The organism is Paenibacillus sp. J22FR21 (assembly GCF_056269135.1).
Genome location: NZ_JBWDNJ010000001.1, coordinates 173015 through 230685 on the forward strand (window position 1 = coordinate 173015; position 57671 = coordinate 230685).

55 protein-coding genes and 1 other annotated feature (2 of these 56 running past the window's edge) are annotated in these 57671 nt (G+C 50.5%); of the genes, 53 read left to right on the top strand and 2 right to left on the bottom strand.

The window, feature by feature from the left end:
* Nucleotides 1–559: the 3' portion of a DUF4349 domain-containing protein gene (locus AC0YNS_RS00795; RefSeq protein ID WP_475779196.1), read on the top strand. Its footprint begins 533 nt before the window's first position; only the last 559 of its 1092 coding nucleotides appear in the window; its start codon lies beyond the left edge, outside the window; the stop codon is at nt 557–559.
* Between the two features lie 33 nt (nt 560–592).
* On the opposite strand, the gene AC0YNS_RS00800 is transcribed toward AC0YNS_RS00795, so the two are convergent.
* Nucleotides 593–880: a hypothetical protein gene (locus AC0YNS_RS00800; protein WP_475779197.1), complete on the bottom strand. Its 288-nt coding sequence runs from the start codon at nt 878–880 to the stop codon at nt 593–595.
* Nucleotides 881–1102: 222 nt separating this feature from the next.
* On the opposite strand from AC0YNS_RS00800, the gene mraZ reads away from it, so the two are divergent.
* The 35 genes from mraZ (at nt 1103) to AC0YNS_RS00975 (ending at nt 38638) form a co-directional block, all read left to right on the top strand.
* Nucleotides 1103–1540, top strand: coding sequence for a division/cell wall cluster transcriptional repressor MraZ (mraZ, locus tag AC0YNS_RS00805; protein WP_090979835.1), 438 nt, complete (start codon nt 1103–1105; stop codon nt 1538–1540).
* Between the two features lie 57 nt (nt 1541–1597).
* Nucleotides 1598–2530 (top strand): 16S rRNA (cytosine(1402)-N(4))-methyltransferase RsmH, encoded by a 933-nt coding sequence (gene rsmH, locus AC0YNS_RS00810; RefSeq protein ID WP_475779198.1) that lies wholly within the window; start codon nt 1598–1600, stop codon nt 2528–2530.
* 67 nt (nt 2531–2597) lie between these two features.
* Nucleotides 2598–2999: an FtsL-like putative cell division protein gene (locus tag AC0YNS_RS00815; RefSeq protein ID WP_475779199.1), complete on the top strand. Its 402-nt coding sequence runs from the start codon at nt 2598–2600 to the stop codon at nt 2997–2999.
* Nucleotides 3000–3008: 9 nt separating this feature from the next.
* A complete protein-coding gene (locus AC0YNS_RS00820) occupies nt 3009–5237 on the top strand; it encodes a penicillin-binding transpeptidase domain-containing protein (RefSeq protein ID WP_475779200.1) in 2229 nt (742 codons plus the stop codon).
* A gap of 95 nt (nt 5238–5332) precedes the next feature.
* Nucleotides 5333–7273 (top strand): stage V sporulation protein D, encoded by a 1941-nt coding sequence (locus tag AC0YNS_RS00825; protein WP_475779201.1) that lies wholly within the window; start codon nt 5333–5335, stop codon nt 7271–7273.
* Between the two features lie 105 nt (nt 7274–7378).
* Nucleotides 7379–8863, top strand: coding sequence for a UDP-N-acetylmuramoyl-L-alanyl-D-glutamate--2,6-diaminopimelate ligase (locus AC0YNS_RS00830; protein ID WP_475779202.1), 1485 nt, complete (start codon nt 7379–7381; stop codon nt 8861–8863).
* Nucleotides 8863–10272 carry a UDP-N-acetylmuramoyl-tripeptide--D-alanyl-D-alanine ligase gene (locus AC0YNS_RS00835; RefSeq protein WP_475779203.1) on the top strand — a complete coding sequence of 470 codons (1410 nt, stop codon included), beginning with the start codon at nt 8863–8865 and terminating at the stop codon, nt 10270–10272. Before AC0YNS_RS00830 ends, AC0YNS_RS00835 begins: the two co-directional genes overlap by 1 nt.
* Before the next feature lie 10 nt (nt 10273–10282).
* Nucleotides 10283–11239, top strand: coding sequence for a phospho-N-acetylmuramoyl-pentapeptide-transferase (mraY, locus tag AC0YNS_RS00840; RefSeq protein ID WP_475779204.1), 957 nt, complete (start codon nt 10283–10285; stop codon nt 11237–11239).
* A 590-nt stretch (nt 11240–11829) separates the two neighbouring features.
* Entirely contained in the window at nt 11830–13269 is a 1440-nt protein-coding gene (gene murD, locus AC0YNS_RS00845; RefSeq protein ID WP_475779205.1) for a UDP-N-acetylmuramoyl-L-alanine--D-glutamate ligase, read from the top strand.
* Between the two features lie 45 nt (nt 13270–13314).
* Complete coding sequence (spoVE, locus tag AC0YNS_RS00850; RefSeq protein WP_475779206.1) at nt 13315–14412, top strand: stage V sporulation protein E; 1098 nt, start codon at nt 13315–13317, stop codon at nt 14410–14412.
* A gap of 7 nt (nt 14413–14419) precedes the next feature.
* Entirely contained in the window at nt 14420–15532 is a 1113-nt protein-coding gene (gene murG / locus AC0YNS_RS00855; protein WP_475779207.1) for an undecaprenyldiphospho-muramoylpentapeptide beta-N-acetylglucosaminyltransferase, read from the top strand.
* A 178-nt stretch (nt 15533–15710) separates the two neighbouring features.
* Nucleotides 15711–16616, top strand: coding sequence for a UDP-N-acetylmuramate dehydrogenase (gene murB / locus AC0YNS_RS00860; RefSeq protein ID WP_475779208.1), 906 nt, complete (start codon nt 15711–15713; stop codon nt 16614–16616).
* Between the two features lie 15 nt (nt 16617–16631).
* Nucleotides 16632–17912 carry a UDP-N-acetylglucosamine 1-carboxyvinyltransferase gene (murA, locus tag AC0YNS_RS00865; RefSeq protein ID WP_091219514.1) on the top strand — a complete coding sequence of 427 codons (1281 nt, stop codon included), beginning with the start codon at nt 16632–16634 and terminating at the stop codon, nt 17910–17912.
* Nucleotides 17913–18003: 91 nt separating this feature from the next.
* Entirely contained in the window at nt 18004–18768 is a 765-nt protein-coding gene (locus tag AC0YNS_RS00870) for a cell division protein FtsQ/DivIB (RefSeq protein ID WP_475779209.1), read from the top strand.
* A gap of 241 nt (nt 18769–19009) precedes the next feature.
* Nucleotides 19010–20254: a cell division protein FtsA gene (gene ftsA / locus AC0YNS_RS00875; RefSeq protein ID WP_475779210.1), complete on the top strand. Its 1245-nt coding sequence runs from the start codon at nt 19010–19012 to the stop codon at nt 20252–20254.
* A gap of 16 nt (nt 20255–20270) precedes the next feature.
* A complete protein-coding gene (ftsZ, locus tag AC0YNS_RS00880; RefSeq protein WP_475779211.1) occupies nt 20271–21392 on the top strand; it encodes a cell division protein FtsZ in 1122 nt (373 codons plus the stop codon).
* 288 nt (nt 21393–21680) lie between these two features.
* Nucleotides 21681–22685 (top strand): sigma-E processing peptidase SpoIIGA, encoded by a 1005-nt coding sequence (gene spoIIGA / locus AC0YNS_RS00885; protein WP_475779212.1) that lies wholly within the window; start codon nt 21681–21683, stop codon nt 22683–22685.
* A complete protein-coding gene (sigE, locus tag AC0YNS_RS00890) occupies nt 22664–23386 on the top strand; it encodes an RNA polymerase sporulation sigma factor SigE (RefSeq protein WP_090638315.1) in 723 nt (240 codons plus the stop codon). The genes spoIIGA and sigE overlap by 22 nt, the downstream gene beginning before the upstream one ends.
* A gap of 152 nt (nt 23387–23538) precedes the next feature.
* The gene (locus AC0YNS_RS00895; RefSeq protein ID WP_475780074.1) at nt 23539–24543 is read left to right on the top strand and encodes a methionine ABC transporter ATP-binding protein; all 1005 of its coding nucleotides are present in this window, start codon (nt 23539–23541) and stop codon (nt 24541–24543) included.
* The gene (locus AC0YNS_RS00900; RefSeq protein WP_475779213.1) at nt 24540–25217 is read left to right on the top strand and encodes a methionine ABC transporter permease; all 678 of its coding nucleotides are present in this window, start codon (nt 24540–24542) and stop codon (nt 25215–25217) included. The genes AC0YNS_RS00895 and AC0YNS_RS00900 overlap by 4 nt, the downstream gene beginning before the upstream one ends.
* A gap of 43 nt (nt 25218–25260) precedes the next feature.
* Complete coding sequence (locus AC0YNS_RS00905) at nt 25261–26115, top strand: MetQ/NlpA family ABC transporter substrate-binding protein (RefSeq protein WP_475779214.1); 855 nt, start codon at nt 25261–25263, stop codon at nt 26113–26115.
* Between the two features lie 170 nt (nt 26116–26285).
* Nucleotides 26286–26702 (top strand): GntR family transcriptional regulator, encoded by a 417-nt coding sequence (locus AC0YNS_RS00910; protein ID WP_475779215.1) that lies wholly within the window; start codon nt 26286–26288, stop codon nt 26700–26702.
* On the top strand, nt 26699–27388 hold the full coding sequence (locus tag AC0YNS_RS00915; protein ID WP_475779216.1) for an ABC transporter ATP-binding protein: 690 nt from the start codon (nt 26699–26701) through the stop codon (nt 27386–27388). The genes AC0YNS_RS00910 and AC0YNS_RS00915 overlap by 4 nt, the downstream gene beginning before the upstream one ends.
* Nucleotides 27385–28227, top strand: coding sequence for a hypothetical protein (locus AC0YNS_RS00920; RefSeq protein WP_475779217.1), 843 nt, complete (start codon nt 27385–27387; stop codon nt 28225–28227). Before AC0YNS_RS00915 ends, AC0YNS_RS00920 begins: the two co-directional genes overlap by 4 nt.
* A gap of 14 nt (nt 28228–28241) precedes the next feature.
* Entirely contained in the window at nt 28242–29432 is a 1191-nt protein-coding gene (locus tag AC0YNS_RS00925; protein ID WP_475779218.1) for a hypothetical protein, read from the top strand.
* A gap of 156 nt (nt 29433–29588) precedes the next feature.
* On the top strand, nt 29589–30371 hold the full coding sequence (sigG, locus tag AC0YNS_RS00930) for an RNA polymerase sporulation sigma factor SigG (RefSeq protein ID WP_090573745.1): 783 nt from the start codon (nt 29589–29591) through the stop codon (nt 30369–30371).
* A gap of 152 nt (nt 30372–30523) precedes the next feature.
* Nucleotides 30524–30799 carry a YlmC/YmxH family sporulation protein gene (locus AC0YNS_RS00935; protein WP_090979788.1) on the top strand — a complete coding sequence of 92 codons (276 nt, stop codon included), beginning with the start codon at nt 30524–30526 and terminating at the stop codon, nt 30797–30799.
* 98 nt (nt 30800–30897) lie between these two features.
* Nucleotides 30898–31746 carry a peptidoglycan editing factor PgeF gene (gene pgeF, locus AC0YNS_RS00940; RefSeq protein WP_475779219.1) on the top strand — a complete coding sequence of 283 codons (849 nt, stop codon included), beginning with the start codon at nt 30898–30900 and terminating at the stop codon, nt 31744–31746.
* Between the two features lie 3 nt (nt 31747–31749).
* Entirely contained in the window at nt 31750–32475 is a 726-nt protein-coding gene (locus AC0YNS_RS00945) for a YggS family pyridoxal phosphate-dependent enzyme (protein WP_475779220.1), read from the top strand.
* 61 nt (nt 32476–32536) lie between these two features.
* Nucleotides 32537–32983: a cell division protein SepF gene (locus tag AC0YNS_RS00950; RefSeq protein ID WP_091219483.1), complete on the top strand. Its 447-nt coding sequence runs from the start codon at nt 32537–32539 to the stop codon at nt 32981–32983.
* 7 nt (nt 32984–32990) lie between these two features.
* Nucleotides 32991–33254: a YggT family protein gene (locus tag AC0YNS_RS00955; protein WP_091219480.1), complete on the top strand. Its 264-nt coding sequence runs from the start codon at nt 32991–32993 to the stop codon at nt 33252–33254.
* The gene (locus tag AC0YNS_RS00960) at nt 33254–34036 is read left to right on the top strand and encodes a YlmH family RNA-binding protein (RefSeq protein ID WP_475779221.1); all 783 of its coding nucleotides are present in this window, start codon (nt 33254–33256) and stop codon (nt 34034–34036) included. Before AC0YNS_RS00955 ends, AC0YNS_RS00960 begins: the two co-directional genes overlap by 1 nt.
* A gap of 131 nt (nt 34037–34167) precedes the next feature.
* Nucleotides 34168–34665, top strand: coding sequence for a DivIVA domain-containing protein (locus tag AC0YNS_RS00965; RefSeq protein WP_090979776.1), 498 nt, complete (start codon nt 34168–34170; stop codon nt 34663–34665).
* A 67-nt stretch (nt 34666–34732) separates the two neighbouring features.
* Nucleotides 34733–35039, top strand: a binding site (T-box leader).
* Between the two features lie 51 nt (nt 35040–35090).
* Nucleotides 35091–38186: an isoleucine--tRNA ligase gene (gene ileS, locus AC0YNS_RS00970; protein WP_475779222.1), complete on the top strand. Its 3096-nt coding sequence runs from the start codon at nt 35091–35093 to the stop codon at nt 38184–38186.
* A gap of 125 nt (nt 38187–38311) precedes the next feature.
* On the top strand, nt 38312–38638 hold the full coding sequence (locus tag AC0YNS_RS00975) for a DUF5665 domain-containing protein (RefSeq protein ID WP_090979772.1): 327 nt from the start codon (nt 38312–38314) through the stop codon (nt 38636–38638).
* A gap of 11 nt (nt 38639–38649) precedes the next feature.
* On the opposite strand, the gene AC0YNS_RS00980 is transcribed toward AC0YNS_RS00975, so the two are convergent.
* Nucleotides 38650–39366: a TraR/DksA C4-type zinc finger protein gene (locus tag AC0YNS_RS00980; protein WP_475779223.1), complete on the bottom strand. Its 717-nt coding sequence runs from the start codon at nt 39364–39366 to the stop codon at nt 38650–38652.
* A gap of 178 nt (nt 39367–39544) precedes the next feature.
* Between AC0YNS_RS00980 and lspA the strand changes: the two genes are divergently transcribed.
* From lspA to AC0YNS_RS01065, 17 genes are all read left to right on the top strand, one after another.
* Nucleotides 39545–40069, top strand: a complete 525-nt coding sequence (gene lspA / locus AC0YNS_RS00985; RefSeq protein WP_475779224.1) for a signal peptidase II — start codon at nt 39545–39547, stop codon at nt 40067–40069.
* Nucleotides 40041–40985, top strand: a complete 945-nt coding sequence (locus AC0YNS_RS00990) for an RluA family pseudouridine synthase (RefSeq protein ID WP_475780075.1) — start codon at nt 40041–40043, stop codon at nt 40983–40985. Before lspA ends, AC0YNS_RS00990 begins: the two co-directional genes overlap by 29 nt.
* Before the next feature lie 110 nt (nt 40986–41095).
* On the top strand, nt 41096–42331 hold the full coding sequence (locus AC0YNS_RS00995; protein ID WP_475779225.1) for an LL-diaminopimelate aminotransferase: 1236 nt from the start codon (nt 41096–41098) through the stop codon (nt 42329–42331).
* 370 nt (nt 42332–42701) lie between these two features.
* The gene (gene pyrR, locus AC0YNS_RS01000; protein ID WP_475779226.1) at nt 42702–43235 is read left to right on the top strand and encodes a bifunctional pyr operon transcriptional regulator/uracil phosphoribosyltransferase PyrR; all 534 of its coding nucleotides are present in this window, start codon (nt 42702–42704) and stop codon (nt 43233–43235) included.
* Between the two features lie 17 nt (nt 43236–43252).
* Nucleotides 43253–44155 (top strand): aspartate carbamoyltransferase catalytic subunit, encoded by a 903-nt coding sequence (locus AC0YNS_RS01005; protein ID WP_475779227.1) that lies wholly within the window; start codon nt 43253–43255, stop codon nt 44153–44155.
* A gap of 32 nt (nt 44156–44187) precedes the next feature.
* Nucleotides 44188–45483, top strand: a complete 1296-nt coding sequence (locus AC0YNS_RS01010) for a dihydroorotase (RefSeq protein WP_475779228.1) — start codon at nt 44188–44190, stop codon at nt 45481–45483.
* A 30-nt stretch (nt 45484–45513) separates the two neighbouring features.
* Nucleotides 45514–46659 (top strand): glutamine-hydrolyzing carbamoyl-phosphate synthase small subunit, encoded by a 1146-nt coding sequence (gene carA, locus AC0YNS_RS01015; RefSeq protein WP_090979756.1) that lies wholly within the window; start codon nt 45514–45516, stop codon nt 46657–46659.
* Entirely contained in the window at nt 46646–49864 is a 3219-nt protein-coding gene (carB, locus tag AC0YNS_RS01020; RefSeq protein ID WP_475779229.1) for a carbamoyl-phosphate synthase large subunit, read from the top strand. The genes carA and carB overlap by 14 nt, the downstream gene beginning before the upstream one ends.
* 90 nt (nt 49865–49954) lie before the next feature.
* Nucleotides 49955–50686 carry an orotidine-5'-phosphate decarboxylase gene (pyrF, locus tag AC0YNS_RS01025; RefSeq protein ID WP_475779230.1) on the top strand — a complete coding sequence of 244 codons (732 nt, stop codon included), beginning with the start codon at nt 49955–49957 and terminating at the stop codon, nt 50684–50686.
* A complete protein-coding gene (gene pyrE, locus AC0YNS_RS01030; protein ID WP_475779231.1) occupies nt 50687–51334 on the top strand; it encodes an orotate phosphoribosyltransferase in 648 nt (215 codons plus the stop codon). It begins immediately after the preceding gene.
* A 158-nt stretch (nt 51335–51492) separates the two neighbouring features.
* Nucleotides 51493–51741, top strand: a complete 249-nt coding sequence (locus AC0YNS_RS01035) for a hypothetical protein (protein ID WP_475779232.1) — start codon at nt 51493–51495, stop codon at nt 51739–51741.
* A gap of 250 nt (nt 51742–51991) precedes the next feature.
* Nucleotides 51992–52987 carry an ABC transporter ATP-binding protein gene (locus AC0YNS_RS01040; protein ID WP_475779233.1) on the top strand — a complete coding sequence of 332 codons (996 nt, stop codon included), beginning with the start codon at nt 51992–51994 and terminating at the stop codon, nt 52985–52987.
* A 4-nt stretch (nt 52988–52991) separates the two neighbouring features.
* A complete protein-coding gene (locus tag AC0YNS_RS01045; protein ID WP_475779234.1) occupies nt 52992–53816 on the top strand; it encodes an ABC transporter permease in 825 nt (274 codons plus the stop codon).
* Nucleotides 53800–54639: an ABC transporter permease gene (locus AC0YNS_RS01050; RefSeq protein WP_475779235.1), complete on the top strand. Its 840-nt coding sequence runs from the start codon at nt 53800–53802 to the stop codon at nt 54637–54639. The genes AC0YNS_RS01045 and AC0YNS_RS01050 overlap by 17 nt, the downstream gene beginning before the upstream one ends.
* A gap of 130 nt (nt 54640–54769) precedes the next feature.
* On the top strand, nt 54770–55720 hold the full coding sequence (locus AC0YNS_RS01055) for an ABC transporter ATP-binding protein (protein ID WP_475779236.1): 951 nt from the start codon (nt 54770–54772) through the stop codon (nt 55718–55720).
* 4 nt (nt 55721–55724) lie between these two features.
* Nucleotides 55725–56840 (top strand): ABC transporter permease, encoded by a 1116-nt coding sequence (locus AC0YNS_RS01060; protein ID WP_475779237.1) that lies wholly within the window; start codon nt 55725–55727, stop codon nt 56838–56840.
* A gap of 189 nt (nt 56841–57029) precedes the next feature.
* Nucleotides 57030–57671, top strand: the 5' portion of a protein-coding gene (locus AC0YNS_RS01065; protein ID WP_475779238.1) for an ABC transporter ATP-binding protein. Its footprint extends 123 nt past the window's final position; the window shows 642 of its 765 coding nt (coding positions 1–642); its start codon is at nt 57030–57032; the stop codon falls past the right edge of the window.

Consider the following 57671-nt stretch of genomic DNA (forward strand, 5'->3'; position numbering starts at 1 on the left):
GCTGGAGAAGATTAAGCACGAAGGCTTCGAAAGCAGTGCGCAAGGAACGGATGTGACAGAGGAATACGTCGATATGGAGGCAAGGCTGAAGGCTCGTCAAGTGGTAGAGGCTCGGCTGACCGCATTCATGGAGAAGGCGACGAAGACGACGGATCTGCTGCAAATTTCGAACCAGCTCGGCGACGTGCAAACCGAGATCGAGCGGATTAAAGGCCGAATTCGGTACTTGGACAAAAACGTGGAATACTCCACCATAGATCTAAGGATGTATCAAGTGTTAGAACCTGTTACTGCGAAAGATGAAGAGGAACCCGGTTTCCTGACTCGGATTACGGATGCCATGTCAGGTAGCACGAATGTGGTTTACGCGTTCATACAAGGTGTATTTATCTTCCTTGCAGGGGCGTTACCGGTATTGGCATTGGTCGCAATCGTAGGTATTCCTTCTTATTTGGCTTACCGAAGCAATCGGCGTAAGCGTAGTTCACTTCAGGCAGCCAGCACACAAAAAGTCCCGGAGATTGAGGCTTTAGAACCAGCCAAAGAGGAATTAGAATAGTAGAAGACCTAAGTAGCAAATCAAAGAGCTGCATCACATGTCCCCGGCGACATGTGGTGTCAGCTCTTTTTGCCGTGTTTGACTGCCGCCGGTAGCATGCTGAAGGGCAACAGTTATGGCGGTTTTCCTAGCGATAACAGAGCGTTCCTCCTCGGAAGCTTCCAAGAAGATGGGGTTACGGAATAGAGCGGTCAGTGCTTCTTCGCTGGCAGCTGCTGCTTCTTCCTCACTGCGGAGTAAATAGTGTGTTACTTGATAGCAAAGCAGCTCGACCTTTCGAAGAAGGCTTATTTTATAGGTCAAGGCGGAAGTGCCGGTCACAGGCAGGCCCCCTTATGTATGATTCATCCAGCATTTCTTTTCTAGTGTACACGATCCAAAGCACTAAAAAGTTTCAAAATCGTTACAAGGTTAATCCCATAAATTATTTTATTAAATCCTGCTTAAGGAGCAGGATTTCAATTATTGGTGGCGAATAGTTCAACCTAAGTGGTGGAAAGTGGGGTTAAGTGGAGAATTTGGGGGAAGAGGTGGAGCGGTTCAATGTTTATGGGCGAACATCAGCATAGCATTGACGAGAAAGGCCGCATCATTATCCCGGCTAAATTCCGCGAACAACTCGGCGACCACTTTGTTGTCACACGAGGACTTGATAACTGTTTGTTTGTTTATCCGCAAAGCGAGTGGAGCTTGCTTGAACAGAAGCTGAAATCGCTGCCCATGATGAAGTCGGATGCACGTGCGTTCTCACGTTTTTTCTTCTCGGGGGCAACGGAATGCGAGCTCGACAAACAGGGAAGGGTAAACTTACCGAATACGCTGTGCGAATATGCCAAGCTAGACAAGGACTGCATTGTGCTGGGCGTTTCGAACCGCGTAGAGATCTGGAGCAAACCGATCTGGGAGAGCTATTTCAAGCAATCCGAAGAGACCTTCAATGATATTGCAGAGAAGCTTGTTGATTTTGATTTTAATTTTTAGCTCGCTTGCCCAATCAGTAAGGACGAGCGAGGGGTTTAAAGCAGGGAGGATTACAGCATGTTTCAACACATCACGGTATTGAAAGAAGAAGCAGTAGATGGACTTGCCATTAAACCGGACGGCATCTACGTGGATTGTACACTCGGAGGAGCAGGTCACAGCGAGCTTATCGCATCCAGGCTTGGACCTAAGGGACGACTTATTGCATTAGATCAGGACGACTGGGCGCTCGATAACGCGCGCGTCAGGCTGTCCGCTTACATGGATCGTGTCACGCTGGTCAAAAGTAACTTTCGTTATTTAGCGCATGTGCTGAAGGATTTGGGCATTTCCGGTGTAGACGGCGTATTGTTCGATCTTGGCGTTTCCAGCCCTCAGCTTGATGAAGGCGAACGCGGCTTTAGCTACAATCACGATGCGCCGCTTGATATGCGGATGGATCAAGACGGCATGCTGACGGCAGATGATATTGTCAATACATGGGACGAACGTGAAATCTCTCGTATCATTACGAACTACGGTGAAGAACGTTTTGCCAGATCAATCGCCCGTAAAATCATCGCGGCCAGAGAGCAGAAGCGAATCGAAACGACCGGCGAGCTGGTTGAGATCATTAAATCAGGCATACCTGCCGCTGCTAGGCGGACAGGCCCGCATCCTGCGAAGCGTACGTTTCAAGCGCTGCGCATTGCGGTTAACGATGAGCTTGGTGCAGAAGAGGAAGGTCTTGAACAGACGATAGACGTATTGAATGCCGGAGGACGAGCTTCCGTCATTACGTTTCATTCCCTGGAAGACCGGATTTGCAAGCAGCTGTTTGCGAAATTTGTTGAAAAATGCACCTGCCCAACCGACTTCCCGATGTGTGTTTGCGGCGGAGGCGGCAAGCTTAAGTTAGTGAATCGCAAGCCGATTCTTCCTAGTGAAGAGGAGCTGGAGCAGAATAAAAGATCACGTTCCGCAAAGCTGCGCGTTGCCGAGAAATTATAATCGCATAGAAGACAATACACCATAGATGAAGATGGAATAATAGCAGAGAAGGGGAGAGGGAACCGCAATGGCATATGTGAATGGGAATCTGGCGCTGCAGCCCAACCGAAAGCCGGAGCAGCGGCCGCAGTTCCGCGAGACCAAAAAAGTTGTCATCAAACGCAAGTCGCTGCCGGTGCAGGAGAAACTGCTGTATATGTTTACGATTCTCGTTTGTGTGGTTGTAGCTTTCGTCGTGATTTTCCGCTATGCGCAAATCTATCAGATGGAGCTTCAAATCAAGCAATTGACGAAGCAGCATGAGCAGTTGACCGAGCAGGTCGCCTTCTTGACATCTGAATACGAGAAAGCGAATGACCCGGCTAGTATTCGGAAGAAAGCGGCGGAACAGGGCTGGGAGCAGGATGAGAATCCGATCAAAGTCAGCGTGGCGGAACCAAAAGCAACGAATGCAAGTGGAAAGAAATAGGTGGCAGCCATGACAAAGCGAATACGAATACGGACATTGTTGGTCGGAGGGTTTATCACCCTCCTTTTTCTTTTATTGGTGGGCCGAATCTATTGGGTTCAAGTTGTGAATGCCGACTTCTGGTCGGATAAAGCTAGGGAAGTATGGTCGAAGTCGGAGAAGCTTATTCCGGTTCGCGGTACGATTTCAGATCGGGACGGTAATGTACTTGCAATGGATGTTGCGGCCTATACCGTCGCGGTTAATCCGAAGGTCATTCATGACCTGAAGCTGGAAAATGTCATCATTAACAAGCTTAGCGGCGTGCTTGGCAAATCGCAGATTACACTGCGTGAGATTGTCGAGGCCAAACAGAAGAACGGCGAATACTATCAGCAGCGTGAAGTGCGCAAAGAAGGCTGGAAGATTGACAAGTCGGTTGCGGATCGGATTCTTCGTTTCCGAGATCAGCTTGTCGAGGAAACCGGCCACAAGGATGTTGGTATCTACTTGATCGACCAACAGAAACGCTCCTATCCGAAAGGCAGCTTGGCCTCGCATATTCTCGGATATGAGAACAAGGAAGGCAAGGCTGTAATGGGGCTGGAAGCCTCGCTGAATGATCAGTTGAAAGGTACTGAGGGCGAAATTAAATACGAGCGGGACGGCAATGGTGTCATTCTGGAGGATGGGACCGTCAGCTTTAAACCTTCCGTGGACGGTAAGAATGTAAAGTTGACGATTGATATTGAGATTCAGCACTACATCGAAGAAGCAATTAAAGAAACGTATGATCAATATAAGCCGAAGAGCATTACCGCGATTGCGGCTGACCCGCAAACGATGGAAATTCTCGGCATGGCGAATTTGCCCAATTTTGACCCGAACATGTACTGGACTGCACCGCAAGAGAACTTTTACGATCATGCTATTAAGTCCTTGTACGAGCCTGGTTCGACGTTTAAGATCGTGACGCTGTCAGGCGCTGTTCAAGAAGGCATGTTTAACCCGGATGCGACCTACAAATCCGGTGCTATTAAAGTACCCGGCGGCACGATCCATGATATAAACAGAGAAGGCTGGGGAACCATCACGTACTTGGAAGGGCTCAAACGGTCCAGTAACGTCGAATTCGTCAAGCTAGGCTATGAAGGGCTAAAGGCAGATAAGCTCAGAGACTATATCAACAAGTTTGGATTTAATCAAAAAACAGGCATAGAGTTGTCGGGTGAGCTGCCAGGACTTGTCCAATTTAAGTACCCGAGGGATATAGCTGCGGCAGCCTTTGGGCAAGGCGGTGTTCAAGTAACTCCGATTCAACAGGTTGCAGCTGTAGCCGCTGTAGCCAATGGCGGTAAGCTGCTCGTACCGCATTTGGTCAAGGAAATTCAAGATCCGGTTTCGAAGAAAGTCGAAGTGATCAAACCACAGGTCGTCCGTCAGGTTATCACGGAACAAACGGCTAAGAAAGTGGATGAATACCTGGAGCAAGTCGTATCTGACCAGGAAATCGGGTCCGGCCGCAGAGCCTATATTGAAGGCTACCGTGTAGCGGGCAAAACAGGTACGGCGCAGAAGGTTGTCAACGGCCATTATGCGGACGACAAGTACGTGATTTCCTTTATCGGCTTCGCGCCGGTTGGCAACCCGAAGATCGTCCTTTACCTCGTCATGGATGAGCCGAATGATCGGTTAGCGTCCGGTGGTACGGTTATGGCACCTGTATTCAAGAAGATTGTGCAGCAAAGTCTTCGCCATATGGATATTGATCCCGTTACCAAAGTGAAGACAACCGCTTCAAACACGCCAAACCAAGAGCAAACCGTCGAAATTCCGAACTTGAATAAGCTGGATTTAACGATTGCGAAAAATAAATTGAAATCAAGCAAGCTCAATTACGAAGTGGTCGGTAAAGGCAAAACCGTCCTGCAGCAAATTCCGAAGGCGGGCACGTCAGTCAGTCCGGATCAGCGGATCTATCTCTTAACCGAAGAGAGAACAAAGCTGCCGATTCCGAATATGAAAGGCTTGTCGCTTCGTGATGCTATGGAGATGTGCTCGATTCTGCAGATCCGCGTGATGACGACAGGGGAAGGTTTCGTAACCTCGCAATCATTGGCGAAGCAGGGAGAGAACAAAGTGCTGAAGCTTGTTCTGTCACCGCCGGCGATGCAAGTCTCCACGCAGACAGGCGAGGGCGAAGATGCGACCAAAGAAGCAACAGACAACAGCAAATCGGGTACTACTTCTGGGGGATAGGCTTGTTCTAACCCCCTTTTTCTTTGAATAGGCTTGGATTAGGAAACGGATGGACGAACGTTCCCGTTTTACGAGCTATTCGGAGGGGATGTTAAGTGAAGGTTTCGAGTGTGACGATCAGGCGCAGGCTGTTTACGGCGCTTCTTATTGGCATTCTTGCATTCTCGCTGCTTGCAGGACGTCTGGGTTATGTGCAGCTGTGGAAAGGCGAGGAGCTGGCGGCCAAAGCGGAGGATTCCTGGCGCAGGGAAATTCCGTTCTCGGCGAAGCGGGGCGAGATTTTGGACCGAAACGGCACGATGCTTGCGTATAATATAAGCTCGCCTACCGTAATGGCGATACCCGCGCAAATCAAGGATGCAAAGTCGACTGCCGCTCAGCTTGCCAGTGTACTGGATATGTCGGAGGATGTTATCTATACAACGATCAAGAAGAAGCAGATGATAGTCAGTCTCAAACCAGGCGGTCGCAAAATCACGACGGAGAAAGCCCAGCAAATAAGGGACCTTAATTTACCTGGGATCGTGGTAGCCGAAGACAATAAGCGCTACTATCCGCTCGGCAGCTTTGCTTCCCATGTGCTCGGTTTTACCGGCATTGATAATCAAGGCTTAACCGGAATAGAAGCCAAATATGACGATATGCTGGAAGGCATTAACGGGAATATTTCCTTCTTATCTACGGCCGGAGGCAAGCAAATGCCCGGTTCAGGCGATACGTATTTGGAGCCCAAAGACGGACTTAATTTAGAACTGACGATAGACAAGCAGATTCAAACGATCATGGAGCGGGAGCTTGACCAAGCCATGGTCAAATTCCAGGCCGATGACATCATTGCCATCGCAATGGACCCTACGAATGGCGAGATTCTCGGAATGGCCAGCAGGCCAACTTACGAACCGGACAAATATCGTGATGTTGATCCAGCCATCTACAATCGCAATTTGCCGATTTGGATGACGTACGAGCCGGGGTCCACCTTCAAGATTATTACGCTGGCAGCTGCTTTGGAAGAGAAGAAGGTCAATCTCACAAGTGAGCATTTCTTTGATCCGGGTGCAGTTGAAATTGGCGGGGCAAGGCTGCGCTGCTGGAAGAAAGGCGGCCACGGCAGCCAGACCTTCCTCGAAGTCGTACAGAATTCTTGTAACCCGGGATTCGTTGCGCTTGGCAACAGACTTGGCAAAGAGAAGCTGTTCGATTATATTAAGAACTTCGGCTTCGGTAAGAAGACCGGCATCGACCTCGGCGGCGAGGAGAACGGGATTATGTTCAAAATGAGCCAGGTCGGACCTGTTGAGCTTGCAACTACCGCATTCGGTCAAGGGGTGTCGGTTACGCCGATCCAACAGATCACAGCTGTTTCGGCAGCGATCAACGGGGGTACACTGTATAAGCCGCATGTCGCCAAATCATGGATTAATCCGGAGACAGGCGATACCGTAAGCACGGTACAGCCGGAAGTCGTTCGAAACGTTATATCCGAGAATACGAGCAAGCAGGTGCGAGAAGCGCTGGAGAGCGTCGTAGCCAAAGGAACAGGACGCAACGCTTTCATAGACGGCTATCGTGTCGGCGGCAAGACAGGTACAGCCCAGAAGGTTATCAACGGCCGTTATTCACCGAATGAGCATATCGTTTCCTTCATCGGCTTCGCTCCGGCAGACGATCCGAAGATTGTTGTCTATGTCGCAGTCGATAACCCGCAAGGCATTCAATTCGGGGGCGTCGTTGCCGCGCCGATCGTACACAATATTTTGGAAGATGCACTGCCGTACATGGGCGTAGCTCCTCGTAAGGATCAGCTGAGCAAGGAGTATAAATACGGTGAAACACCGATCGTGGAAGTTCCGAATCTCATCGGCAAGACCGTCTCTGATATCTATGAAGATTTGAATATGAATTTCAGCCTTACCTCGGCAGGGAGCGGAGACACCGTGATCAGACAGTCACCTGCTGCCGGTACGCGGGTCGATCGAGGGTCAACCATACGGATTTATTTAGCAAAAGACGATGATGAAAGCTCTGTTCGCTGACTATAATGAGTATAGATAGATGAAGTAGGCCGCGACAAAGCTTTGCTGCTTCTTCATAGGCGGCCCTGCGCAGATTAGATCTGCTCACGGGAGGGGACTTAAGCGATGCGTGTGGAACACTTGGCTGCACTGCTGCTCACATCTGTTCTTGTCGGTGAAGGGACCGTGGAGGTTGGTGGAATTGAGACCGATTCCCGCCGCGTCTTGCCCGGCTGCGTCTTTATCTGTTTGCGTGGACATAAAGTTGATGGGCATGATTATGCGGGAGAAGCCGTTGCCAGAGGGGCTGTTGCTTTGGTGGTGGAGAGGCAGCTTGATCTGCCCATTCCTCAGCTTATTGTCAAAGACAGCCGTTATGCGATGGCCGTGATCGCGAATCATTATTTTGATTATCCGAGCCGTAAACTGAGATTGATCGGTGTTACGGGCACGAACGGTAAAACAACGACAACGTATTTAATCGAGAAAATCATGAGTGATGCCGGGTTCAGCACCGGTGTTATTGGAACGGTAGAAATGCGCTACGCCGGCCATACGCTGCCGATGTCGGGAACGACACCGGAAGCCCTTGAGCTTCAGCGTTCACTGGCTGCCATGGCAGAAGCAGGGACGGAGTATTGCGTCATGGAAGTTTCCTCGCATGCGCTGGAGCAGGGACGGGTGAAAGGCAGCAGATATCGGATTGCCATCTTCACCAATTTGACGCAGGATCATCTCGACTATCATGCTACGATGGAGCGATATGCATCAGCGAAAGGGTTGTTGTTCTCCCGGCTTGGCAATGAATTCGGGCGTGCGCCGGAGGATCGTTTGTTTGCGGTGCTGAATGCGGATGACGAAGCCTCGCCGAAGTACGCGGATGTTACGACAGCGGAGGTCGTTACCTATGGCATCGATCATGATGCGGATGTACGTGCCGACAAAGTGCGTATAACTGCGCACGGGACTGCCTTTCATGTAGAGACGTTCGCCGGATCTGCGGATATCACTCTGCGTATGGCCGGTAAATATAATGTATACAATGCGTTAAGCGCCATAAGCGCTGCTCTGATTGAAGGCGTGTCGCTGACACAGATCAAGCAAAGTCTGGAAGATCTCCCAGGTGTTCCGGGCCGAGTCGAATCGGTGCAAGCCGGACAGAAGTTCGCGGTCATTGTGGATTATGCGCATACGCCTGACGGATTACAGAATGTGCTCACAGCCGTCAAGGAATTTGCGGTAGGTCGCGTCATTTGTGTGTTTGGCTGCGGTGGTGACCGTGACCGGACGAAGCGACCGCTCATGGGCCAAATTGCGGCGCAGCTTGCGGATTATTGCATCCTTACATCGGATAATCCGCGTACGGAGGATCCGGAGCGTATCCTGCTGGACGTTGAAGCAGGGCTTATACAGAACGAACCTGCGGCGATTCGTTATGAGCTGCTTGTCGACCGCAGAGAGGCGATACAAAAAGCGGTTGAAATGGCGAGGCGTGACGATGTAGTATTAATTGCGGGGAAAGGCCACGAAACCTATCAGGATATCGGCGGCGTCAAGTATGACTTCGACGACCGCGAGGTGGCTAAAGAAGCGATAAGGAGTCTTTCATAGTGATTACACGTAAATTAAGCGCGATTGCCGCCATGTGCGGTGGAACGATACAAAACGATACAGATGCCGGCAGTGTCGAAATAGCCGGCGTCTCCATTAACTCCCGGCGCATGTCGCCGGGTCAGTTGTTCATTCCGATCAAAGGCGAGAACTTTGACGGACATGATTATGCAAGCAGCGCGATCGAAAGCGGCGCTGTCGCTACGCTGTGGCAGCGGGACAAAGAACTTCCTGAGGCGCTTGCGAGTGGAGTGCCTCTTATAGTAGTAGACGACACGACTGCGGCGCTGCAGAAGCTTGCTTCCGCCTATCGCGACGAGTTAAAGGTACGTGTTATCGGCGTCACGGGCAGCAACGGCAAAACGACGACAAAAGATATGGTCGCAGCGCTGCTGTCGGGCTTTTTTCGCGTGCATAAAACAGATGGCAACTATAACAACCATATCGGCTTGCCGCTGACGCTGCTGGCGTTAGCAGAAGGCGTAGAAGTTGTTGTGCTTGAGATGGGGATGAGCGAGTTCGGCGAGATCGATCTGCTGACTCGACTTGCGAAACCCGATGTCGCGATCATTACGAATATCGGCGAATCTCATATGCTTCAGCTTGGTTCACGTGCAGGCATTACACAAGCGAAGCTTGAAATTGTGGCCGGCTTAAAGCAGGGCGGTTTGCTGCTTATCAACGGCGATGAACCGCTTCTGCACGAAGGGCTTAAGGGGCTTGCGTTGCCGGAGCTGACAGAGGTACAAACCTTCGGTTTGCAAGGGGATAATCGTTGGGCGGCGGAGAACGTAATCGTGAACGCTACGACTTCAACCTTTGATGTAAAGGGCGATAATGGGCTCCAGCATGTTGAACTTCCTGTGGCCGGGACGCATAATGTATCCAATGCGCTCGCTGCGATTGCCACAGCGAAGAAATTTGGTCTGCCCGACGATGTGATCCGCAAAGGATTTGCTGGGCTGAAGCTGACAGCGATGCGCATTGAGCCGGGTGTTGCGTATAATGGAGCAATGCTACTTAATGATGCCTACAATGCCAGTCCGACTTCCGTCCGCGCAGCGATTGATCTCGTAGCAGGGCTGTCCGGTTATCACTGCAAATGGCTCGTCCTCGGCGATATGCTGGAGCTCGGGCCGGACGAAGAAGCGATGCATGGTGAAATCGGCGCCTATGTGAATCCGTCCAAAGCAGAGCGGGTGCTGACATTCGGCAAGCTTTCACAGCATATTGCTTCTGAAGCTGCAAAGCAATTTGCTGACGGCTCCGATCATATAAAAGCATTCGAAGACAAGCAACAACTTATAGAATGGCTCCGCGCACATCTGGTGCCGGAAGATCTCGTACTGGTGAAAGGATCCCGCGGCATGCGCATGGAAGAAATTATCCATGACCTGCAGCGTGCATAGAGGTGAAAATATGGACGTAAAGGTCATTCTTCTGTCAATCGGCGCTTCCTTCATGCTTGCATTACTGTTCGGACCTTTGTTCATTCCGCTGCTGAAACGGTTGAAATTCGGCCAGCAGATCCGTACAGACGGCCCGCAAAGCCATCTGAAGAAATCAGGGACACCGACGATGGGCGGCATCATTATTATGCTGGCTGTGCTGCTGGCGTTTCTGAAGTTCTCGGATAAAACGTCTTCTTTCTGGGTGCTGCTCGTTGCATCGCTCGGCTTTGGGCTGGTCGGATTTCTGGATGATTATATCAAAATCGTATTTAAACGGTCGCTTGGCTTGACAGCGATGCAAAAGCTGGTTGGCCAGCTGATATTCTCCGTCATTATATGCGTACTGCTCTATCAAATGCATCACAGTACGGTAATAAGCATTCCGGGAACATCCGCGGAGCTTGATTTCGGATGGTTCTACTATCCATTCGTCGTTATCATGCTGTTCGCCACAACGAATGCGGTTAACTTCACAGACGGCGTTGACGGATTGTTGGCAGGGACAGGCGCAGTGGCGTTCACGGCCTTCGCGATTCTCGCGCTGCATGCAAGTGAACATGAATCCGCCATCTTCTCGGCGACGATGATCGGCGCGATGCTGGGCTTCTTGGTGTTCAACGCGCATCCGGCAAAGGTGTTCATGGGCGATACAGGCTCACTTGGCATCGGCGGCGGTATGGCGGCTGTGGCGATTCTAACCAAAACCGAAATCTTGCTGGTCATAATCGGCGGCGTTTTCGTTCTCGAGATGCTGTCGGTTATACTGCAAGTAGGATCATTTAAATTACGAGGCAAACGTATTTTCAAAATGAGCCCGATCCATCATCATTTCGAATTATCCGGCTGGTCCGAGTGGAAGGTTGTTACTTCCTTCTGGTTCGTCGGCATCGTCTTCGCCGCGATCGGCTTGCTGCTGGGACGGTAAGTGCGTAAAGGGATGAAAGAGAATGGGACGCTGGGAGTACAACGCTGCGCGTGCGGATCATTGTTACGATCGCTGTTGTCCGTCGGATTTCTTTGAATCTATAACAGATTTATCGGTAGAAATCCGCCAGACAAAGGCGAACGCTGACGCTTCTACACAACGACCGCCCGCTCCGCTCTTGTACCCGGCTATTCTTTCAAAGTCCCGAAGGGACAAGGCAGCGCAGCTGCCGACAAACTAACCCTGCGCGAAATTGGGAGCGTGTCCCGGAGGGACGAAAGCGGGCACTACGCCAAATGTTGCAACAACGACGCGCCTCTGGGGCTCAAACGTTACGATGTGACGAAGTCAACAGGTAACACGGGAGCGCCAAAATGAAAGTCAGTCCCGGAAGGGACTTCGAGCACCTCCACCAAATGTAGCTAGGAGCGTTCCTCTGGAGCACCAACGTTATACCTTCCGGGTGTCCAGAGGGCCGGGGCCCTCGGGGTCCCCCTTTCAAAGGGGGATTTAGGGGGATTGTCATTAAATAGGGGAATAATATTCCAATCTTAAAAAAGTGGATTGTCACTTAGGGAGTTGGCACATAGATGAAACACCCATCCTTATACAAGGATCAACAGGTTGTCGTACTCGGCTTAGCCAGAAGCGGAGTCAGCGTCGCGAAGATATTCCATAAACTCGGCGCAAAGGTAACCGTCAACGATATGAAGGAACGTCATTTATCTCCCGAAGCGGACGAGCTGGACGCTTTGGGCGTTTCTGTTATTTGCGGCAGTCATCCGGCGGATCTTATTGATGCGGATACGGCGCTGGTGGTGAAGAATCCGGGAATCCCTTATACGTCACCACCGGTTAAGCAAGCTGTGGAGCTGGGCATCGAGGTCGTGACGGAGGTCGAGGTGGCCTATCTATTGTCGCCTGCACCTATCATCGGGATTACCGGTTCCAATGGGAAAACAACGACAACGACTTGGATCGGCGAACTGCTGGAAGCAGCAGGGCTCAATCCGATCGTAGCCGGCAACATTGGGACGCCTCTGTGCGAAGCGGCGCAGACGGCATCGAGCGAGGATTGGATTGTCGCCGAGCTTAGCAGCTTCCAATTGAAAGGGACAACGGAGTTTCGGCCGCGGATCAGCATGCTGCTCAATGTGGTGGAGACCCATCTGGACTATCACGGCGGCATGGAAGACTATGTGGCGTCCAAAGCGAAGCTTTTTGCCAATCAGACGCCTGAGGATACAGCGATCTTGAATGCAGATGATCCGGTTTGCCACGAGCTGATGCATGCTGGATCGATTCGAGCGCGCATCTTGCCGTTCTCTACAACCAAAGAGCTTACATATGGCCTATGTGTCATACCGCCGTACCCAGCGGATCTGACAGAGCCGGTCGGAGACGCGAACCGTCAACTAGTATGGCGTGATGAGCAGGGGCAGTCCCATGAAATAATCTCAGTTGATGAAGTGGGCATTCCGGGACGCCACAATACCGCGAACGCACTTGCGGCCATTGCTGCTTGTATAACAGCAGGGGCTAACATCGAAGCGCTGCTAGAGCCGCTTCGTCAGTTCCGCGGTGTGGAGCACCGAATGGAGTTTGTGCGCAATCATGGCGGAATCGCTTATTACAATAATTCCAAAGCAACGAACGGAACAGCTGCGATTATTTCGCTGCGTTCCTTCCAAGGACGCAGCATTGTGCTCATTGCCGGCGGGCTGGACAGAGGCTCCGATTATATGGAGCTGCTGCCGCATTTCCGCGATCAAGTGAAAGCGGTAGTAGCTTTAGGCGAAACCCGCGGCAAAATTGCCGAAGTCGCAAGACGTGCAGGTTTAACGACCATTAAAGTCGTCGAACCTGTGGAGGACGCCGAAAGCACGCTGCAGCTCGCAGTTCGAGAAGCAGCAGCCCTCGCGGAGCCCGGAGATACCGTTCTCCTGTCTCCGGCCTGTGCAAGCTGGGATATGTTCAAATCCTATGAAGAACGAGGGCGCATTTTTAAAGAATCGGCGCATAACTTGTAAGTAGGGGGCTTGTCCCTACTTAAGCTTGCAAGAGGTGTTCTCGCTATGGCAAAAGCCAGGTCTGCCCCGGATATGTGGATGATCATTTCGATTGGACTCATTTTGGCTATCGGACTTGTAATGGTGTACAGCGCCAGTGCGGTGCTGGCCTTCCATGAATTTGGAGACAAATTTTATTATGTGAAACGACAGGTGCTGTTTGCTGCGCTCGGAATTGGGGCGATGATCGTCACGATGAACGCAGACTATTGGATTTGGCGCAAATGGGCGAAGCTCGGTCTATTCGTTTGTTTCGGCATGCTGCTGCTCGTCTTGATCCCCGGCATCGGGGTCGTACGCGGCGGTGCGCGAAGCTGGCTTGGTATCAGCTCGTTTGGCATTCAGCCATCCGAGTTTATGAAGCTTGCGATGGTTATCTTTCTCTCGAAGATGCTTGCGGACAAACAGCAGGCAGTAACGCAGTTTACGAAAGGCCTTCTGCCGCCGCTTGGTATTATGGGACTGGCCTTCGGCCTCATCATGATGCAGCCGGATCTGGGCACAGGAGCCGTCATGATCGGCGCTTCGCTGCTCGTTATTTATACAGCAGGCGCGCGTTTAACGCATTTGGGATCGCTGGCTTTAGTAGGTGTAGCCGGCCTTGTCGGACTTATTCTGGCAGCGCCGTACAGGCTGCAGCGAATTACAGCCTTTCTCGATCCATGGGCAGATCCGCTTGGTGCAGGCTATCAGTCCATTCAGTCGCTTTATGCGATTGGACCAGGGGGGTTGGTAGGCCTTGGCCTCGGAATGAGCAGACAGAAATTCAGCTATCTGCCAGAACCGCAAACCGATTTTATTTTCTCGATTGTGTCGGAGGAACTTGGCTTCATAGGCGGAACTACGATTATTACATTGTTCGCTATCTTGCTATGGCGAGGCATGCGGACAGCAATTGCAGCTCCCGATACGTTCGGCAGCCTGCTGGCCGTCGGCATTATCGGCATTGTTGCCGTACAAGTGTTTATCAATATCGGGGTTGTTATCGGCATGATGCCGGTTACGGGAATCACACTCCCGCTCGTTAGCTACGGAGGTTCCTCGCTGACACTGCTTCTGACATCGTTAGGTATTTTACTGAATATATCCCGTTACTCGAGGTGACTAATACATGCGTATCGTATTGACAGGCGGCGGAACAGGCGGCCACATCTATCCCGCGCTTGCAATTGGCAAGCAGGTGATGGAGGAGCAGCCGGACTCGTCCATCCTGTACATCGGCTCCCCGAAGGGGCTTGAAAGCCGGATCGTGCCTGCGCAGGGCATTCCCTTCGAATCGGTCGAAATTACAGGCTTTAGACGAAAGCTTTCGTTCGAGAATGTCAGGACGGTCATGCGTTTCCTAAAAGGTGTTCGGAGATCCAAGCAGCTGCTGAGAAACTTTAAACCGGACGTAGTTGTCGGTACAGGCGGTTATGTGTGCGGACCCGTTATCTATGCGGCTGCAAAACTGGGCATCCCGACACTTATCCACGAACAGAATGCGGTTGCAGGCTTGACCAACCAATTTCTCTCCCGATATGCGAGCAGCGTAGCGGTCAGCTTCAAGGATGCGCTGTCGCAATTCAAGCGGCAGCCGAATACGATATTTACCGGAAATCCGTGTGCGACCAGCGTCGTTCGCGCCGATAAAGAGCAAGGCTACACCAGGCTAAACATTCCGGCAGGCAGTCGAGTCGTGCTGCTTGTAGGGGGCAGCCGAGGGGCGAAAGCGATAAATGATGTCATGGTGGACATGGCACCGCTGCTTAAGCGGCTGCCAGACGTCCATTTTGTGTTTGTGACCGGAGAAAGCTATTACGAGAATACGAAGCGCCGCATGGATGAAGTGCTGCAGGCACGTTCCGAATACCTTCAAGTGCTGCCGTATTTGCATCACATGCCGGAGGTGCTGGCGATTTCCGATTTAGTAGTCGGAAGAGCCGGCGCATCCTCGATCGCCGAATTGACGGCACTTGGCATCCCATCGATTCTGATTCCGTCGCCGAACGTGACAAACAACCATCAGGAAGCGAATGCCAGAAGTTTGGTAGATGCCGGTGCAGCCGAAATGATCCTTGAACGCAACCTGAACGGTGAGCTCCTCTTCGAGCGAATCAGTCAGATTATGAATAGCAAGCAAACGCAAACGGCGATGAATACCGCTGCGAAATCACTAGGCGTGCCGGATTCGGCAGCGCTGATTGTCAATCAATTGAAGCAATTAACAACAAGACAAAAATAAGTCTGTCCTATAGGCGATTGTCACACTCCTGTGCGGGAAGGCATAGTATATGGCATAATCGTGACCGTCACCCGGCGGGCCTCTCAGTCTTTGCTAAACAGCAAGGCGGCGGGCCACCCGGAGGAGCGAACGAGCGCCAGGCAAGTTTCAATCGCTATAGCAGAAGGAGGTACGACAGATGGAGCAGTTTTTGGCGGAGCTAAGCGAAATAGATGCAGGGAAAGTCCTGTTTAACAAGCCACTCTCCGAATTTACAACTTGGAAAATCGGTGGACCGGCAGATGTACTTATTATTCCGAATACCGAAGACCAGCTGGTGTCGGTCGTCCGGTTGCTCCATATACATGGGGTACAGTGGACCAATCTCGGACGCGGCTCCAACATGCTAGTCAGCGACAAAGGAATCCGCGGCGTCGTCATTCAACCGGGTGAAGCATTCGATTATGCACGATTTGATGGCACGCTCGTTCATGCAGGTGCCGCTTATTCCTTTATCAAGCTGTCGGTTCTGGCAGCCAAGGAAGGGTTATCCGGATTGGAGTTCGCGGGGGGAATTCCAGGATCGGTAGGCGGAGCTGTTTATATGAACGCCGGCGCTCACGGGTCGGATGTGTCACGTATCTTCAAATCAGCTGACATTGTACTGGAAACAGGGGAATTGGTTCGCTACGGAATAGAGGATATGAAGTTCACTTACCGTCATTCATGCTTGCATGAACGACCGGGCATCGTCATTGGAGCCGTGTTTGAGCTTGAGCAGGGAGAGCGTAAAGACATTATGTCGACTACTTCCTCTTATAAACAGCGTCGTCTGCTGACTCAACCGCTGCAATTGCCATGTGCCGGAAGTGTGTTCCGCAATCCGCCGAATGATTTTGCCGCAAGGCTCATTCAAGAAGCGGGTCTCAAAGGAATGCGCTGCGGTGGCGCCGAGATCTCAAACTTGCATGCCAATTTCATTGTCAACACCGGGCAAGCGAAAGCTGAAGACGTTCTCACCCTGATGAAAACCATTCAAAGCACCGTGAAGGACAAATTTGGAGTCGAACTGGTGGCGGAGGTACTGGTTATGGGTGAGCGGTAATCCGGAGGTGATAAATTGGACAAATTGGTGATTGAAGGCGGGAAACCTCTCTCAGGAACCATTGTTATCCAAGGCGCGAAAAATGCCGCTTTGCCGATTTTAGCTGCTAGTATGCTGGTAGAAGGAAAAGTGACGATCGATCATGTACCTAAACTGCTTGATATCGACGTCATGCTTAACATTTTGCGCGAACTTGGCTGCCGGGCAGAGCACGAGGACGAAACCGTCACGCTCGATACGTCAAGCTTGCATTCTTCCCACATTCCTGAGGCTCTTATGCGTCAAATGCGATCATCCATTTTTCTTATGGGGCCGCTGTTAGCAAGGTTTGGCGAAGTAACGATATATCAGCCAGGCGGCTGCGCGATCGGAGAACGGAAAATCGATTTGCATCTTAGCGGCCTTCGGGCGCTGGGGGCGCAGGTCGACGAGGAAGACAGCCGAATAGTCTGTTATGCAAAACGGTTGAAAGGCGCGGAAATTCACCTGGATTTCCCGAGCGTCGGAGCTACGGAGAACATTATGATGGCCGCGGTGCTCGCCGAGGGGCTGACTACGATCAGCAATGCTGCTCGTGAACCGGAAATTCAAGATTTACAGCATTTCTTGAACAGTATGGGTGCTAAGATTTTCGGTGCCGGTACGGATACGATTACGATCGAAGGAGTAGAGAAGCTGACGCCATGCCGCTATCAAGTCATTCCGGACCGGATTGTGACCGGAACGGTGATGGTAGCCGCTGCCGCAACGCGCGGGCAGGTGACGCTGCTGAATACATGTCCTTCGCACTTAACCTCTCTCATCCATGTGCTTAGACGCACAGGTGTTCAAATAACGGTTGACGATGATATAATCAAAGTAGGTACTGCAGCACGCCCTAAAGCTGTTGACCGCATCGTAACCTCGCCTTATCCAGCATTCCCTACCGATTTGCAATCGCAAATAATGGTTCTCCTTGCACTGGCAGACGGTGTAAGTGTAATGAAAGAAACGATTTTTGAAGGCAGATTCAAGCATGTCGATGAACTCTCACGCATGGGAGCGGACATCCGCGTTGATCTGAACTCCGCTTTCATCCGCGGGGTGTCGCGTTTGTATGGTGCTACGGTTGAAGCAACGGATTTGCGCGCAGGTGCAGCTCTAGTTATTGCAGGGCTTGCCGCGCAAGGAAAAACCGTCGTGGAGCAGGTGCATCATATCGATCGTGGTTATGACCGGATTGAGACCATGCTGGGCAGGCTGGGAGCCAGAATTACCCGCTATTCACCTGTGCCGAACAACCAAATCGTTCCATAACATCGTGTGTGGACAGATATAAGAACGCGTGAGCGGCTCTTGCCATGATTGGCGGGAAGCCGTTTGCGTTTATACAAAGAGGGGACAAGCTATGCAAGAGAAGATGCCCGTGCTGCGCGAACCCGTGAAACGGCGCAGAAGCGGCAAGAAGCTGTTAGCGGTGCTTTTCTTATTATTCGTCGTCATTCTTGGTGTACTATTCTTTAATTCTTCCATTAGCAAAGTAGCAACTGTGACTATTGAAGGCCAGCATTACCTGAATGCAGCCGAAATCCGCAAGGTAGTCGGCATCGCCGCAGGAGATTCTTTCTTCGGTACTTCCGAAAGCAAATTAGAAGCAAGAGTGCATACGATCAAGGCCATCGAGAATGTAAAAGTAACCAAATCGTTCCCCGGCAGCATTACGATCCATGTGCAGGAGTTCGAAACAGTCGCCTACACATTGTCGAAGAACGGAGAAATCACGGCGATTTTGGCTAACGGAACAGGGATTGCAGCCGGTTCCGAAATGATTGTCGACAAGCCGATTCTGTCCGGTTGGAAGTCGGATGACCCTGTATTGGCTGAGCTTTGCAAAACGCTGTCAGCGATTCCGGAAGACGCTATAGCAGACTTCTCAGAGATTAAACCAGAACCGTCCCCCTCTTACAAGGATCGGATCAAAATCTACACCAGGACGCGTTTTGAGGTCATTACTGCCGTGTCGCTGCTGCCTGAGAAAATCCCAACGCTGAATGCCGTGATTGAAATTCAGCCCCCGGGACTAATTACTATGCTGCTTGCGGATAAATATGCATCGTTTACGCCTGAAGTCGCAGATAATCAGGGTATTTCCCAAAAAGAGACTACTCAATAGCTTCAAAGAATGATAGAATTTTAGTTATGTAGATTTAATTGCCCTTTTTGCATTTTTTCGGAAGAACATCAACCAGAGCATGTACATTCATGTAATGGACGTTTAAATAAACCTTGAAAAAATTGTAGAAAAAAGAGGGATATTCAGGATTGCGTTGAATTAAAAAGAAATGCAAAGCAGTCACGACAATTAATGTGCCTAATTAATGTACCTAATTAATGTTGAACGGAGGTGCCAGAGGTTGAGCAGCAATGACATCATCGTCAGTTTGGACATCGGTACATCCAAGGTTCGTGCTATTATTGGCGAAGTGAATAACGGCGTCATTAATATTATTGGAGTTGGATCTGCCGACTCGGAAGGTATCCGTAAAGGGGCTATCGTTGATATTGACCAAACCGTTCAATCCATTCGCAATGCGGTGGATCACGCCGAGCGTATGGTCGGTATTCAAATAAGCGATGTATATGTAGGCATTCAAGGCAACCATATCGGTTTGCAAACGAATCACGGCGTTGTCGCCATCTCCAACGAAGATCGAGAAATCGGAGAAGAAGACATCGAACGCGTATTGCAAGCGGCGAAAGTAGTAGCTTTACCTCCGGAACGCGAAATCATTAACCTAGTTCCAAAGCAGTACTTGGTTGACGGTCTTGAAGGTATCTCAGATCCTAGAGGCATGATTGGTGTTCGTCTGGAAGTAGAAGCAACGCTCGTTACCGGAGCCAAAACAGCAATACATAACTTAGCCCGGTGCGTCGAGAAAGCAAATTTGCGTATTGCCGGCATTATTCTAATGTCATTGGCGTCTGGACAAATGGCGCTCACCAAAGATGAGAAAATGATGGGTACTGTCCTCGCAGACATTGGCGCCGGATCCAGTACCATTGCAATTTTTGAGCAAGGAAGCATTGTTGCAACCTCCACGCTGCCGGTTGGCGGCGAGTATGTGACCAGCGATATTTCCTACGGACTCCGTACTCAAACCGAACAAGCCGAGAAAATCAAGCAGAAATTCGGCTGTGCACTTATCGATGATGCGGCTGAAGATCAGAAATTCAAAGTTATGCGTATGGGCAGTAACGTGGAGAAGGAATTCTCTCAGGTTGACCTGGCCAACATCATAGAACCACGCATGCAAGAAATTTTCCACTTGATCCGTCAAGAAGTACGCCGACTTGGCTACGGCGATAAGATCAATGGATACGTTCTAACGGGCGGTACAGTGACGATGCCGGGAACATTGGCACTGGCCCAACATGAGCTGGAAGCAAGCGTACGCATTGCGGTGCCGGATTATATCGGCGTTCGCGATCCTGCTTTTACCAGTGGTGTTGGTATGATTCAATATGTTTCGAAGTATATGAAAGGTAAGGTAGTTTCTTCGCCTAAGAAGAGTGCCAACCGGAAGTCCAGTTCAACGAATTCGCCCTCGAAGCCTGGTCTTTTTGAAAAATTGAAAAATATGTTTAGTGAATTTATTTGATCGGGGGAGCAACAACATGTTGGAATTTGATTTCGATAATGAGCTGATGGCCCAAATCAAAGTCATCGGTGTAGGCGGCGGCGGAAGCAATGCTGTTAACCGGATGATCGAGAATGGAGTCAAAGGCGTAGAGTTCATAACTGTGAATACAGATGCGCAAGCATTGCATATGGCGAAATCGGAGCAGAAGCTTCAAATCGGTGACAAGCTGACTCGCGGACTAGGCGCAGGTGCAAACCCTGAGGTTGGTAAGAAAGCAGCTGAAGAATCACGTGAATCGGTCATGAACACGCTGAAAGGCGCGGACATGGTATTCGTAACAGCAGGTATGGGCGGGGGAACCGGCACAGGTGCTGCTCCCGTTATCGCCGAGATCGCTCGTGAATGCGGCGCGCTGACAGTCGGTGTCGTAACACGTCCATTTACATTCGAAGGACGCAAACGCTCCGGACAAGCCGAGCTGGGTATCGAAGCGCTCAAAGAAAAAGTAGACACCTTAATCGTGATCCCGAATGACCGTTTGCTTGAGATCGTAGACAAGAAGACACCGATGCTGGAAGCGTTCCGCGAAGTGGATAACGTGTTGAAGCAAGCGGTGCAGGGCATCTCCGACTTGATCGCGATGCCAAGTCTGATCAACCTTGACTTCGCGGATGTGAAGACGATTATGGCGGAGCGCGGCTCTGCTCTGATGGGGATTGGCAATGCTACAGGCGAGAACCGTGCTGCCGATGCAGCTCGCAAAGCCATTCAAAGCCCGTTGCTTGAAACGTCCATCGACGGTGCACGCGGTATCATCATGAACATCACTGGCGGCGCTAATCTCTCGCTCTATGAAGTGAATGAAGCAGCTGAAATCGTCATTTCGGCTTCCGATCCGGACGTAAACATGATCTTCGGTGCTAGCATCGATGAGAATTTGAAAGAAGAAATTAAAGTAACGGTTATCGCAACAGGCTTCGAGCACCGTAACAGAGCTGAGGTTCGTCGTCCCGTAGCTGGACAAACCGAATCAACAAGCACTGAGGCTCCACGCCAACAAGCTGCAAGCACGGGTCCAAAACCGTTCGGCAGCAATGTATCCAGCAGCGATCAACTCGATATTCCGGCATTTCTTCGCAATCGTCGCAACACCTAGTCAGTAACAATAAGGACTTTAGCCGCTTTCCGGTACACCGGAAAGCGGCTTTTTTGCTATTTTTACCTGCTTCTGGCTCACTCGATTGCGAGCAAACCAATCACCTTTGCACTAACCGATCGCCGGAGATTGGCGATAACAGTTAGTGCGTCATCGACAAAAAAAGATCACTCCTGACGGCATGTTTAGACAGACATTGTAATAGGATTTAACTATACTAGACACAAGCCGCAAATCCTCGCTAAGCTTTTACGAGGGAAACGGCGAGCAGGGAAGTGCGGCAGGAAGGTGAATGCACTGGATGCAGTTTATCTCGACGTATTATTCATGGTCAACCTGCTCATAGACGGCTCGAATTTACTTCTCACAGCTTGGGTACGAAGTATACGTGCAAAGTGGTGGCGAGTTCTCCTCGCTGCCGGTGTTGGCAGCTTGTATGCCGTAATGATTGTGTTTCCGCCGTTGTCGTTCTTGTTTACAATCGTCATCAAGGTCGCGTTGTCTATCATCATGCTGCTCATAGCGTTCGGATTTGGAAGCGTTCAATATTTTGCTCGACATGTCGGAGCGTTTTACGGCGTCAACTTCGCCGCCGCTGGTGCTGTAATAGGAGCCCATTACTTGTTTATGAACAGCTCCAATAAGCTCTGGCATACCGTCGCCACTGTAAATGGGAAATTATATTTCATGCTGAAGCCATCGATGCTCTTTGTCTTCAGTCTTATTGGCGTCGGCTATTATATCTACCGATCGGTGATGACACAGCGCAAAGAACGTGATTTGGTCACCAATCATCTCGCGGAGGTGAAGGTTCGAATCGAGGATAAGGAGTATAGCTGCACAGGTCTGATCGACACGGGTAACCAGCTGTACGAACCGCTGACCCGAACACCGGTCATGGTCATGGAAGCTGCCGTTTGGCAAGATGTGCTGCCTGCTTCATGGATTGCTCAAATTCGGGAATCGCAGGTCGATAAGCTCTTAGCGAGCATGACGGATGATACGCCCTTCATTTGGCGAGACCGGCTTAGACTAGTGCCTTATCGTGGTGTAAATCGTGGCGCACAGTTCATGCTGGCGATTAAACCGGATCAAGTCATCATCAATCGCGATGGTGAAGTCTATGAATCCAAGAAAGTGCTCATTGGTTTAGACGCCGGTAAACTCGCCCATGACGGCACCTACCAGGCGATCATCCATCCGTCACTTCTTCAAAATCGAAGTGTCACGATCGATACAATACACAGTTCTTCGGGAAGGGATGGAACAGCATGCTCGTCAAATGGAAATTGATCCTGCAGTTATATTATTATCGCGTTTTGTTTTTATTCGGATTAAAGAGCGAGGAAATTTATTATATCGGCGGGAGCGAGGCGCTGCCACCCCCGCTCACACGTGAAGAAGAGGAATATTTGCTCGAGAAGCTGCCATCAGGCGATTCCGCGATCCGAGCGATGCTGATTGAACGCAATCTTCGTTTAGTCGTGTACATTGCCAGGAAGTTTGAGAATACGGGCATTCATATCGAAGATTTGGTGTCCATCGGCGCAATCGGGCTCATTAAAGCGGTCAACACATTTGATCCAGAGAAGAAAATCAAGCTCGCTACGTATGCCTCACGCTGTATCGAGAATGAAATATTGATGTACTTGCGCCGCAATAGCAAGACAAGGACGGAAGTATCTTTTGATGAACCGCTCAATATCGATTGGGATGGCAATGAGCTGCTCCTATCCGATGTGCTTGGAACAGAGAATGATACGATCTACCGCAATATTGAAGAGCAGGTAGACCGTAAGCTGCTTCATAAAGCGCTGGATAAGCTGACCGAGCGCGAACGGATTATTATGGAGCTGCGTTTTGGTCTTGCGGATGGGGAAGAGAAAACCCAGAAGGATGTCGCCGATTTGCTCGGCATTTCGCAGTCCTATATTTCAAGGCTGGAGAAACGAATCATTAAACGGCTGCGGAAAGAGTTTAATAAAATGGTCTAATTGGTGAACAAATGTCCGCAATTCCCATAATCATGGGGATTGCGGGCTTTTTACGGTTAAGTAGCAATTCAATCCAGTGACAAAGCGTGTGAAAGTTGTTTATAATGCAGGTTGTTCTTTCAACATACGAAGGATGGCAGGAGGTTTTACCGCTGATTGAGCTCTTAGACATAAGCAAGTCATATAGCACCGGCAAGACGAAAGTGGATGCGATAACAAATATCAATCTTACTATAAATAAAGGCGATATATTCGGCATCATCGGACACTCCGGAGCAGGCAAAAGCACGTTGCTGCGTTGTGTAAATCTATTGGAGCGCCCTACCGCAGGGACTGTAAAGGTTGGAGATGTAGAGCTGACGAAGCTCTCTACGACGCAATTGCAGCAGGAACGCCGCCGAATCGGAATGATTTTTCAGCATTTTAATCTGCTCTCGATGGCGACGGTTCGTGATAACATTGCTTTCCCGCTGGAATTGGCGAAACAATCAAGGTCAACGATCAAGCAAAGAGTGGACGAGCTATTGAAGCTGGTGGGTTTGGAGCAGCATGCAGACAAATACCCGGCCCAGCTCTCAGGAGGTCAGAAGCAGCGTGTCGGCATAGCTAGAGCGCTTGCCAACAATCCGGATGTGCTCCTCTGCGATGAAGCAACCTCAGCACTGGATCCGCAAACGACAAACGCGATTCTATCCCTTCTGCTTGATATTAACGAGAAGCTAGGCATTACGATACTTCTAATTACGCATGAAATGCATGTCATTCGTTCGATTTGCGATCGTGTCGCCGTCATTGACGGGGGAGAAATCGTAGAGATGGGTGACGTGCTGGATGTATTCCTCAAACCGCAGCATGCCATCACGATGGATTTTGTCAGCCAGATTGCAGATTCCTTCGATCCGCGTGAATTAATCGGTACGCGCAGCGGTCGACTCGTGAAGATGAACTATGTCGGCGAAGTAACGTATGAGCCGCTTCTGTTTAATGCCGTTAAATCCACCACCGTGGAATTTACGATATTGCAAGGGACCGTTTCACGTATGAAGAATACTCCGTATGGCCAGCTTGTGATCGAATTTATCGGCAATGACCGTGAGATTGACGAAGTGCTTGCGGGCCTGCGCGATAAAGGGCTGGAAGTAGGTGAGCTGAAATGATGTTGAAACAAGGTATCGACTGGTCGGATGTTCGGCCGGAGGAAGTATGGAAGGCGACCAAGGATACGCTGACCATGCTTGGTGCATCGTTGCTGTTCACCATCATTCTCGGCTTGATTCTGGGGGTAGTTCTATTCCTCACTTCCAGAAGACAGCTGCTGGAACAGCCGGTTGTCTATGCCGCACTTTCACTTATTGTTAATATCCTTCGCTCTGTCCCTTTCGTTATTCTCATGATCATGATCATGCCGCTAACGAAAGCGATAACCGGTACAACGCTTGGCGTGCAGGGCTCAATTCCGCCGCTTGTGATTGCTGCCGCGCCGTTCTTCGCAAGATTGGTGGAGACTTCGCTGCGCGAGGTTGACCGAGGCGTGATCGAAGCCGCGCAGTCGATGGGGGCATCCCGCATGGACATTGTAAGGCGTGTGCTGCTGCTTGAAGCAAGGCCTGGTTTAATAGCGGCCATTACAATAACAGCTGTTACACTCGTTTCATACACAGCGATGTCAGGCGTAATCGGAGGCGGCGGTTTAGGTGACCTGGCACTGCGATACGGGTATCAGAGATTCCAGACCAGCGTCATGATTGTTACAGTAGCTTGTCTTATTATTTTGGTTCAGATCCTGCAGATGGCCGGTGATTATCTGGTACGCCGATTTAGCCGGAAGTAAGGTGAACAGCATAGAAAGCTTTATACAGATGGAGGAATGAAAAATGAAGAAGGTAAGTTTGGCTCTATTGCTTCTAGTGCTCGTTGTCGCGTTGTCCGCATGCGGAGCGAACAATAACGAAGCGAACAATTCGAATGTAGGTAATACGACTGCGGATAACGGCAATAACGCTGCTCAAGAAGTAACACTTAAGGTTGGCGCTTCACCATTGCCACATGCGGAAATTCTTAATTTCATCAAGCCGGCATTGAAGGCTAAAGGCATTAATCTTGAAGTTGTCGAATTCAATGACTACGTACAACCGAACACGCAGTTGTACGAGAAGCAATTGGATGCAAACTTCTTCCAGCATACACCGTACTTGGACCAATTCAACAAAGATAAAGGCTATGATCTCGTCAATGTTGCCGGCGTCCACATTGAGCCATTCGGTGCTTATTCGAAAAAAGTGAAAAGTGTAGATGAACTGAAAGACGGCGCGAAGGTCGTTATTCCTAACGATCCGACCAATGGCGGACGTGCACTTGCTTTGCTTGCAGCAAACAATGTCATCAAGCTTAAAGACGGCGTAGGCGTTGCAGGTACTGTTCACGATATTACGGAGAACCCGAAGAACCTGGCGTTCACTGAAGTTGAAGCTGCGACACTGCCACGTGTTCTGGATGAAGTAGACCTTGCGCTGATCAACACGAATTATGCGCTTGAAGCAGGTCTTGTACCGACGAAGGATGCGCTCTTCATCGAAGGCAGCGATTCGCCATACGTGAACATTCTTGTTGCTCGTCCGGATAACAAAGATTCTGATGCAATCAAGGCATTAACAGAAGCGCTGCACTCAGCAGAAGTGAAGAAATTCATCGAAGACAAATACGAAGGCTCGATTATCCCGGCCTTTTAATTAAACGAATGTACTCAAGGCACTGTCTCTCCCTAACCTAATAGGGAGGACAGTGCTTTTTATTTTACCGCAAACAAGGCAGTTGACAAAGGAGTGTACTAGGGGTATAGTACACGTATAAGGTGTATGAACTAAGTAGTACACACACTATTAAGACGGAGTTGGAGCGTATGCATGATGGCGAAGGCAGCGCGGAATTGAAGTTCAATAACCGCGACCCTGTCTACCTCCAGGTAGTCAGGCACTTTAAGGAAGAGATCGCAACGGGACGTTTGGAGAAAGGGCAGGTCATCCCATCGCGCCGCGAAATAGCAGGTAAGTTGAGAATTAACCCGAACACGGCACAGAAGGCTTATAAAGAAATGGAGGAACAGGGATTGATCGTAACGGAGGGCAATTCCCCAAGCCGGATTACAACGGACGAACAGGTATTAAGCTTAATTCGCAGCGAGCTCATTACAGATGCCGTCGATGCATTTGTTCAATCTATAGCCAAGATCCAAGTACCGGTCGATGAGCTGTTAGCCATCGTCAAGAGCAAAGTAGAAACAAGCTATACGCAAGCAGCAAAGGAGGGGCAAGCATGATTGAGTTTAAATCGGTTCGCAAGAAATACGGCCGCAGAAAAGTGCTTCAAGATATATCGTTTACGGCGAAAAAAGGAAATATTACGTGTTTGATCGGCATTAACGGGGTAGGCAAATCCACCGTGCTGAAAGCCATCATGGGACTAACGCCAATTGACGGCGGCAGCATCCAAGTGGACGGAATGCCGGTGGGCAAACATATTTACGAGCATGTCGCTTACGTGCCGGACAATATTACGATGCCTCCTAACATGACCGTCGGTGCGAGCATGCAGTTCATGAAAGATTTCTACGCCAGCTGGAACGAGGCGCGCGCGGAGGAGATGCTAATTTTCTTCAAGCTGAAGCGTAACGATCGGATTTCCGAGCTTTCCAAAGGAAATACGGCCAAGCTGAATTTGCTGCACGGACTGTCGCTGGATGTGGAGTACGTGTTGATGGACGAACCATTCTCCGGCATCGATGCGTTCAGCAGGGAGCAAATCGCAAGCGTATTTACAAGCAAGCTCGTGGAAGACAGGGGCGTTATTATTACGACACATGAAATTAACGATATCGAACATCTGATCGACGAGGTCGTACTGCTGGATAACGGAGTCGTGATGAGACAATTCAATTGCGAAGACATGCGCTTGCAGGAAGGCAAGTCGGTTATGGATGTTATGAGAGAGGTGTACAAGGGATGAATCGTTTTTTGAAGCTGCTTCATATGGAGGTTTCTCGTTTTTGGAAGCTGTATATCACCTTGTTCGTGATGACGCTGCTCATGCAATGCGGCGGCATTCTGTACGAGAGCAATAAATACATGCAAGTCGTAAAGGATAAAATGGGGCCGACTACGTCAACATTTGCAAAGTTTGCAGCCGAAAACGGCGTAGTGAGCTTTTCCGATATGATGAGCCGAGCAAACTTATTTATTCTTGCCCCAATCGCGCTTTGCATCGGCGGAATAGCGCTTTACGTATTTCTGATTTGGTATAGAGAATGGATGGGCAAAAACATGTTTATCTATCGGCTGTTGATGCTGCCTACGGAAAGACGCCATTTGTATTTGGCTAAGCTAAGCGCTATTCTGCTGTTCGTGTTCGGCTTAGTGGCCTTCCAACTGCTCATTCTGCCGCTTGAATCCGCATTGTTTACGGCGGTCGTTGACCCGGAATTGAGAGGAGTCTCCGAAACATTGACAACAGTCATCCAGAATCACTCGTTTCTGCAAGTTCTCGTTCCCCGTACCTTTACGGAATTTGTTTTGTACTATGGCAGCGGTGCCTTATTCGTCATCATATTGTTCACGGCGATCCTGTTTGAACGGAGTTACCGGTTGAAGGGTGTCTTGGCAGGCGTCATCTACATCGGAGTTGCATGTCTGCTTCTGATTGCACCGATGCTCATCATGAATCGAGATATTAACGATTATTTGTACCCGAACGAAATTTTCATCATCGAGTTCGTAATTGCCGCATTGATCGGCGGCATGTCTCTTGCAATAAGCTTCTTCTTAATGAATAAGAAGATATCGGTATAGGAGGTTACTACACAATGAAACGCTATTGGTTTTCCATCCTGCTCGTCGTCTTTATCCTTGGGAGCATTGGCACCTATTACGTGGGAGCTGCTACGCGAAGCTACCCGGACTATAACCTGCTGACCGTTTCCGGTGATGATAACGAGGCGAAATCGCTTGTTCTGGAAGGCATGACAAAGGGCTATGGTTCCCTGGTCATTAGTTCGAAGGGGAGCAAGTATCAGCAGGAAGAGTCTTATTTCGAGCAGTTTTCGATCGCCAAACGATACAGCTATAATCAGGAAATGGTTCAACTGTTTAAAGAGCATCACGGCTTCATGCGGGCTAAAAGAAGCTCGAATTCGTTCTATCAAGATGCGAACATTCTTGCCTATGCATCCTTTAATAGCGGATATGCAAATCGGAATTCTAAGTTCAACGTATCTACGCTCGATTTGAAAACGAAGGATGAACGAAGCTTCGAAGCAGCTGTACCTAATTATGAACAATACGGCTGGGCTTACGTGATGGACGTACAACTGGATGGCCGGATGCTATACGTCTTCACCATCAATTATCGAAAGAATGACGATAACGGGTACAGTATTGGGAACCAGGAGATTCATAAATATACGGTGGATCTAAACGCGAAGAGCATTGCCAAAGATGACGTGCTTTTTGCCGATAAGAAGCTGGATAATGGCCAATTCGTAAGATACAGTATGGAGAGTTCAACACCGTATAACGTACCTAATGATGTGCTCGTATTTAGACAACAGACAGAGAAGCACGTGAAAGACAAAGAAGGAAATGAAATCACAGAAAACACGAAGTCGGAGCTGTTCACGTTGGATTGGAAGAGCGGACAAACGACGGCAGTGACTGCTATTGATCCAAGCATTTCAGACTATTTGGTGAACGCAACTACAGATTCGGTCATTATGACCGTGAAGCAAGAGAAATCAGCCCTTGTGAAGCACTATGATCTGAAGACGCGAGAAATCAAGGAGTTCGTAATCCCCGCTCAGTCCGTATCAAGCTCGATGGTCAGTGGGGACCGGTTGTATCTGATGTCCAAGGAAGCCGATACAATCGATGTTGTCATTGCCGACCTGAAGCAAAGTAAAGTCGTCTATACCGGCAAAATCGACATTAACGAGCAAGGGACTGAGCGTACAAAGCTTCTTAACGACCTGCAAATTTACTCGCTGTATGTGACCAAATAATAGGAATGCTCGAGCCCTCGGAATCCCTCCGGGGGCTTGATTGCGTTTACATTGCAGGTCAGCTTTGGGAATGACTTTCTTCTTGCGGGAGGGGGAATAAATTGGGGGGGCAAGGAGATACTGAACATTAATGTTTCTCCTTGGGAGGTAATCACGTTGACCCGAAACAAAGTCGAGATTTGTGGAGTGGATACCGCGAAACTGCCTGTCCTCACAAACGCGGAAATGCGGGAGTTGTTTACCGCATTACAAACGCAGAATGAGTGGGCAGCAAGAGAGAAATTAGTCAATGGCAACTTGAGGCTAGTGCTTAGTGTGATTCAACGGTTTAATAACCGCGGGGAATTCGTCGACGATCTCTTCCAAGTCGGCTGCATCGGCCTCATGAAAGCAATCGACAATTTCGATCTCAGTCAGAATGTTAAGTTTTCCACCTATGCGGTTCCGATGATAATCGGTGAAATTCGCCGTTATTTAAGGGACAATAACCCGATTCGTGTGTCGCGTTCCTTGCGTGATATCGCGTATAAGGCGCTGCAGGTACGGGACAGCTTGACGAACAAAAACTCAAGGGAGCCGACGATTTTTGAAATTTCCGAGGCGCTGAACGTTCCGAAAGAGGATGTCGTTTTTGCGCTCGATGCCATTCAAGACCCGGTATCATTGTTCGAACCGATTTATCATGATGGGGGAGATCCCATCTATGTGATGGACCAAATCAGTGATGACAAAAACAAAGACGTGTCGTGGATTGAGGAGATTGCTCTTCGAGAAGCGATGCACAAACTAAATGAACGCGAAAAAATGATTCTGTCGATGCGTTTCTTCGAAGGGAAAACGCAAATGGAGGTAGCCGACGAAATCGGCATCTCACAAGCGCAAGTATCCCGGCTCGAGAAATCCGCGATCCAACAGATGCAAAAGCATGTTAAAACGTAAATCAACCAAAAGTGAAACGGCGCCTAGCGCCGTTTTTTTGCTATGTGACAGCAGCGGCTATAATTAGTGGCAAGCAGGACATTTTGCCCATTTGGCACATATATTGATAATAAGGTGATGGGCAGTTCTTTCGGAAGCGTGGTGAACGGCTAATGAAAATTTCGGATTTTCAGACGAAGGACGTTATCAATATTGTAGATGGACGCAAGCTGGGGCAGGTCAGTGACTTGGAGCTGGATTTGCGGCAGGGACGCATTGATTCCATCGTTGTACCGAACTACTCCCGTTTCTTCGGCTTGTTCGGCGGTGGCACAGATGTCGTGATCCCTTGGCGAAATATTGTGAAGATCGGCACGGATGTCGTACTCGTACGGATTGATGATGCGAAGGTGTACAAGACGGAGGAAGACGATGTGCAGGTTCGATAAGCTTATCGTTCTGCCATTCGAAAGGAGCCTTGCGGGCGCGTAGCCGCTCGCAAGGAGGCTGCCATGCGTGGTACACTGGAAGACGAGGTGATTGTATCATGGAACCGTTTAAACATGTTGATGCAGCGAAGAGCCCTTCGCTTTTTTTATTGCCACAATGGATAGAGCGGTTTGATGGTTTGACGGTTGGATTCTCCGGACGGGAAGGTGGCGTCAGCAGCGCCCCTTGGCAATCCCTGAATTGCGGGCTTCATGTTGGGGACGTACAGGATGACGTTGTACGCAATCGCAGCTTGCTCGCGGAGTCGCTCGGCTGGCCATTTGAAGCATGGACCTGTGCAGAGCAAGTACACGGCAATCACGTGCATATTATAGAAGCCGATGATCGCGGCAAAGGCAGAGCGAGCCGCGCATCATCAATTGCGGATGTGGACGCTCTTGTTACCGACCAGAAGAATGTATTGCTGACTTCTTTCTACGCGGATTGTGTTCCGCTCTATTTCTTCGATCCTGTTCGTGAAGTGATTGCGCTGGCCCATGCGGGCTGGAAAGGAACCGTTCTGGAAATTGCCAGGTTGACCGTCGAACGAATGGTCTCGACCTTCGGCTGCGATGCAGCATCCATTCAAGCAGCGATTGGTCCTTCCATTGGGATGTGCTGCTATGAGGTGAATGATGTCGTGCTGGATCGTGTTTTGCCGCTTATCGCTGCATTAAATGTGGATCCTGCCGACATGGTCGTACCTACGGGTGAAGGAAAAGCCAGGATAAACTTGAAAGAATTGAACCGACAGATTATGATAAAAGCAGGAATTTTGCCGAGCCGTATCGAATGTTCAGAGTGGTGCACCGGTTGTGCCACGAATCTGTTCTTCTCTCACCGAGTAGAAGGCGGTGCGACGGGCCGAATGGTGAGCTGGATCGGCATGAAAGAAGGAGACAAGTAAGGCGTGACGACTTTATCACAGCGTATTGAAGAAGTGGAACGGCGGCTCGCAGATGCATGTGCAAGAAGCGGCCGGCAGCGTTCGGAGATTGAACTGATTGCAGTAACGAAGTACGTAGGCGTCCCCCAGACGCAGGCGGTCTTGCAGCAAGGTCTCGTTCATATGGGGGAGAATCGCTGGCAGGATGCGTCTGAGAAGTGGAACGCGATTACGGGCAGCCAGTGGGATACAAGCTTAGACCATGCGCCGTCCGGACAAGCTGTATGGCATTTCATTGGGTCACTGCAAACGAATAAGGTTAAAGAAGTCATAGGGAAATTTACATACATCCATTCCTTGGATCGTCTTTCATTAGCGGAGGCAATCGAGCGTAAGGCTGCGCAGCTTGACATCAAGGTGCCTTGCTTTATTCAAGTCAATGTAGCCGGAGAAGACAGCAAGCATGGCCTTCGGCCCGAAGAATTAATCCCTTTCGCCAAGCAGCTAGTGGCCTTTCCTCATATCGAGCCGGTTGGGCTGATGACGATGGCGCCGCTTGACGGCGAAGCCGAGCAATCCCGTCCCGTATTTCGCGGGTTAAGACAGCTTCGTGACGAACTGAATCGCAGCGCTGTATTGAGCAAGCAGGTTGATGGTTTGTCGATGGGCATGTCGGGGGATTTCGAGGTAGCTGTAGAAGAAGGCGCAACATGGTTAAGACTAGGTACGGTACTGGTAGGACACAGCTAAGGATGCGTTTCAGCAAGCGAATACTTGGCATGCAGATTATAAGGGAAAGAGGGCGACGGGCATGATGAATAAGTTTATGAGTTTTCTCGGCCTGCAAGAGGAAGAGGAAGTCGTAGAACGCGAACGAATTGACAATCATGACGAACAAGATAATGAAACTTCTCCCTTCGAGCAACGTAAACAACCTGCAAAGGGAAATAATATCGTCAGTATTCATTCGCAGAAGAATGTGCGCGTTATTCTGAACGAACCCCGTTCGTACGAAGAAGCACAGGATATTGCGGACCACTTGCGCTCGCGTCGTTCGGTCGTTGTGAACCTGCAGCGTGTTCGTTCGGATCAAGCAGTGAGAATCGTTGATTTTCTCAGCGGTACGATTTATGCGTTGAACGGCGGCATATCGAAGCTTGGTCCTAATATTTTTCTTTGCACGCCCGACTCGGTTGAAATTCAAGGCGCAATAACGGAAATGCTGGCAGATGAGCAAGATTACAAAAAAATGAGGTGACCTTGAGTTGGACGTAGCAAATTTAATCTTAACCCTATCACAGATTTATCAGTATATGATCATTGCTTACGTACTGTTGTCATGGCTGCCGAGCCTGCGTGAGAGCTTCATCGGTGAATTATTGGGTAAGCTGGTTGAGCCTTATTTGGCACCATTCCGCAGATTTATCCCCAATATCGGCGGAGTGATTGATATCTCCCCGATCGTTGCCTTGTTTGCCCTTCGTTTCGTGGCCTTGGGATTGATTTCGGTCATCGAGATGTTTATCTAATGAAAAACGATATTTATGTCCATTTCCATCCGGATGAGCGGCCCTTCGTGGACCGCGCCTCGGAATGGATCGAACGAGCAGCATTCGGTCACGAAGTGAAAGTGACCGATTTTCTCGATCCAAGGCAGGCCGATATCGTAGCGTCGCTAGTCAATCGGCGTGCAGATGTTGGTCTTCGCTTTGTAGGCGGCTATGAAAGCGCTGAGCGTAGAAGGGCCATTATTGCACCTGATTACCGCGATCTCGAGAATGAGCCCGAAGGAATTGCTTTAATTGAAGTGACCGGCGGTACGCAAGGTCATCTGGAGCTGGATCATGGCGACTACCTGGGTGCACTACTTGGACTGGGTATCAAGCGTGATCGCATTGGCGATCTTCATGTACATGAGGACAGCTGTCATTGTTTAGTCGTCTCGGAAATAGCCGATTATATTAATATTCATTTGCGACAAGTCCACCGTGTTCACGTCCTAACGGACATCCTTCCGCTGCATCAGCTGCGCCCCGCGGTGTCCGCGATGGAAGAGATGAATTTGTCGGTGGCTTCTTTGCGTCTTGACGGTATCGCCAGCGATGTCCATCGGATCAGCCGAACCAAGATCGTGGACCCCATTAGGGCCGGCAGATGCCGCGTGAACTGGAAAGTAGAAGAGGATCCTTCCACGCCGCTCAAGGAAGGCGACGTCATTTCGATGCAGGGTCTTGGCCGTTTCAAAGTGCTTGTTGTAGAGGGGATTACGAAGAAAGGCAGAGTTCGGGTCAAAATCGGCAAATTTATCTAATCGTTTGCAGGAAAATGACTCCATCTGTCGAAATTAGAAGTAAACTCAGGAAGGATACGGCTTAAGGCGCTAGTCCCACACGGGGATACCCTAAGCATGGTCCCCTTCGACTACAATCAGGAGGTGCCCCAATGCCGCTTACGCCATTGGACATACATAACAAGGAATTTGGCAGACGACTTCGCGGATACGATGAAGATGAAGTAAATGAATTTCTTGATCAAGTCATTAAAGACTATGAGGCGCTCATTCGCGAGAACAAAGAAATTCAGAATCAGGCATTGTCCATGCAGGAGAAGCTGAATCATTTCTCCAACATTGAAGAAACGTTGAGTAAGACGATTATTGTGGCGCAAGAAGCGGCTGATGAAGTGAGAAGCAATGCGAAGAAAGAAGCGCAGCTCATCGTCAAAGAAGCCGAGAAGAATGCCGACCGCATCATCAATGAGTCGCTTAGCAAGTCCCGTAAAGTGGCGCTTGAAGTAGAGGAGCTTCGCAAACAAGCTTCGATCTATCGTGCCAGATTCCGGACACTCGTGGAAGCACAGCTTGAGCTGCTAAGCCATGACAGCTGGGATACATTGGATGGTCCGGCAAGCTTAACGAGTGAAATCGCCCGCGGCGTGTAATTATTGTTGCGAATGGTTTGACAATTGTTTAGGATTCGCGTATAAATGGTAATAATCAATCTATACGATCACTTCGTTGACGAGAACGAGTACGTTTCTGTAAGCACCACAGAGAGCCGGTATTTGCTGAAAGCCGGTGTGTGAACAGTTTCGGAATATCCTCTCTGAGAAGAACTGCCTAACCTTATGGATGCCATAAGCAGTAAGCAGTTCCGGAAGTCCACCGTTATTAGGAACTCGGATGCATGCATCCGTGACGAAGGTGCCAAGCATAGCGGCGCGTCCGTTTGCCATCTCTGTAAGAGAGCGGTGAGGAGGTACGTAGCTAGTCTTGGAACAAGGGTGGTATCGCGAGCTATAGTCTCGTCCCTTTACAGGGGCGGGGCTTTTTTTATTTTCCAGGAGAATGAAAGGGGTATGAGCGTATGCAACGCGTCGATGTCAAAGAGAAAGCAAGAAGTCGGGACTCAAGGGTACTGGCCAAATGGAGAGAAGAAGAGACATTTAAGCAGTCGATCACGAACCGGGAAGGCAAGCCGAATTTTGTCTTTTATGAAGGGCCGCCAACAGCGAATGGAGCTCCGCATATCGGTCACGTGCTGGGACGCGTAATCAAAGACTTCATCTGCCGCTACAAGACGATGGATGGCTACCGTGTCGTTCGTAAAGCAGGCTGGGATACGCACGGATTGCCGGTCGAGCTTGGTGTTGAGAAACAGCTGGGGATCTCCGGTAAACAGGATATCGAGAAATACGGCGTTGAAGCCTTCATCACGAAGTGCAAAAACAGCGTATTCGAATATGAGCGTCAATGGCGTGAGCTGACGGAAGCAATCGGCTATTGGACCAACATGGACGATCCGTACATTACGCTGAACAACAACTACATCGAGAGCGTATGGCATATTCTATCGACGATTCATGGCAAAGGACTGTTGTACCGCGGACACCGCGTTAGCCCTTATTGCCCATGCTGCCAAACGACATTAAGCTCCCATGAGGTTGCACAAGGGTATGAGGATGTTAAGGACCTTAGCGCTACTGTGAAATTCAAACTAGCGGATTCCGATGAGTACGTGCTCGCTTGGACGACAACACCTTGGACGCTCCCGGCGAACGTGGCGCTTGCCGTTAATCCGGATTTGGATTACGCACGCGTGCTGAAGGATGGTCAAGTGTATTTCGTCGCTGAAGCACTTGTAGAGAGCGTGATGAAAGGCGATTTCGTCATCCAGTCCACTGTAAAAGGGGCAGAGCTGGTCGGCAAGAAATACGAGCCGCCATTCAAATACGCACCAATCGAGAACGGCCACTTCGTCATCCCAGGTGACTTTGTCAGCGATACGAGCGGTACAGGTATCGTTCACATTGCTCCCGCACACGGTGAAGACGACTACAAGGTAGCTCGTCAGAATGGCGTTAGCTTCTTGAACGTGGTGGACAATGCAGGTCGTTATCTCGATGTTGTTACGGATCTGGCCGGACGTTTCGTGAAAGAATGCGATGTCGACATTGTTAAGATGTTAAGCGAACGCGGCCTGCTCTTCTCCAAGGAACGTTATGAGCACAGCTATCCGTTCTGCTGGCGCTGCAAAACGCCGCTGATCTATTATGCAACAGACAGCTGGTTCATCGAGACAACCGCGGTTAAAGATCAGCTGATCGCGAACAACGCAGGCGTAGAATGGTATCCGGGCCACATCCGCGAAGGCCGTTTCGGTAAATTCCTCGAGGACTTGGTCGATTGGAATATCAGCCGTAACCGTTACTGGGGAACGCCGCTTAACGTATGGATTTGCGATAGCTGCGGCGGGCAGCATTCACCGGGCAGCAGAGCGGACCTGGTTGCGCGCTCCACATCGCCGATCTCGGAAGACATTGAGCTTCATAAGCCATACGTGGATGAAGTGAAGCTGCATTGCCCGCATTGCGAAGGCGGCGTGATGACGCGTACTTCCGAAGTCGTGGACGTTTGGTTCGACAGCGGCTCCATGCCATTCGCGCAATATCATCAGCCGTTTGAGAAGCAAGAGATCTTCGCTGAGCAATACCCGGCGGACATCATCTGCGAAGGCATTGACCAAACGCGCGGCTGGTTCTTCAGCTTGCTGGCTGTATCTACGCTGTACAACGGTAAGGCACCGTACAAAGCGGTTATTTCCACCGGTCATATCCTGGATGAGAATGGGCAGAAGATGTCCAAATCCAAAGGGAATGTTATCGACCCATGGGAAATCATTAACGAATACGGAACGGACGCATTCCGCTGGGCGCTTCTGGCTGACAGTGCACCGTGGAACAGCAAACGGTTCTCGCGCGGTATCGTAGGCGAAGCCAAATCCAAAGTAATTGACACCATCGTCAATACTCATGCGTTCTTCGCGCTTTATGCTTCGATCGACGGTTACGATCCTGCTGCACAACCGGCACGCGTATCCGCGAATAAGCTGGACCGCTGGATTGTATCCCGCCTGAACAGCTTAATTGCACAAGTGGAGAAGAGCCTGTCCGTCTACGACTTCCTCAACGCTGCGAAGGGCATTGAAACCTTTGTCGACGAAATGAGCAATTGGTACATCCGTCGTTCCCGTGACCGTTTCTGGGGCAGCGGGCTGACAGATGACAAGCTGGATGCTTACGGCACTCTTCGTACCGTATTGCTTACGGTTTCTCGCTTAATCGCGCCGTTCGCACCGTTGGTAGCCGAAGATGTATATACGAATCTCGGAGATGGCAGCAGCGTACATCTGGCGGACTATCCGAAAGCCGACGAAGCGGCGATCGATGAAACGCTGGAGCGCGATATGGAAACAGCGAGACAAATCGTCGAACTGGCTCGCAATGTCCGCAACGAAACGGGCATCAAAACACGTCAGCCGTTATCGGAGCTTATCGTAGCGCTTGACAATGAATTTGACCTGTCGCCGTATGAAGCGATCATCAAGGATGAAATCAACGTGAAGTCGATCACGATTGCGAGCGGCGACACCGGATTCGTTGACTTTGCGTTCAAGTTGAACCTTAAAGTAGCCGGTAAGAAGTACGGCAAACATGTCGGACCGATCCAAGGCTACTTGAAGTCGCTGACGCCGGAGCAAACGAGCGGCATTATGAAAGCAGGCGTGCTGACATTCGCATCGCCGGATGGAGAGACGCTTGAGATCGCCCTTGATGAGCTGCTCGTAGAGAAACAGGCTAAATCCGGTTTTGCCTCGGCTTCGGGTTACAACTTAACGGTTGCGATCAATACCGATATCACGCCTGAGCTGGAACAGGAAGGTTTGGTTCGCGAAGTTATTCGTGCCGTGCAGGATACACGCAAGAAGCTTGATCTTCCGATTGAAATGCGCGTTCATCTTATTCTGGATGTCGATGCGGAGCTGCTTGCAGCGCTGCAAGCCTTCGAATCCGTGCTGTTCGAAAGCGTTCTGCTGCGCAGCGTGGAGTACGGCAGCCAGGCGGATATGGAACGAGTATCGCTCGGAGAGAAAGAGATTGGAATTTCTGTCGTAAGGGTATAGTAACCTCATAACAGCAAACAACACGAACGCCCATGAAGACGAACGGCGAACGGCATAGTTGCCGCTTCCGAACTGCTGCATGGGCGTGATTCTTGTTTGCTTTAAGCCCTGGGGAGGGATCCTTCATGACAGAAGAAAATAAAGATTTAATCGGCGTTCGTCACGCTTTGGATGCGCTCGAGAAACGGCTGCAGAAAGTTGCCTCAGAGATGGAGCGTTCGCAGATCGCAGATTATGTGCAGCTCCTTAACCGACCATACTCGCTCATGTGGCGCAATTTGCTCGGCGGCACCGCGCGAGGGGTCGGAATCGCGATTGGATTTACGTTCTTTGCGGCAACGATACTCTATGTGCTGCAGCTGCTCGGTGCACTTAATTTGCCGATCATCGGCGATTATATTGCAGACATTGTCCGCATCGTCCAGCATCAGCTGGAGGGGAAGACTTATTAAGCGTATGGACTTTATTGCTGTTCGAGCATATGATCGCCTTCCTCATGCTCCATATAGTTATAATATTCCCGATTGCGGACAACACTGATATGCTTGCCGGTAATGTCCGTGGCTAGGAAGCTTTCGAGCGGCTCCACATAGCCGTCGGCTTCGCCCGATTCGATGCCGATCTCGTCGTAAGAACGAACATTGGCATTCTCGGACATCGCAGGTGAGTCGGAGTTGCCCCAGCTCTCCACGATTTGCCAGGCATCTTCACCATCAAAGCCGTTGTATCCATCTTCGTGCTCATCCATGCTTGAGCGGCCAAATCCAGGTGCAAGGAATTGTTCCTCAACCGGACGGTGCTCAGAAATGTCTTGTCTGGGTGAATGCGCAACACAGTACAGTGAATCAGGCAGTGCTTGCAACCGTTCGAGCGGAATATCACTCCCGCATGTACGACAAGTCCCGTAGCTTCCTTCTTCCATAGCGGTTAGTGCAGCATCGATGCGGCTAAGATGAAATTCCTCTTGCTCATGAAGCGCGAGGTCTTTCCCGCGCTCATACGTCTCTGTAGCAGCATCCGCGGGATGGTTATCGTACGATGACAGATCACCGGATTCATCTTTGAGTGATGCGGAGAATCCATAATGCTCGCTGCTTGCTAGCCGCTGTTCAATTGCAGCTTTCTCCACGACAAGGCGGCTGCGTAAATTTCGTAGCTGGGTGTTCGTAAGGTTCGTCATGATGAGTGCCCTCTCTTCACATTGGCATGATGGCATACTTGATGTCGTTTAGTTTCCCAATAAAGGCGCTGTTTTAGAGGCGGGTATTCATGGATGAAATGGCAAAGGCATGCGGAAATTGTCCTAGTCTGCATGAGCTCTCCTATGCTACAATGTTGAGGACAAGGGGGCATGTGCGATGAAATATTATTACTATTGGCTAGCGGTTGTTGTTTTCGTAATTGACTATATTACCAAACAATGGGTTGAGAAAAGTCTCACGATCGGTGAAACTAAGCATGTGCTCGGCGATTTCTTTATCCTTACTTCCATCCGCAACAGAGGTGCCGCGTTTGGCATTCTGCAAGAGCAGCGTTACCTGTTTATCTTGATTACGCTTATCGTTCTAGGCGGTATCATCTGGTATATGATGAAGAACCGCGATTCCGGTAAAGGATTGCTGCTCGCAGGTCTTGGTCTCGTACTTGGCGGCGCACTTGGCAATTTCTTGGAGCGTGCGCTTTACGGCGAGGTTGTCGATTTCCTGCAGTTTACGTTCGGCAGCTATGTATTCCCAATATTCAACATCGCCGATTCCGGTATTTGTATCGGTGTAGGTATGATTTTGCTGGATGCGATTCTGACATCCAAGAGAGAGAACGGAGATTCAAAACCAAATGGACAAGAAGAACCTAATGGACAAGGGCACCAATTTATTCAATGATGAGTCTATGAGTTTTACCGCGATTGAAGCGGACGCCGGTGAACGGCTTGATAAATTTGTAACTGAAAGCATTGAAGAAGGCTCAGTATCCCGCACGATGGTGCAGGAATGGATTAAATCCGGCGCCGTTCTGGTCAATGAGCGTCAAGTAAAGTCGAACTACAAGCTAGCCGTGGCCGATGTGGTCACGGTTATTATTCCTGAACCGGAAGAGGCCGTAATTGAGGCGCAGAACATTCCGCTTGATGTGGTCTACGAAGATAGTGATGTTATTGTCATTAACAAACCGCGCGGCATGGTCGTTCACCCTGCACCCGGACATTATTCGGGAACAGTCGTGAATGCGCTCATGTACCACTGCAAAGATCTGTCTGGGATTAACGGCGTGCTTCGCCCAGGGATCGTACATCGGATTGATAAGGATACTTCCGGCCTAATCATGGCGGCGAAGAACGACCTGGCACATGCTTCGCTGGCTGCACAGCTTAAAGCCCATACGGTGACGAGAAAATATCTCGCCCTCGTGCATGGAACGATGCCGCATGAGCATGGCACAGTTGATGCGCCGATTGGGAGAGACCCGCAGGATCGGAAGGTCTTTATGGTGACTCAGCGGGGCAGTAAAGAAGCGGTCACGCATTTCCAAGTTGCGGAGCGCCTCGGTGATTTTACGCTGCTGGAGCTGAAGCTTGAGACCGGAAGGACACACCAGATTCGCGTGCATATGAAATACATCGGGCACCCGCTTGCAGGCGATCCGATTTATGGTCGGAATAAGACAATTGGTCTTAAAGGCCAGGCGCTTCATGCGGCTGTTCTGGGTTTCGATCATCCTCGTACAGGCGAGTACATGGAGTTTTCTACACCGATTCCACCTGACATGGAGCATGAGCTGATGATTTTGCGTCAACGTTAGTTGTGTAATAGTACAAACTTTTCACTAATTTCTTTATGTGGTTCAATGCTTACGTTACGCTATGATAATTACAATCTGTAAGCAGTGACAATGAAAGGTGAGATGGATCGATGACTCAAATCAATCACAACTATACGCAGCTGCAAGGGAGCTACCTGTTCTCTGAAATTGCAAAGCGCCGTACTACATTTATTCAAAACAATCCGAACGCTCAAATTATCAGCCTTGGTATCGGCGATGTAACACGTGGTCTCCCGGATGCGGTAACGAAAGCGATGCACGCTGCTGTTGATGAGCTGGCGAATCCGGGTTCATTCCGCGGCTATGGCCCGGAGCAAGGCTACGACTTCCTCATTAACGATATCATTAACAATGACTATAAAGCGCGCGGCATCGACATCGCGACGAATGAAGTATTCGTCAGCGACGGTTCGAAGTGTGACGTGGGCAACATTCAAGAGATCTTCAGTCAAGATGCTGTTATCGCGGTTCAAGATCCGGTATACCCTGTATACGTGGACACGAATGTTATGGCTGGCCGTTCCGGCAAGTTCAACAAAGAAACGAACCAATACGAGAACATCGTCTATCTGAAGTGCGATGCGTCTAACAACTTCACGCCAAGCCTGCCGGAGCGGAAAGTTGATCTGATTTACTTGTGCTACCCGAACAACCCGACAGGTATGACCCTGTCGAAGGAAGAGCTGAAGCGCTGGGTTGACTTCGCGAAAGCGAACAACTGCATCATCTTGTACGATTCGGCCTACGAGGCATTCATTCAAGAAGCTGATGTTCCACGCAGTATCTATGAAATCGAAGGCGCTAAAGAAGTAGCAATTGAATTCCGCAGCTTCTCGAAGACAGCCGGATTCACAGGCGTTCGTTGCGCATACACAGTTGTTCCGCGCGAGCTGAAAGCGAAGGATGCGGACGGTAATGTGGTACTTGTAAATGATCTGTGGAATCGCCGTCATACAACGAAGTTCAATGGCGTATCTTACGTGACTCAACGTGGTGCTGCTGCGATCTACACACCGGAAGGCAAAGAGCAAATCGGTACGATCATCGATTATTACATGACGAATGCGGGCATTATCCGCGATGGTCTTGCGTCGCTTGGCCTTGAAGTGTTCGGCGGCGTTAACGCACCTTACATCTGGCTTAAGACTCCGAACGGTCTTGACTCATGGGCATTCTTCGATAAGCTTCTGTCTGAAGCGAATATCGTGGGTACGCCGGGTGTCGGCTTCGGTCAAAGCGGTCAAGGCTACTTCCGCCTGACAGCGTTTGGCAGCCGCGAGAATACGGAGAAAGCGGTAGAGCGGATTACAAAGCTTAGCCTATAGTAGAAGAAAACTTACGCAGCGTCTTCGGACGGGGCGTAAGTTTTTTCTTTATGGAGCAATATACATACCATCGTATATAAATCCGGCATCTGTGCAAAAGAACCTTGACAGCTTTTGTCGAACGTGGGATAATTCTAAAGATAAAAAAAATGTACCTTTAACTCAGTCCAGAGAGGCTGGCAAGGTAACGTGAATCGTTTATTCGCATCTTATAGCAGGACAACTTCCCACTGGCGCTGTGTGCGCAAGTGTAGCTTGTCTAACGGCTGAGATGCGAGTCTAATGAACGTGAAACTCCTTGCGCACCCGCAAGGAGTTTTTTTGTGTGATAGTTGTTGATGGCATGGACTCAAGGAGGCGGAAGAAGCGCATGGATGAGCAGCATCGAGTCATTATGGATGAGACGGCAATACGCCGCGCGCTGACTCGAATTGCCCATGAAATTGTCGAAAAGAACAAAGGAATCGACAATTGTGTACTCGTAGGCATTCGAACGCGCGGCATCTATTTGGCACAACGTATCGCGGAACGGATTCATGAAATTGAAGGACTTCCGGTCGAAGTACAAGAGCTCGATATCACCTTGTACCGCGATGACCGCGAAGCAGGCAGTTCAGGAGCAGCACAAGGTAATGCGACGTCCGTGAGTGTGAAGAATAAACGAGTCATCCTCTTCGATGATGTTCTCTACACAGGCAGAACCATCCGAGCAGCTATGGATGCGTTGATGGATATGGGCAGACCGCAATCGATACAGCTCGCCGTGCTGGTTGATCGAGGGCATCGCGAGCTGCCGATCAGACCGGATTATGTAGGGAAGAACGTACCGACCTCTAAACAGGAGCAAATCGAGGTTTTTCTCCAGGAAGTCGACGAGAACGATCAAGTGACGATTATCCATTAAGGGGGTAGGCTTTAATCATGACAACCGCAACATTAGTCAAGCAGAGAAGCTTGCTGGGACTTAAAGAACTGAGTAAAGAAGAAATCAGCTCCATCTTGGACCGCGCCGCTTACTGGGAGGCAAGCTCGAACAAAGTCGAACAGGTTCAGCAAGGCAAGTTTGTAGCCAATATGTTTTTTGAGAACAGCACAAGAACGAGATTTTCCTTCGAGGTTGCCGAGAAACGACTCGGTACGGAAGTGCTAAACTTCTCCGCCGCGGTCTCGAGCGTGCAGAAGGGCGAATCGATTTACGATACGGTGCGCACGCTTGAATCCATGGGAATCGACGCAGGCGTCATCCGTCTTAAGCCAATCGGCGTTCTGGCCGAACTGGCACAGAAAATTAAAGTGCCTCTAATCAACGCAGGCGATGGAAACAACGAGCATCCGACACAGGCGCTGCTCGACCTATATACGATGCGCAAACAGTTCGGCGAGCTGAAAGGGTTAACGGTTTCGATCGTCGGAGATATTCAGCACAGCCGGGTTGCGCGCTCCAATTTGTACGCTTTGCAGAAGTTTGGCGTCAATGTCCGCTTCTGCGCTCCCGATTCGATGAAGGCAGCAGAGCTTGACGCCCCGTATGTTTCGATAGAAGAAGCGCTTCGCTCCGATGTCGTCATGATGCTGCGCGTGCAGTTGGAACGTCATGAGAGCGGCATAATAAGCTCAGCAGAATCATACCGCGAGCAATTCGGATTGACGGAAGAACGAGCAGCGACATTAGCGCCGCACGCCATCATCATGCACCCTGCACCAATCAATCGCGACGTTGAAATCGACGATGCACTGGTTGAACATCCGCAATCACGCATCTTCCCGCAAATGGCCAATGGCGTACCGATTCGGATGGCGGTCATCGAACGAGCACTAGCATAACTAACTGTGGAAGCCGAAAGGAGAAAACGATCATGGCAATATGGATTTTAAACGGACTCGTTTGGGACGAACAGACAGGTGAGACAGCACGAAAGCACGTTCGAATTGAGAATGGACTGATCGCTGCGATTGCCGATGCGGCTTCCGGTGAGCCGGATACTACCGGCCACGACATTATTGATGCGCAAGGAAAGCTTATCTCCGCAGGTTTTATCGACATGCATGTCCATCTGCGCGAGCCGGGCTTCGAATATAAAGAGGATATCGCAAGCGGTACGCGCTCCGCGGCAAGAGGCGGTTTCACAACAATCGCATGTATGCCAAACACGCGTCCCGTAACGGACACGCCGGAGACAGTGCGCTACATACTGGATAAGGCTAAGAGCGCAGGAATCGTTAACGTGCTGCCTTATGCAGCCATTACGAAGAATGAACTTGGCCGCGAGCTGACAGACTTCGCAGCACTCAAAGAAGCAGGCGCGATCGGGTTTACCGATGACGGTGTCGGCGTACAGAACGCACAAATGATGAAAGATGCGATGAACCTGGCTGCTTCAATGAACATGCCGGTTATCGCACACTGCGAAGATGATTCGCTAGTTGTCGGAGCAGCGGTAACGGAAGGCAAGTTCGCAGCGGCGAACGGTCTTAAAGGAATTCCGAATGAATCCGAAGCGATTCATGTAGGACGCGACATTTTGCTGGCAGAAGCTACAGGGGTTCACTATCATGTGTGTCACGTAAGCACGGAGCAATCGGTTCGCTTAATCAGAATGGCTAAGCAAATCGGCATTAAAGTTACCGCCGAGGTTTGTCCGCATCACTTGATTCTCTCCGATGAGGATATCCCAAGCATGGATGCCAATTGGAAAATGAATCCTCCGCTGCGCACACCGCGCGACGTACAAGCGGTTATCGAAGGGCTTGAGGATGGCACGCTGGACATGATCGTTACGGACCACGCGCCGCACAGTGCGGAAGAGAAGGCACGCGGCATGATGCTGGCGCCTTTCGGCATCGTCGGTTTCGAAACGGCATTCCCGCTTATGTATACGAAATTCGTCAAGACAGGCAAATGGTCGCTAGGCTTCCTGCTTAAACGAATGACATCGGACCCGGCGCGCGTCTTCGGACTTCGCAGCGGTGTTCTGGAAGCAGGCGCACCTGCTGATCTGACCATTGTTGATATCGAGAATGAGCGTGAGGTTAACCCAGAGAGCTTCGCATCGAAGGGCAGAAATACACCATTTGGCGGCTGGAAGTTGTCCGGCTGGCCGGTAGTCACCATCGTAGACGGAAATATCGTTTGGACAGAGCAGCAAGAATAGTAAGCAACTTGATAACTAGGAGTGATACGGATGCAAGCAAGATTGTTGTTAGAAGACGGCACGCTGTTTACAGGACTCGGCTTTGGCGCTGAGGGGCAATCCGCCGGCGAGGTTGTTTTTAATACAGGGATTACAGGTTACCAAGAGGTGCTTTCCGATCCGTCCTACTGCGGACAGATCGTAACGATGACATATCCTTTGATCGGGAACTACGGCATTACGCGCGATGATTTCGAGGCGGTACGCCCCTACATTCACGGCTTCGTCGTTCGCCGCCATGAACCGGTACCAAGCAACTGGAGAGCGGAATACACGCTTGATCGTTTGCTTAAGGAATACGGCATCATCGGAATCAGCGACATCGATACACGGATGCTGACTCGTAAGCTGCGCCACTACGGCACAATGAAAGGGATGCTGACAACAGGCAATGAGCGTATTGAAGAGCTTGCCGAGCGTCTGTCCCTGACACCGCTGATGCGCGATCAAGTAGCTCGTACATCGACGAAGAGCATCTTCTCCAGCCCAGGCGAGCGCGAGCGTATCGTACTGGTCGACTACGGCGCGAAGAGCGGTATCCTCCGCGAACTTACGAAGCGCGGTTGTGATGTAGTCGTGGTTCCTCACGATACAACAGCAGAGCAAATCCGTCGCCTGAACCCGGACGGCATCCAATTGTCGAACGGCCCTGGGGATCCGAAGGATGTACCGCATGCGGTTACGATGATTCAAGAGCTGCTTGGCGAATACCCGATCTTCGGGATCTGCCTTGGCCATCAATTGTTCGCACTTGCTTGCGGCGCCGATACGGATAAGCTAAAGTTCGGTCACCGCGGTGGTAACCATCCGGTTAAAGAACTGGCAACAAGCCGCTGCTACATCACTTCGCAGAATCATGGTTACACGGTTCTAGAGGGTTCCGTAGCCGGAACGAAGCTGGAAGTTACGCATATCAACAACAATGACAAGACCATTGAAGGCTTGAAACATAACGAATTCCCTGCCTTCTCGGTTCAATACCATCCGGAAGCTGCACCGGGACCTTACGATTCCAGCTACCTGTTCGATGAATTCCTAGAGATGATTCGTGAACATAAAAGAAACAACCCGCAAAAGCCTCGTCAAGCACAATTGGCGGCATCATTGAGAGGAGAGCTGCAATATGCCCAGAAATAATAAGCTGAAGAAAATTCTCGTTATCGGTTCCGGCCCTATCGTCATCGGGCAAGCTGCAGAGTTCGACTATGCTGGCACACAAGCTTGCCAAGCGCTTAAAGAAGAAGGTTACGAGGTTGTTCTGATCAACAGCAACCCGGCTACAATCATGACGGATACGAACATGGCTGATAAGGTATACATCGAGCCGATTACACTTGAGTTCGTCACTCAAATTATCCGTCAAGAACGTCCGGATGGTTTGCTGCCGACACTTGGCGGCCAAACCGGTCTTAACATGGCTGTTGAACTGGCGCGTGCCGGCGTACTGGAACGCGAGAACGTTCAATTGCTTGGTACACAGCTTACAGCAATCGAGAAAGCGGAAGACCGTGATTTGTTCCGCGATCTGATGCGCGAACTGGAGCAGCCGGTACCTGAGAGCGTTATTGTAACAACGGTGAACGAAGCTGTAGATTTCGCAAACGAAATCGGTTACCCTATCATTGTTCGTCCGGCCTATACGCTGGGTGGAACAGGCGGCGGTATTTGCGCAAACGAAGAAGAGCTGCTTGAAACGGTAGCTTCCGGTATTCGTTACAGCCCAATCGGCCAATGTTTGATCGAGAAATCGATCGCAGGCATGAAAGAAGTCGAGTATGAGGTTATGCGCGATGCGAACGATAGCTGTATCGTCGTTTGTAACATGGAGAACTTTGATCCGGTGGGCGTACATACAGGCGATTCCATCGTCGTAGCGCCAAGCCAAACGTTGTCCGACCGCGAATATCAAATGCTGCGTTCGGCTTCGCTGAAGATCATCCGCGCACTGAACATCGAAGGCGGCTGTAACGTACAGTTCGCATTGGATCCGTTCAGTTACCAATACTATGTGATCGAAGTAAATCCGCGCGTTAGCCGATCGTCGGCGCTTGCGTCCAAAGCGACAGGCTACCCAATCGCGAAGATGGCTGCCAAGATCGCAATCGGCTACACGCTCGACGAAATCGTCAACCCGGTTACCGGTCAAACCTATGCATGCTTCGAGCCGACGCTGGATTACATCGTATCCAAAATCCCGCGCTGGCCGTTCGATAAATTCATCTCGGCAAACCGCAAGCTGGGCACTCAAATGAAAGCGACAGGCGAAGTTATGGCAATCGGCCGTACCTTCGAAGAGTCGATTCATAAAGCGGTTCGTTCCCTGGAAATCGGCACACACCGCATTCACCTGAAAGAAGCACATGAGCTGCAAGATGATGTGCTGCGCCTTCGTCTGGCGAAGCCGGATGACGAGCGGATGTTCCTCGTAGCGGAAGCATTCCGCCGTGGCTACAAGCTGCAGGACATTCAAGATCTAACGAAAATCGACTGGTGGTTCCTTGATAAAATCGAAGGCATCGTCGCATTCGAAACAGAGCTTCGCAGTGCATCCGTGCTGACGAACGATCAGCTGTACGCTGCGAAACGCAAAGGCTTCTCTGACCGCTCCATTGCAGAGATCCGTCGTGAAGGCAACCATACAACATTAATCAACGAGTTGGAGTTGCGTCAGCATCGCCTTGAGCAAGGCATCAAACCGGTATACAAAATGGTTGATACTTGTGCGGCTGAGTTCGAAGCAACGACACCTTACTACTACTCGACGTATGAAGTAGAGAATGAAGTAACGGAAACAACGAAACAGAAAGTGCTCGTTCTTGGCTCAGGCCCGATCCGGATCGGCCAAGGTATCGAGTTCGATTATTCGACTGTACATGCGGTATGGGCGATTCAGAAAGCCGGCTACGAAGCGGTAATCATCAACAACAACCCGGAAACCGTATCGACGGATTTCAGCACTTCCGATCGACTGTACTTCGAGCCGCTCTTCTACGAGGATGTTATGAACGTCATCGAACAAGAGAATCCGATTGGCGTTATCGTTCAATTCGGTGGTCAGACGGCGATCAACCTTGCGGCTCCATTAACTAAAGCAGGCGTTCGCATCTTGGGCTCCAGCCTGGAGAGCATTGATGCTGCTGAGGATCGCAAGAAGTTCGAGGTGCTCATGAATGAGCTGAACATCAAGCAACCGAAAGGCAAAACAGTCATTTCCGTGGATGAAGCGGTTGAGGCTGCACAAGGCCTAGGTTATCCGGTGCTTGTTCGTCCTTCGTACGTCCTAGGCGGACGTGCTATGGAAATCGTATATTCCGACGAAGAGCTTCTCACGTACATGGTACAGGCGGTCAAAATCAATCCGGAGCATCCGGTACTGATCGACCGTTACATGCTGGGCAAAGAAGCAGAGGTTGATGCGATCTGTGATGGCGAAACCGTTCTGATCCCGGGGATCATGGAGCATGTTGAGCGCGCAGGGGTTCACTCCGGCGACTCGATCGCGGTGTATCCGCCGCAATCCATTTCGACGGAATTGCAGCAGAAAATGGTCGAAATCACGATCAAGATCGCTAAAGGCTTGAACGTTATCGGATTGGTTAACATCCAGTTCGTTATCTTCCAAGACGAAGTCTATGTAATCGAAGTAAATCCGCGCTCCTCGCGTACGGTTCCGTTCCTGAGCAAAGTAACGAACATTCCGATGGCGAACCTGGCTACGAAGGCAATTCTGGGCGAGAAGCTTACTGACCTTGGTTATGAAACAGGTCTGTGGCCTGAAGATGACTATGTATCGGTTAAAGTACCTGTCTTCTCCTTCGCGAAACTGCGCCGCGTTGACCCTACACTGACGCCGGAAATGAAATCGACCGGTGAAGTTATGGGCCGCGATCAACAATATGCGAAAGCTCTGTACAAAGGTTTGGTTGGCGCTGGCATGCGTATCCCGCCAACAGGCTCCATCATTGCTACGGTAGCGGATAAAGACAAACCGGAAGCGATTGAAATTCTGCGCGGCTTCTACGAGCTTGGCTATAACATCGTCGCAACGGGCGGCACTGCAACGGCGCTTGAAGAAGCGGGACTGCGCGTACAAACGGTGAATAAGCTGAGCGAAGGCTCGCCGAACATCTTGGATTTGATCCGCGACGGTAAAGCACACTTCGTAGTGAACACCTTGACGAAGGGTAAAACACCTGAGCGCGATGGGTTCCGTATTCGCCGCGAAGCGGTTGAGAACGGCGTCGTATGTATGACATCGCTCGATACCGTTCGTGCGCTGCTTAACATGCTGGAGACCATTAACTTCTCCTCGCGTCCAATGCCTGTACTTGCAAAGAAATAACCAATAGAATGGCCGTAATTGGCCGCGAAAGCCTGCCTTCAAGCAGGCTTTCGCCATGCCTGTATAGACATAGGGAAGGGGCTGACACTGATGAAACTTAGCAGAGAAGAAGCGGCTGGCCGTATTATGGTTGCACTGGATTATCCGGATGCTGCAGCAGCAGAAGCGCTGGTCAACAGCTTAGAAGGCATTCCATGCTACATGAAGGTTGGTATGCAGCTGTTCTATGCGGCAGGTCCTAGCTTCGTGATTGGACTTAAGGAACGCGGCTATAAAGTGTTCCTGGATTTGAAGATGCATGATATTCCGAACACGGTCAAAGGCGGGGCGAACAGCATTACGAAGCTTGGTGTCGATGTGTTTAATGTGCATGCAGCAGGCGGCGTGGAAATGATGAAAGCAGCGATGGAAGGTGTGGAGCAGGCGCTTGCGAGTGATCCCACATTGGCTCGGCCTCTTGTCATTGCCGTAACACAGCTGACAAGCACAAGCAAACAAGTCCTCAACGAAGAGATCGGAATCAGCGGTTCGGTTGAAGAAGCTGTCGTTCGTTACGCGCAGCTGGCGAAACAAGCCGGACTTGGCGGCGTTGTGGCATCACCACAGGAAGTACAAACGATTAAAGCGGCTTGCGGAGCGGATTTCCGCACGATTACGCCGGGTATTCGCCCGGCAGGAGCTGCTTTGAATGACCAATCGCGCATTATGACGCCTAGTGAGGCGATTGAGCAAGGTACCGATTATATGGTTATCGGAAGACCTATTACAGCTGCCGAGAACCCGCGGCTTGCATTGGAATCCATTATTGAGGAGCTGATCTGATTGACTACACCTGTATTGGAACAATTACCACGCGAGATTGCCAAAGGATTGCTGCAAATTAACGCCGTTGGACTTCGCCCGAATGAGCCGTTTACATGGACAAGCGGCATGAAATCTCCGATCTATTGCGATAACCGCCTTACGATGTCCTACCCGGAAATTCGCGACCTGATTGCAGAAGGATTTGCGACGGTTATCCGCGAGCAATTCCCGGATTGCGAAGCAGTTGCCGGTATCGCAACAGGCGGCATCCCGCATGCGGCGTGGGTGGCGCAGAAGCTGAACCTGCCGATGCTCTACGTACGTGACAAAGCGAAGGGCCATGGCAAGACGAATCAGATCGAAGGTGCTTTCAAGCCGGGGCAAAAGGTTGTCTTGATCGAGGATTTGATCTCCACAGGCGGCAGCTCGTTGAAAGCCGCAGTTGCCGTTCGTGAAGCCGGGTGCGAGGTGCAAGGGGTTGTAGCCATCTTCACCTATCAATTCCCGAATGCAATCGCGGCATTCGCAGAGGAAGGCATTCCGCTTGCGACGTTGTCGAACTATTCGGCGCTGATCGAAGTTGCAGCTGAGCAAGGGATTGTTCAGCAGAGCGATATCGCGGTGCTGCAGTCGTGGCGCGAGAATCCACAAGCATTTGGCGTGTAATAGGTTGGGATGTGTGGTCCGGAGCAGCTGCTCCGGATTATTTTTTTTTGTTTACAATTGCTCCGAAATGTTTCATCCGTCTCTTAATCAGGTTATATTTAGTTTACACACGTCATAGACTAGCTTATACCAAATAAGAGATTGCGAGGAAGCCACTTATGAATACGATGTATGAAAGGCTGCTCAGATCAACAGAGGATTTGCTTTATCGTGTGCGCATTTACGATCGTAACTTGACCAGAAGCGAGGAAATCACGCAATTGGATGAGGCTTATGGGTTGGTGAGCACGGCCCTGCTTCGTTCTCAAGGCAGTGATGATCATAGTATGGAATTTTTTGCCTCACGACTGCAGCAAGTTAGACTGCGCTTAATCACGATGATGGAGGATCTCCTTCATCCTGCATAACGGTTTACGAGCTTCCGGAAAAATGTCTTGCCAACCTCTGAAACGGCTGGTAATATGTTACATTAAACGGAAGGGTTTCTAGGGATCCGCACATGGCGAACCGAGCGAAACCGGCAAACGACGATATGTCATGCTACACCGTAGGGATAAAAGACCTTCGGCAAGTTCCGCCTTACAAGGATAAGGCGGTGCTTGCAGGAGGTCTTTTTTGCTTTACCGTAGCACCGTACGCAGACAGGGGGAGAGCACAATGACGACAGCAGCGTTGCAGACACATGGATTAAGCAAGAGCTTTGCCGTAAAGCGCAAAGATGCCGGACTATCGGGAAGCTTCCGCTCGCTCATTCGGCCGCAATGGGAAGAGAGAGTGGCCGTAAGGCAGATCGACCTGACTGTTGCCAGAGGTGAACGGGTCGCTTTTCTAGGACCGAACGGGGCAGGTAAATCGACAACGATCAAGATGCTGACGGGGATTCTCCACCCGACCTCCGGCGAAGCACAAGTGCTGGGATTAACGCCATGGCGGGAGAGGACGAAGCTGGCTTATCGAATTGGCGCTGTATTCGGGCAGAAATCGCAGCTGTGGTACCACTTGCCGCCGATCGATACGTTTGACTTGATCAGTCGGGTTTATGAGCTGAACCGAAGCGACTATCTAGACAGGCGAGCAGATTTAATTGAGCGTTTCGAGCTAGGGCCTTACTTGAATATTCCTGTTCGTAAGCTCTCGCTCGGCGAGCGGATGCGCTGCGAGATCGCGGTTTCCTTCCTGCACAGGCCGCAGCTATTGTTTCTGGATGAACCCACGATAGGGCTTGATGTCGTAGTGAAGCAGCGCATTCGCGAGCTGATCCTGGAAGTGAACCGCGAAGAGGGAACGACGGTTTTCCTGACTTCTCACGACGCGGGAGATATGGAGGAGCTTTGCTCGCGGGCTGTCGTTATCCATCATGGCGGGATTTTGCTCGATGCGCCTGTTGATCGGTTGAAGCGAGAAGTGCTCAGCCGCAAAATCATTTCGCTTACCTTATCCGATCATTACGTTGTCGGTATGCTTCCCGATCTTCAAGGCATGGAAATCCTCCAATCGGAGGGGCGCCGGTTGAAGCTGGCCGTGGACCTGAAGCAAGTCGGCATTGAATCCGTTGTCAGTGCGTTAATGGGCAGGTTCAAGCTGGACGATATGACGGTCGAGGATCCGCCAATGGAAGAAATCATTACGCATATCTATGGGTCGGGAGGGTAGCGCGATGGCCATTCGAAACTTGGACCCTTTATGGGTACGACGAAGCAAGAAGATTGGAGCCGTTGCGCAAATCACGATGCGGCAGCAAATGGCCTATAAGACGGATTTTATAATGCGGGCGTCGTTTCTGCTGCTGATCTTGTTTGTGTTCGTTCAGCTGTGGAGTGCTGCCTATGACGGAGACAGCACCCGCGTTATTAATGGTTATGCGCTGAAGCAGATTATTTGGTATTTGGTATTCACTGAGGCGATTACGATGGGCGTGCCAGCCCTATGTACGGCCATCGAGAATGAGGTGAAGAGCGGCGATATTGCGATCCGCCTCATCAGGCCTATCTCGTATGTCGGCTATCAATATGCCGCGTATCTATCTGAAGCGGTATTCCGATTCTTCATCCACTTGGCGGTTGGCAGCATTATAGCATGGACGTTCGTAGGCCCGCCGAATTTTGGCCTTGGCTGGGCAGGCCTTCTGTCTCTTACGCTAGGGGCACTCACAATTGCATTTCTGCTGAACATGATCGTTGCTTTGTGCGCCTTCTGGGTAGAGGAGACGCGCGGGATGGAATTTGTGCTGCATAAGCTGCAATTCACAGTCGGAGGCATGCTGCTGCCGCTTGATCTGATGCCGGAGTGGCTGCAGCGCATATGCGCGTGGCTGCCTTTCCAGGCGATGTTATATTTTCCGGCAAGAACGGCAGTGAACTATGGATCTGCCTCCTTACTGCAGCAAATTGCCATTCAGGCAGCTTGGATTGCAGTGCTGACTTGTTTCACGATCATGATGTACCGGAGAGGAGTGACCAAGCTGCATGTCAACGGCGGATAAACGAGAGCGGGAATATGAGAAAGACCACATGCAGACGCCGCTCGGGATGATGCGGTTTCTGCTAACATGCTGGAAAGTCAATCTAGCATCCTCGATGGAGTATCGCATGAGCTTCTTCCTGCTCGCGGGGATGATGTTTATTAATAATTTCATGTGGTTGTTCTTCTGGACCCTGTTCTTTGATCGGTTCCAGGTAGTGAACGGATGGAATTTATCGGATGTGATGATGCTGTGGGCTGTTGGGGCAGGGGGATTCGGCTGGGCGAATATGCTATTTGGCAATTTCCATCGCATTGCTACGGTGGTCTCCAGCGGTCAGCTCGATGTGTATTTATCTCAGCCGAAGCCTGTGCTGCTTCATGTATTGGCCAGTCGAATGTCGCTAACGGCTGCAGGAGATTTTCTGTTCGGGCTGGCCGTGTACGCATGGGTTGGCAATCATACCTTGCTTGGCGCGGTGCAGTTCGGACTGGGGCTGCTTATAAGCGGCTTGATCTTTATGGGCGTCATGATTATAGCCGGCAGCTTCGCGTTCTTCTTCGGCAATTCCGAGGGAATAGCAGGCCAAGTGTTCAATAGCTTCGTGGCGCTCTCGACGTATCCTTCCGGGATCTTCCGCGGTGCAGCCAAGCTGCTCTTGTTTACACTTGTTCCGGCAGGGTTCATCAGCTACCTGCCGATCGGGTTGATGCGTGATTTCGATCCGGTCTTCTTCTGGCAGGCGATCGCGATGACGCTCGGATTATTGACAGCAGGTACGTTGATATTCGGGGTCGGACTCAAACGGTACACATCAGGCAATGCCATAGCTATGCGAGGATAGGGTATCATTCACGTTCATTGTTCTCCTTCCCTGGACCGAGACCAATTCCCTCCACAGGCGGTTCTTGCTTTTATTTGCCAATGATAAAGTAAAGGGAGAGGTCGGCGAGAAGGAAGGGGAATGATGGCTGGTGACAAAGCATGAGGCAGGCGAGACGGTACTTACCGTAGAGGATCTGCGCAAGTCATTCGGAGGAACGGTTGCGGTGGACGGGATTAGTTTCTCGGTGAAGAAAGGTGAGGTTTTCACCATTATCGGACCTAACGGGGCAGGCAAAACGACGACGCTTGAAATGATTGAAGGGCTGCAGGAGCCTGACCGCGGGTCGGTGACCGTACTGGGCATGAATTGGGCAGCCAACAAGTCTCAGATTAAGATGGCAATCGGCGTACAGCCTCAAACCAGCGCGTTGTTCGATTTGCTGACGGTGGAGGAGAACCTCGAAACCTTCGCTTCCTTCTACAACAGACGGCGGCCGACAGACGAAATATTGAGTTATATCAACATGGCCGATCATCGGAACAAAAGGGTCAAAGCACTCTCCGGCGGTCAGAAACAGCGGCTGGCTATCGGGCTTGCAATGATTAGCGATCCGGAGCTGATCTTCCTGGATGAACCGACGACAGGGCTGGATCCTCAAGCCAGACGCAACATTTGGGACATCGTACTGAAGCTCAAAGCGATTGGCAAAACCACGATCCTTACGACGCATTACATGGAGGAAGCCGATAAGCTGAGCGATCGCGTGTGTATCGTGGATCAAGGCCGAATCGTAGCGCTGGATACGCCGAAAGCATTAATCGGCCGTCTTACGAAGGAGCGGGAGATTCATCTCACGTTTACCGGCGGGGAAGAGCACGCTTCGCTGGCGGAGCATATTGCACTGGGCAACACGGCCGTAACGCGCGTGAAGCGAAGCGGCGATCATCTGGTTGTTTGGTCGCTGCAGCCGGAGGAGACGCTGTATCAACTGTTTGGTTTTACATCCCAGCAGAGCATCGGAGTCGAGCAGGTATCCATTCGCGAAATGAGCTTGGAGGACGTCTTCATCGCGTTCACCGGCAAAGAATGGAGGGACTGAGCCCATGAATCGAAACGGATGGAAGCAATTCCAGAAGCTGTTTGGCGCACAGTTCAAAATGACGTTTCGCGATAAGAATGTGTGGTTTTGGTCGATTTTCTATCCGGTTCTTCTACTGGTCATCTTCATCATGATCTTCGGCGGCAGTTCAGGTAGCAGCTTCACGGCGAAGCTCGCGCTCGTTGAACCTTCCTCCAATACACTGGCTGAGGATATGCGCAGCGGCTTGAAGCAGATCGACGTGTTCGAATATAAGTCAGATACGCCGGTAAGCCGCGAGAAGGCGGAGGAGTGGCTGAAGGATCGTGATGTGGACGCGGTGATCGTGCTGCCGCAGTCGGCAGATGCCTCTTCGCTTGAGCTGCTGCTCAATAAGGAGAAGCAGAACTCCCCATCCTCACAGGCGATACAGAGTATTCTGAACAATATCGTTCTGCAGATGAACAGTGCCGCTTCCGGTATTGCTCCTGCCTTTACCCTGAAGACGGACTTCGTATCCGCAGGCAGCGAAGAGCTGAAGTATACAGACTTCCTGCTCACCGGATTAATTGCGCTTGCCATCTCGCAAGCCGGCTTGTTCGGAATGGTATCGATGGTCGAAATGCGCCGCAACGGCCTGCTTAAGAGACTGATTCTGACGCCGGCGAGCATGGGACTGTTCGGAATGGGAGGCATCGCGGTTCGATTTATTCTCAGCGGGATTCAGATCGTCCTCCTGACGCTGATCGGCGTTCTCGCTTTCGGTGCACATATCAATATGAACGTGCCGGCATTCCTGATCGTCTTCCTTGTAGGAACATTGTCCTTTGCAGGGATCGGATTTATGCTCGCAGGGTTTAGCAAGACGATGGAAAGTTATTTCGGCATGGCGAATTTAACCAGCTTTATTATGATGTTCATCAGCGGCGTTTTCTTCGACATCAACGTATTGCCGAGCTATATTAAACCGCTCGCGAACGTCATGCCGCTGACTTATTTCGCTAACGGAATCCGAGACAGCATGGTGTATGATCTGGGTATGTTGAATGCCGCATTCTGGATGAATATCGGCATTATGCTGGCGTGGGGCCTTGTTTCAGTCCTCATTGGGTCGAAATTTTACAATTGGAAGCAGCCATAATGTGTTAGTCTTAAATAGAGAGCTTCTGCGCCATAAAGCGGATCATGTCCGTTTTTGCGGCTCAGAAGCTTTTTTAGCAAATATTTAACGAAATTGGTACCTGAGCGCGTAACTTTTTGAATGCTTGCGCCGTCTAAACGTTATTGAGATTAAAGATTTCTAATAGGAAGGGGGGTCTCTGCAGCCGCGATGGGATGGTGGAGAAGCAAACAAGCAACAAAGGAAGCTGTAGAATCCGACGCAACAAGGGAAACTGAAGCTCCGTACATACCAATAATCGAGACCAAACCGCTTCTCACCGTAGAGTCGGTTGAACGCACCTTTCAAGTTGGCGGACAGCCGCTTCATGTGTTGAAAGGGATTGCGATGGAGCTAAGGCCAAGGCAGCTCGTGATGCTCCGCGGGCGTTCCGGCTCCGGTAAAACCACGCTGCTCAATATGATCGGCGGGCTCGATCAACCAACGAAGGGCCATATTTTCTTTCAGGATTTGCCCTTCCATAGCATGAATGATGATGAACGCACGAAGGTAAGGCGCAAGCACATCGGGTTTATTTTTCAGGCGTACGCCTTAATGCCGCTCTTATCCGCTTATGAGAATGTCGAGCTGTCGCTGCGTATGGCGGGTATTCCGTCTCAGGAGTGGAAGAAGCGCGTTGAGCATTGCTTGGATCTTGTCGGTCTTGCCAAGAGGATGCATCACCGTCCGTTCGAGTTATCCGGGGGTGAACAGCAGCGTGTTGCGATCGCGAAGGCCATCGCACATCGTCCGAGTATGCTGCTTGCCGACGAGCCGACCGCTGAGCTTGATTCGCAAATGGCCGCACAAATT

Excerpts from the sequence above, each read along its gene's own strand:
- ftsZ (WP_475779211.1), top strand. The coding sequence starts at position 20,271 with ATGTTGGAATTTGATTTCGATAATGAGCTGATGGCCCAAATCAAAGTC.
- AC0YNS_RS01060 (WP_475779237.1), top strand. The coding sequence starts at position 55,725 with ATGAATCGAAACGGATGGAAGCAATTCCAGAAGCTGTTTGGCGCACAG.
- AC0YNS_RS00935 (WP_090979788.1), top strand. The coding sequence starts at position 30,524 with ATGAAAATTTCGGATTTTCAGACGAAGGACGTTATCAATATTGTAGAT.
- AC0YNS_RS00900 (WP_475779213.1), top strand. The coding sequence starts at position 24,540 with ATGATGTTGAAACAAGGTATCGACTGGTCGGATGTTCGGCCGGAGGAA.
- AC0YNS_RS00870 (WP_475779209.1), top strand. The coding sequence starts at position 18,004 with ATGCAAGAGAAGATGCCCGTGCTGCGCGAACCCGTGAAACGGCGCAGA.
- sigE (WP_090638315.1), top strand. The coding sequence starts at position 22,664 with ATGCTCGTCAAATGGAAATTGATCCTGCAGTTATATTATTATCGCGTT.
- murG (WP_475779207.1), top strand. The coding sequence starts at position 14,420 with ATGCGTATCGTATTGACAGGCGGCGGAACAGGCGGCCACATCTATCCC.
- AC0YNS_RS00990 (WP_475780075.1), top strand. The coding sequence starts at position 40,041 with ATGGACAAGGGCACCAATTTATTCAATGATGAGTCTATGAGTTTTACC.
- carA (WP_090979756.1), top strand. The coding sequence starts at position 45,514 with ATGCAAGCAAGATTGTTGTTAGAAGACGGCACGCTGTTTACAGGACTC.
- AC0YNS_RS00815 (WP_475779199.1), top strand. The coding sequence starts at position 2,598 with ATGGCATATGTGAATGGGAATCTGGCGCTGCAGCCCAACCGAAAGCCG.
- lspA (WP_475779224.1), top strand. The coding sequence starts at position 39,545 with ATGAAATATTATTACTATTGGCTAGCGGTTGTTGTTTTCGTAATTGAC.
- spoVE (WP_475779206.1), top strand. The coding sequence starts at position 13,315 with ATGGCAAAAGCCAGGTCTGCCCCGGATATGTGGATGATCATTTCGATT.
- pgeF (WP_475779219.1), top strand. The coding sequence starts at position 30,898 with ATGGAACCGTTTAAACATGTTGATGCAGCGAAGAGCCCTTCGCTTTTT.
- AC0YNS_RS00905 (WP_475779214.1), top strand. The coding sequence starts at position 25,261 with ATGAAGAAGGTAAGTTTGGCTCTATTGCTTCTAGTGCTCGTTGTCGCG.
- AC0YNS_RS00915 (WP_475779216.1), top strand. The coding sequence starts at position 26,699 with ATGATTGAGTTTAAATCGGTTCGCAAGAAATACGGCCGCAGAAAAGTG.
- AC0YNS_RS00925 (WP_475779218.1), top strand. The coding sequence starts at position 28,242 with ATGAAACGCTATTGGTTTTCCATCCTGCTCGTCGTCTTTATCCTTGGG.
- AC0YNS_RS01035 (WP_475779232.1), top strand. The coding sequence starts at position 51,493 with ATGAATACGATGTATGAAAGGCTGCTCAGATCAACAGAGGATTTGCTT.
- murB (WP_475779208.1), top strand. The coding sequence starts at position 15,711 with ATGGAGCAGTTTTTGGCGGAGCTAAGCGAAATAGATGCAGGGAAAGTC.
- AC0YNS_RS00920 (WP_475779217.1), top strand. The coding sequence starts at position 27,385 with ATGAATCGTTTTTTGAAGCTGCTTCATATGGAGGTTTCTCGTTTTTGG.
- AC0YNS_RS00960 (WP_475779221.1), top strand. The coding sequence starts at position 33,254 with ATGAAAAACGATATTTATGTCCATTTCCATCCGGATGAGCGGCCCTTC.
- AC0YNS_RS01005 (WP_475779227.1), top strand. The coding sequence starts at position 43,253 with ATGACAACCGCAACATTAGTCAAGCAGAGAAGCTTGCTGGGACTTAAA.
- AC0YNS_RS00980 (WP_475779223.1), bottom strand. The coding sequence starts at position 39,366 with ATGACGAACCTTACGAACACCCAGCTACGAAATTTACGCAGCCGCCTT.
- AC0YNS_RS00830 (WP_475779202.1), top strand. The coding sequence starts at position 7,379 with ATGCGTGTGGAACACTTGGCTGCACTGCTGCTCACATCTGTTCTTGTC.
- AC0YNS_RS00995 (WP_475779225.1), top strand. The coding sequence starts at position 41,096 with ATGACTCAAATCAATCACAACTATACGCAGCTGCAAGGGAGCTACCTG.
- AC0YNS_RS00820 (WP_475779200.1), top strand. The coding sequence starts at position 3,009 with ATGACAAAGCGAATACGAATACGGACATTGTTGGTCGGAGGGTTTATC.
- rsmH (WP_475779198.1), top strand. The coding sequence starts at position 1,598 with ATGTTTCAACACATCACGGTATTGAAAGAAGAAGCAGTAGATGGACTT.
- AC0YNS_RS00910 (WP_475779215.1), top strand. The coding sequence starts at position 26,286 with ATGCATGATGGCGAAGGCAGCGCGGAATTGAAGTTCAATAACCGCGAC.
- AC0YNS_RS00975 (WP_090979772.1), top strand. The coding sequence starts at position 38,312 with ATGACAGAAGAAAATAAAGATTTAATCGGCGTTCGTCACGCTTTGGAT.
- AC0YNS_RS00965 (WP_090979776.1), top strand. The coding sequence starts at position 34,168 with ATGCCGCTTACGCCATTGGACATACATAACAAGGAATTTGGCAGACGA.
- AC0YNS_RS00950 (WP_091219483.1), top strand. The coding sequence starts at position 32,537 with ATGATGAATAAGTTTATGAGTTTTCTCGGCCTGCAAGAGGAAGAGGAA.
- mraY (WP_475779204.1), top strand. The coding sequence starts at position 10,283 with ATGGACGTAAAGGTCATTCTTCTGTCAATCGGCGCTTCCTTCATGCTT.
- murD (WP_475779205.1), top strand. The coding sequence starts at position 11,830 with ATGAAACACCCATCCTTATACAAGGATCAACAGGTTGTCGTACTCGGC.
- AC0YNS_RS01040 (WP_475779233.1), top strand. The coding sequence starts at position 51,992 with ATGACGACAGCAGCGTTGCAGACACATGGATTAAGCAAGAGCTTTGCC.
- pyrF (WP_475779230.1), top strand. The coding sequence starts at position 49,955 with ATGAAACTTAGCAGAGAAGAAGCGGCTGGCCGTATTATGGTTGCACTG.
- AC0YNS_RS01045 (WP_475779234.1), top strand. The coding sequence starts at position 52,992 with ATGGCCATTCGAAACTTGGACCCTTTATGGGTACGACGAAGCAAGAAG.
- AC0YNS_RS01010 (WP_475779228.1), top strand. The coding sequence starts at position 44,188 with ATGGCAATATGGATTTTAAACGGACTCGTTTGGGACGAACAGACAGGT.
- mraZ (WP_090979835.1), top strand. The coding sequence starts at position 1,103 with ATGTTTATGGGCGAACATCAGCATAGCATTGACGAGAAAGGCCGCATC.
- ileS (WP_475779222.1), top strand. The coding sequence starts at position 35,091 with ATGCAACGCGTCGATGTCAAAGAGAAAGCAAGAAGTCGGGACTCAAGG.
- pyrR (WP_475779226.1), top strand. The coding sequence starts at position 42,702 with ATGGATGAGCAGCATCGAGTCATTATGGATGAGACGGCAATACGCCGC.
- AC0YNS_RS01050 (WP_475779235.1), top strand. The coding sequence starts at position 53,800 with ATGTCAACGGCGGATAAACGAGAGCGGGAATATGAGAAAGACCACATG.
- carB (WP_475779229.1), top strand. The coding sequence starts at position 46,646 with ATGCCCAGAAATAATAAGCTGAAGAAAATTCTCGTTATCGGTTCCGGC.